Consider the following 57,124-nt stretch of genomic DNA (forward strand, 5'->3'; position numbering starts at 1 on the left):
TGACAAGGGGAGCGCGGCCGCTTCCCTTGTCCCGTTCACCGCATAAGAGATTAATGAAACTCCCCAGCGCCTGGTGAACGGAATCCTTCCACCAATCCAACATGCCAGGCCCATTGCCGGATGGCGGCTGCGCCTTATCCGGCCTACAAACCACCGGTATTTATTCCGTCGGCCACAGCCCCATCGCCATGCGGGCGATGCCGAGCAGCGTTTCGCGGCTGGCGCCGTCGCGGGCCTGGATCGACATCCCCTGCTGGATGCTGGTGTAAAGCCGGGTTAGCGCATCAATATCGGTATCGACGGGCAGTTCGCCCTGCGCTTGCGCCTGCGCCAGACGCGCTTTCAGTAACGCCATCCCGCCGTTGCGCATAGCCTGTACGCGCTGACCAAGGCGATCGTTGCCTTCGCTGGCGACCGCCGAGAGCGTCACCATACAGCCGTGCGGCAGATCGCAGCGCGTCAGCATTTCGGCTGAGCGCTCAAGCCAGCTTGCGACAGCGCGTTTTGGCGAGGGCTCCTGCTCCATATCGCCCCAAATCAGCGGCGCAACGCACTGCTCGTAGTGCTGCAACACCTCATCGTAGAGGTTCTCTTTACTGCCGAACGCCGCATAAAGGCTCGGCGACTTGATACCCATCGCCTCATAGAGATCGCTCATCGAGGTGGCGGTATACCCCTTGCGCCAGAAGAGCAACATCGCCTTGTTCAGCGCTTCTGTTCGATCAAACTCGCGCGGTCTTCCCCGGCTCATCATCAGCTCCTCACATTTTGTGCTGATCGGTATATTAATAATATTGACGAATAGATGGAAGCCTGATTATTTTAATTATGTATCAATCGACACATAATCCAGGAGTCATCATGTCATATTCACTGTCAGGTAAACGCGCGCTGGTCACCGGCGCAAGCCGGGGTATCGGTAAAGCCATCGCTTTAACGCTGGCGCGCGCCGGGGCGGATGTCGCCATCACTTATGAAAAATCGGCAGAGAAAGCCGAAGCGGTTGCTGAAGAGATCCGCGCGCTTGGGCGCAACGGCGTTGCTATTCAGGCGGACAGCGCCAATCCGCAGGCGGCGCAGGACTCCGTTGCACAAGCGGTGTCACAACTGGGCGGGCTGGATATCCTGGTCAATAACGCCGGGATTGCGCGCGGCGGTTCGCTGGAGTCGATGTCGCAGGCGGATATCGACGCGCTGATCAACGTCAATATTCGCGGCGTGATCTATACCACCCAGGCGGCGCTGGCACACCTGCCGGATGGCGCGCGCATCATTAACATCGGCAGTAACCTCTCCGACCAGGTGCCGTTTAAAGGCGTCACGATTTATTCCATGACCAAATCGGCGCTTAACTCCCTGACGCGCGGGCTGGCGCGGGATCTGGGCGCGCGCGGCATCACGGTCAATATGGTGAAACCCGGCTCGACGGACAGCGATATGAACCCGGCGGATGGCGCGCAGTCAGACGAGCAGCGCAGTTTCACCGCGTTAGGCCACTACGGCGAGCCGCAGGATATTGCCGAAGCGGTGGCATTTCTTGCCAGCCCGGCGGCGAAGCATATTACCGGCGCGGATATTGTGGTGGATGGCGGAACCAACGCCTGACGGCAGGCAAAAAAAGCGGCACAGTGTGCCGCCTTTTGTCGTTAACAGCAGCGTGCGCCGCCTTTGCCGCCGTAGCGCGCATCCTGGCGCTCGCGGAAGAACTCCTCGTAGGTCATCGGCGTCTGGTCAGGATGAGTGACGCGCATATGCTCAACGTAGTTGTCATAATCCGGCACGCCAATCATCATTTTTGCCGCCTGGCCTAAGTATTTGCCCGCTTTTGAGAGCGTATCGAACATATCTGCTCCTTCGCTTAGTGCGCGTTTTTGGCACGCGCCACAACCTGATCAACGTTGTCCGGCATCGCTTCATACGGCGTCTCTTGCGCCGTCGGGTGATCCGCTTTCAGCGCCGCCAGCGCGGTCTTCAGCGAGTAGAAGGCGAGTACCACCACCACAACCATAAAGAAAAGGGTTAACCCGGCATCGAGGCGGTTGTTAAACACCAGCTGCGCCAGCTGAGACTGGGTATACTGCGCCGGAATATTGCCGCTGTCGATCATCGCCTGGAACTTATTGGCAATCGCCAGGAAGCCCACTTTGTTGTCCGGGCTGAAGGTTTTCTGCCAGCCAGCGGTAAGCGTACAGACCAGCAGCCAGGCCGTTGGTACTAATGCCACCCATGCGTAGCGCTGGCGCTTCATCTTAAACAGCACCACCGCGCAGAGCATCAGCGCCATACCGGCCAGCATCTGGTTAGCGATACCAAACAGCGGCCACAGCGTATTGATACCGCCCAGCGGATCGACCACCCCCTGATGCAGGAAGTAGCCCCACGCCAGCACGCAGAGCGCGGTGGCAAGCAGGTTAGCGGGCAGCGACTCGGTGCGTTTCAGCGTCGGAGAGATGGCCCCCAACAGATCCTGCAACATAAAGCGCGCCGCGCGGGTTCCGGCATCCACCGCCGTCAGAATAAACAGCGCCTCAAACAGAATCGCAAAGTGATACCAGAAAGAAACATCCATCAGGCCGCCGAGCGCGCCGTGCAGAATATAGGCCATGCCGACCGCCAGCGTCGGCGCCCCGCCCGCCCGCGAGATGATCGACTGCTCGCCCACTTCATCGGCAATCTGCCGCAGCGCATCCGGCGTAATGGTAAAGCCCCAGTTGCTCACCACCTGCGCCGCAGACGCCACCACATCGGTGGTGCCCGCCGGGGCCAGCACCGCCATCGGGCTGTTCATCGCAAAGTAGACGCCCGGATCGATAATGCACGCCGAGACCAGCGCCATGATCGCCACAAACGACTCCATCAACATGCCGCCGTAGCCGATAAAGCAGGCCTGCCCTTCGCTGGCGAGCATCTTCGGTGTAGTACCGGAGGAAATCAGCGCGTGGAAGCCGGAGACCGCGCCGCAGGCGATGGTGATAAAGAGGAACGGGAAGAGATTACCGGTCCACACCGGGCCGGTGCCATCGACAAACTTGGTCAGCGCGGGCATCGTCAGCGTCGGGCGCATAATCAGGATGCCAATCGCCAGCCCAATAATGGTGCCGATTTTCAGGAAGGTGGAGAGGTAGTCGCGCGGGGCCAGCAGCAGCCACACCGGCAGCACCGAGGCGACAAAACCGTAGCCGACCAGCATCCAGGTGAGCTGCACGCCGGTGTAATCAAACCACGGCGCCCAGGTCGGGCTTTCGGCGACCCAGCCGCCGGAGATAATGGCAAACACCAACAGCACCAGACCAATCACCGACACTTCGCCAATGCGCCCCGGGCGCAGGTAGCGAATATAGATGCCCATAAATACCGCCAGCGGAATGGTGAAGGCCACGGTATAGGTGCCCCACGGGCTGTGGGTCAGCGCTTTGACGACAATCATCGCCAGCACCGCGAGGATAATCACCATGATCATAAAGGTCGCCACCAGCGCGATCACGCCGACGGTTGGCCCCATCTCTGCCTTCACCATCTCGCCAAGGGAGCGCCCATCGCGGCGGGTGGAGATAAACAGCACCATAAAATCCTGCACCGCACCGGCTAACACTACGCCTGCGAGGATCCAGATCATGCCGGGCAGATAACCCATCTGCGCCGCCAGCACCGGGCCTACCAGCGGGCCTGCGCCAGCAATCGCTGCAAAATGGTGACCGAACAGCACTTTTTTATCTGTCGGCACATAGTCGAGGCCGTCGTTGTAGCGCACCGCCGGGGTCATGCGCGTCGGGTCAACCTGCAGCACATTTTTGGCGATATAGAGACCATAAAAACGGTAAGCAATGAGGTAAATACAGACGGCTGCGACCACGATCCAGAGTGCGTTGATCGGTTCGCCGCGATTCAGAGCGATATAGCCGAGGGCAAACGCGCCAACAAGCGAGAGCGCGCCCCAAACAAGGTATTTCCCTGGGTTGTTCATAGCGGTTATCCGTTTGAGAGACAGAGAGATGTTACATTTTGTTTCTATATCAACTCAAAGAACTTAACAACTTTGAAACACAGGAAAGGCGGCCTGCCGCACGGCATTTGGTTGATTGTGTTAACGGGATCGCAAGAATGCCCTCCTGAGCCGGAGGGCGAAGGGTTAGCCAAGCACTGCGGTGCTGAGGCGACAGGTTGCGCAGCGCCGCCCCTGCTCATCAAACACCACGATCTCCCAGCTCTGATTCTGGCGGCCAAGATGCAGCGGCTGGCAAACGCCGCGCACTTTGCCGTGCGCCACCGCGCGGTGATGGGTGGCGTTCAGCTCGGTGCCGACCACGCACTGACCGTCGCTGGTCATCATAAAACCGGCCATCGACCCCAAAGTTTCCGCCAGCGCCGCCGATGCGCCGCCGTGCAGCAGGCCAAACGGCTGGTGCGTGCGGCTATCGACTGGCATCTCCGCTTCGAGAAAATCATCCCCGATGCGGGTATAGGTAATCGCCAGATGTTCAATCAGGGTGTTATCGCTGGTGGCATTCAGCGCCTCCAGCGTTAAGTGACGTTTCCAGATCATCAGGCCCCCAGCGTCGAGCCGCCATCCACCACAATATCCTGCAATGTGATGTGGCTGGCGAGATCGGAGGCGAGGAACAAAATGGTGTTCGCCACCTCCTGCGGACGGGCGATTTTCCCCAGCGGAATGCCGAGCTTAAACTGCTCGCCGAAGCCGCGAATGCGCTGCTGCTCCGCATCGTCGCTCACCCACAGCGTGCGCTGCATATCGGTATCCGTCGAACCCGGCGAAACGATATTACAGCGTACATGGCTGGCGGCCAGTTCAAGACCGACGGTCAGGGCCAGGCTTTTCAGCGCCGCTTTCGACGCACCGTAAGCACTCATGCCGATACGCGGCGTGTGCGCGGCGTCAGAGCAGACGGTAACAATCGCCCCGCGCTGCTGGCGGCGAAAGTGCGCCATCGTCTGGCGAAAGAGGTTAAAGGCACCGCCGACGTTAACAGTGAACGTCTGCTGCCACGCTTTGTCAGAGAGCGCATCCGTTGCGCCCATATGCAAAATGCCCGCGGCATTGACCAGCACATCCAGCGGCGCGTTGTTTGCCAGCAGGCGCTCGCAGACGGCGGCGACCTGCGCGGCGTCGGCGATATCCAGCGTTTCGCAGGCAAACGGATAGTGCTCGCCGTTAAAGGCGAGATCGAAGCCGGTCACCTGTGCGCCCGCCTCAACGAAGGCGAGCGCAGTGGCATAGCCGATCCCCTTCCCTGCCCCGCTCACCCAGACACTGCGTCCGCTGAAATCGAGGCTCGCCATCACTGCACCCCGCGCGCGAGCAGCGCCCACCAGGCATCAATGGTTGGTTTTTTCGCCAGCATCACAAAGTCGATATCGCCATGCACTTTGCGCCAGCGGGCGGCGAGCGCCATCATGCGCACCGAATCGAGGCCGTAATCAATCAGGTTTTCGTCATCCAGCGGCTCGTCAGACTCATCCAGCAGCGGCAGGATGATTTCGCGCAGCGCCGCTTTGCTTGCCGGTAGCGGCAGCAGCTCTTGCGTCAGCACCACGCGGCCAGAACGCCCGGCGACATAGTTGAGCGACATTAAGTGCTCTTCGCGGCTGAAATCTGCCAGCGCGTCGGCCACCATAAACGGCTTGATATCGCGCATAAAGGCGTCGGTGGCGGTGGTCATACAGCCGATATGCGAGTAGACGCCGGTGATCAGCAGCTGGTTGCGGCCGGTCTCTTTCAGCATCTGCTCAAGCGGCGAGCGGTGAAAGGCGCTGTAACGCCACTTCACCAGCACGGTGTCGGCCTCGTCCGGTGCCAGTTCGCTGACGATCTGCTGCTGCTCCGGCGAGCGGGTCAGGCCTGGCCCCCACATATCGTTCAGCAACGCGCGATCTTCATCACTCTGCTCTTTCGGCTGCGCGGTGTAGTAGACCGGAATATTGTGCTGTTTGCAGAAGTGACGCAGTGCGGCGATGTTCGCCACCACTTGCTGCATCATCGGACAGTTATCGCCCCAGAAATTAACAAAATAGTCCTGCATATCATGGATCAACAGCGCCGCACGGGCGGGCTCAAACGACCAGTTCACTTTGTTGTCCGGGATATCAGCCGCTGCGGGCAGCGCGTAGCCCTGTAGTTTTGGGATTGCCATCTTCTCTCCTTTACGCCGGGGTGCGTTGTGCTAACCACTGGCGTAACTGTTTCTTGTCAACTTTTCCTACCGGCGTTAGCGGCAGCGCTTCAAGGCACTCGACGCGATCCGGCAGCTTAAATTCCGCCACGCCCTGCTCGCGCAAGAAGCGGCGGATCGCCACCGCGCGCAGCGGGGTTTTCACCACCAGGTACGCGCAGCTCTTCTCGCCGAGCAGGCTGTCCTCCATGCTCACAAGCGCGGCGTGGATCACCGCGTCATGGCGCAGCAGCAGGTTTTCGATCTCCTCGGCGGCAATCTTCTCGCCGCCGCGGTTGATCTGATCTTTTTCCCGCCCCTGCACGGTGATGTAGCCCTGCTCATCAATGGCGATGAGATCGCCCGAGCAGTAGAAGCCCTCAGCATCAAAAGCGCTGGCGTTGTGTTGCGGGCTATTGAAGTAGCCGCGGAAGGTGTAGGGACCGCGCGTCATCAGGCGTCCGGTCTGGCCTGCGGGCAGCGGGTTGCCGTTTTCATTGGCGACCCACACTTCATCATCCGGCGACATCGGGCGGCCCTGGGTGTTGATGATGCGCTCCAGCGGATCGTCGAGGCGGGTGTAGTTCACCAGCCCTTCGGCCATGCCAAACACCTGCTGGAGCTGACAGCCGATCTCCGCCGGAATACGCGCCGCCAGCGTCGCTGAGAGCCGCGCGCCGCCCACCTGAAGCAATTTCAACGACGCCAGCTGGGCATTGCTGCCCCACTCGGCAATCGCCTGCAACCAGAGGCTGACCGCCGGGGGCACCAGCGCGGTGACGTTAATCTGATGTTTTTCAATCAGCGGGAAACAGAGCGTGGCGCTCGGGTCGCTCGCCAGCACCACACAGCCACCGGCAAGGAAGACGCCGAGCGCGCCGGGCGAACTTAACGGGTAGTTGTGCGCCGCCGGTAAGGCGCAAAGGTAGCGGGTCTGCGCCGTGAAATGGCAAATCTCATTACTGCGCACAATGCTGTAGAGATAGTCATTGTGCGTGCGCGGGATCAGCTTCGGCGTACCGGTGCTACCACCGGAGAGCTGGAAGAAGGCCACCTCATCTGCCGGGGTTGGCGTAGCGGAAAAGTTATCTGCCGGGCGGGCAATCGCCTGCTCCAGCGACTCGCCGCGCAGCAAAATAGCGCGCAGCGACGGGTGATCGTTTTTCAACGCGCTGAGGAAAGCGTCATCGGCAAACAGCCCGTGGGCGCGATCGGCAATCAGCAGCGCGGGTTTGATTTGCGCCGCGTAAGCGTTGAGCTCGCTGCGCTGATGGCTGAAGAGCGCGTTCACCGGCGCGACGCCAATTTTCAGCAGGGCGAAAAAGGTGATGTAAAACTCGGCGACATTGCCCAGTTGTACCAGCGCGGTATCGCCGCGCGTAATGCCCATCGACTGTAATGCGCAGGCGAGGTTGTCCGACGCAGCATGCAGCTGGCGGTAGCTCAGCTCGCGATCGCCGTCGATTACCGCAACGGCTTCGCTGGCGGCGTGGCGGGTCAAAATGTCGCTCAACGGTAGATCCTGCCAGTAGCCCTTTTCACGGTAACGACGGGCAAACTCTTGCGGCCAGCGGCTAAAAGGAATGGTCACTGTGGCTCCTTAATGCAAACCGAAGGCGTTCAGCATGGTGGTCAGTTTGACGCCGGTTTCGCGCCATTCAGCGAGCGGCGACGAGGCGGGGACAATCCCGGCTCCGGCAAACAGGCGGACGTTGTTGTCGCGGATGCGCGCGCAGCGAATGGTAACTACCCACTCGCCGTTTCCTTCCGCATCGCACCAGCCGACAATGCCGCCGAAGAGTTCGCGGTTAAATGGCTCAAGCTCGGCGATAATTTTCTTTGCAATCTGGTGCGGGAAGCCGCTCAGCGCCGGTGTTGGATGGAGCAGGCAGGCGAGCGTCAGGGCGTTTTCACCCTCTTTTGCCGTGCCCTCAATCGGCGTTGCCAGGTGCCACAGCGTCGGCGTGTTCACCAGCTGCGGCGATGACGGCAGGGTCAACATGCGGCTGCGCGGTTGCAGCACTTTTTTCATCGCCTGGGTCACCAGTTCGTGTTCATGGCGATCTTTTTCTGAGGCCAGCAGTTTGTTGCCCGCTTCGCGATCGAGCATGTCATCGGGCTGACGGCGCGCCGAACCGGCCAGCGGCAGAGAGCTGAAGTGATCGCCCTCTTTACGCAGCAGCAGCTCGGGGCTTGCGCCCAGTAGTGCACCGCCATCGGGCAACGGAACGTGGAAGTTGAAGCTGGCGGGGTTCTGCGCAATTAAGCGCTCAAGCAGCACACCGCTGTCGACCGGGCGGTCAGTTGCGATCTCAATCAGGCGCGAGAGCACCACTTTGTCCACTTCCGGCGTTGCGGTGCGCGCGGAGGCATTCGCCACCATCTCCATAAACAGATCCTGCTCCGGCACCGCTGTCTGCGCCTTCACATTCGGCATCGCGCCGCTGTTGAAGTAGCGCGCAGCGCGCTGTTTTTCCGGGCGGGAGAAGCTCTGCCAGCGTTGAGGGATAAAGAGCGCCGAAGGCTGCGTGGTATCAAACGGGATAGCGCCGACCATAATCGGCCGGGCGATGCCCTGCGCTCTGGCGTCGGCAAAGGCCTGCGCCAGTTTTTGCTGGAAGGCGCTGTCTGGCGCATCGCCCCCCGCTGCCGGCTCTGAGAAACGCGCAACACACCCCGACGTGGTGAAACTGCGGTACGGCGACATAAAGAAAAATTGATCGGCGGCCAGTGTCGTTGCAGACAGCTGGATCTCTTCAGCCAATGACGTATCCATATCATCCTCCGGCAATGATAAATGTATTAAGAATGATTATCATTTTTGTTTGGTGCAGTAAGATAAAAAGTTATTGCCGGTGATGTCAACAGCAGAATCTCCTCTCGCACTGCCACAACTTGCATCCATGACGCTCAACGATGAAAATGAGAAGCATTAACTTCAACAGAAACAGGACTCACGTTGTGAATTTTCTTAGCTGGTGTCGTAAACACGCTCTGTTAGTGGGCGTTTTCGTTTTAGGACTTAACTCAGCCTGCGCCGCCGACTGGCCGCGCCAGGTGACCGACAGCCGCGGCGTGCATCAGCTTGCCAGCGCGCCGCAGCGCATTGTTTCCACGAGCGTTACCCTCACCGGCTCGCTGCTGGCGATTGATGCGCCAGTGGTCGCCAGCGGCGCAACGACGCCAAATAACCGTTTTGCCGACGATCAGGGCTTTTTGCGCCAGTGGGGCGACATTGCCAAACAGCGCAACGTCGCGCGTCTCTACATCGGCGAAGCGAATGCCGAAGCGGTAGCCGCGCAGATGCCGGATCTAATTTTGATCAGCGCTACCGGCGGCGACTCGGCGCTGGCGCTCTACGATCAGCTCTCGACCATCGCGCCGACGCTAATCATCAATTACGACGATAAGAGTTGGCAGGCGCTGCTTACCCAGCTTGGCGAGATCACCGGCCACGAGCAGCAGGCCGCCGCGCGCATCACTGAGTTCAACCAGCAACTGGCGGCGGCAAAAACGCGCATGAAACTGCCGCCGCAGCCGGTAAGCGCGCTGGTTTATACGCCCGCCGCGCACAGCGCGAATCTCTGGACCCGCGACTCCGCGCAGGGCCAGCTAATGCAGCAGCTCGGTTTTACCCTCGCGCCGCTGCCAGCGGGCATTCAGGCAAGCCAGAGCCAGGGTAAGCGCCATGACATCGTGCAGCTCGGCGGTGAAAACCTCGCCGCCGGGCTGAATGGCGAAGCGCTGTTCCTGTTCGCCGGCGACCAAAAAGAGGCCGATGCCCTGAGCGCTAACCCGCTGCTGGCGCACCTTCCCGCGGTAAGTAATAAGCGGGTTTATGCGCTCGGTGCCGAGACTTTCCGGCTTGATTACTACAGCGCAACCCGCGTGTTGCAGCGCTTGTCTGCGCTGTTTGGCTGAGGGTTTGGCGCAAGCCTGATTGCCGGATGGCGCTAACGCTTATCCGGCCTACAAAATCCTCACCCCTGCCGGATGGCGCTGGCGCTTATCCGGCCTACGAAAATCCTCCCCCTGCCGGATGGCGCTGGCGCTTATCCGGCCTACAAAAACCCCGGCATTGCCGGATAAGGGTCGTGACTTATCCGGCCTGTGAAGGCATCCCGTTTGCAGTCAAGGGGTGATCAGATCGCCGTAACGCTGAATCACCGGTGACGTTAACGCCACCGGTGCGTTTTATGCGCCGGACTGAACCTGTCGGAAACGGCGTAATTCGCCGAGTATGAGAACCAGCACTAATCCCACTATCGCTAACGCCAGCCCGCTGAAGCTCGCCGAGGCGGCGGGGGTCAGCATCGATCCCATTGCGCCCAGCAGCGCCGCGCCGATGGCGTCGCCGGTGACGTTTTGCGCCGTCCATAAGCCGTTAATGCGCCCGAGCATCGCTTCCGGGGTCTGGGTTTGCAACAGGGTGTATTGCAGCAGTGAACTCACCGCCGTCAGCCAGCCACAGAGCGCCAGAAAGAGCACACCGAGCGGCCAGACGGGCATCAGGCTAAAGAGCGCAATGGCGATAAACGCGCCGACACTGGTCAGCAGCATGATGATGCCGGGCCGCTCGCTATGTGCCAGCCGACCGCTGGTCAACGCGCCGATGGCTGCGCCGAGCGGCAGTGCGGCGTAGAGCACGCCAATCTCCGCCGCCGACATCTGCCAGCTCATCGCCAGTGCCGGGTAGAGCACGCGCACGGCGCTGGCCATCGTCAGCAGGCCGCCGAGCAGCGCAATGCCGCCAACTAACGGGTTACGCAGCAGAAAGTGCAGCGCAGCGGCAAGAGATTTAAGCGGGTGTTCGCGCGGTTGCGGCGGCGGTGGGAGCGCAGGCAGCGTCAGCAGTGGCAGCAGGGTGATAAAGGTGCCTGCCGCCGCCAGACCGTAGTTCCACGCCACGCCGCCGGAGGCCAGCAGCAGGCCGCCAACCATCGGCGAAATCACCGAACCGATGCGCACGGTGAGCATGGTGATCGCCCCCGCCTGCATCAGGTTTTCCCGCCCGACCAGCGCAGGCGTTGCCGCCAGCAGCGCCGTCACGCCGAGCGCGCCGAAAAAGCCATCCCACACGCCAAGCAGATAGATCGCCGACAGCAACGGCGCGGGTAACAGTGCATTGAGAAAGAGGCCGATAAAGCCGATACCGCAGGTGGATCGCGCCAGCAGAATCAGCTTTTTACGTTCAAAGCGATCCGCCAGCACGCCGCCGAGCATCAGGCCGACAAACATTGCGCCGCCGGTCAGCGTCACGGCAAGCCCGACCTGCCAGCTGGAGTGGGTCATCGCCTGGATCTGCACTGGCACAGCCACGCCCAGTAAGCCCAGCGATAAGATTGAGATAAAACGCGCGAGGAAAACGGCGCGATAAGCCGGATGTGTCCGCAGCAGGCTGAGATTCAGCAGCCAGGAGTGTTGCTTCATTACAAGACCTTGTATTCCATACTTTCTGTGTCCAATCTCAGGCTGCGCATGGTAACATAACAAAACAGGATCGATAACGATAATTACTATCATTATCAAAATTGGGATTTTTATGTCGTTTTCTGCTTCCCCGGCGCGTTTATTGGTTCTCGTCGGGCTATTTATACTGCTTATATTTGCTGCGGCACTGAGCCTGTTTATTGGCGCAAAACCGATGCCTGCCGCAGTTATCACCGACGCCCTTTTTGGCGCTTGCCACAGCGCAGATTGCACCATCATTCGCGATGCGCGCTTACCCCGCACGCTGGCAGGCTTACTCGCCGGCGGCGCGCTCGGCCTTGCCGGTGCGCTGATGCAAACCCTGACGCGCAACCCGCTGGCCGACCCGGGTCTTTTAGGCGTCAATGCGGGCGCCAGTTTCGCCATTGTGCTCGGCGCCGCGCTGCTCGGCGCGACCACGCCAACGGAGCAACTGCTGTTCGCTTTTTGCGGCGCATTCGCCGCCTCGCTGCTGGTGGCGTTTACCGGCAGCCAGGGCGGCGGCCAGCTTAGCCCGGTGCGCTTAACACTGGCTGGCGTGGCGCTCACCGCCGTGCTCGACGGTCTCTCCAGCGGCATTTCCCTGCTCAATGCTGATGTCTACGATCAGCTGCGTTTCTGGCAGGCCGGTTCCCTTGATATCCGCACGCTGGCAACCCTGCGCGTGGTGCTGATCCCGGTGCTGCTGGCGGCGGGCGTGGCATTACTGCTGAGCCGGGCACTTAACAGCCTGAGCCTCGGCAGTGACACGGCGACGGCGCTTGGCAGCAAAGTGGCGCGCACCCAGTTGCTGGGCCTGCTGGCGATAACCGTGCTCTGCGGCAGCGCCACGGCGGTCGTCGGGCCCATCGCCTTTATCGGTCTGATGATGCCCCACCTCGCGCGCGGGCTGGTTGGAGCCGATCACCGCTGGTCACTTCCCGTCACGCTGATTGCCACCCCTGCTCTGCTGCTGTTTGCCGATATCATTGGTCGTGTGATCGTACCGGGCGAACTGCGCGTTTCGGTAGTGAGCGCCTTTATCGGCGCGCCGATGCTGATCCTGCTGGTGCGCCGCGCGCGCGGAGGCGGCTTATGATCGCCCCCTCCCGCCGTTTAGTGGCCAGCTGCCTGCTGATGGTTATCGCCGCCCTGCTGCTCGCAGCCTGGGGGTTGCGCAGCGGTACGGTGATGCTCACCTTTACGCAGGTTTTCGACGCCCTAAGCGGTGCTGCGCCGCGCGCAATGCAGCTGGTGGTGATGGAGTGGCGCTTGCCGCGAGTGTTAATGGCGCTGGTGGTTGGCGCGGCGCTTGGGATCAGCGGTGCGATTTTCCAGTCGCTGATGCGTAACCCGCTCGGCAGCCCGGATGTCATGGGCTTTAATACCGGTGCCTGGAGCGGCGTGCTGGTGGCGATGGTGCTGTTTGGTCAGCATATGACGGCAATTGCGCTGGCAGCGATGGCGGGCGGCATTCTTACCTCGCTGGTGGTGTGGCTGCTGGCCTGGCGCAACGGTATTGAAACCTTCCGCCTGATTATTGTCGGCATTGGCGTACGCGCGATGCTGGTAGCCTTTAACACCTGGCTGCTGCTGAAAGCGTCGCTTGAAACGGCGCTCTCCGCCGGGCTGTGGAACGCCGGTTCGCTCAATGGCCTGACGTGGGCAAAAACGCTGCCGTCGGTGCCGATTATGCTGGCGATGTTTTTTTTCGCTGCCCTGCTGGCACGGCGCATGCGGCTGCTGGAGATGGGCGACGACAGTGCCTGCGCGTTGGGCGTCAACGTTGAGCGCTCGCGTTTGCTGCTGATGCTGGTAGCGGTGGCGCTGACCGCAGCCGCCACGGCGCTTGCCGGGCCGATCTCCTTTATCGCGCTGGTGGCACCGCATATTGCCCGCCGCCTGAGCGGTACGGCGCGCTGGGGGTTAACCCAGTCCGCGCTCTGCGGCGCGCTGCTGCTGCTGCTGGCGGATATGATCGCCCAGCGCGGCTTTACGCCTTACCAGCTACCGGTTGGCGTGGTCACCGTCAGCCTCGGCGGTATTTACCTTATCGCCTTGTTAATTCAGGAGTCCCGCAAGAAATGAGCGCCTTATCCCCCCGTCTGCGCGGCGAAGCGTTAACCCTGGGCTACGGCAAAAAAGTGATTGCCGAGCAGCTGAGCGTCGCCATTCCCGATGGCCATTTCACCGCCATCATCGGCCCGAATGGTTGCGGGAAATCGACTCTTTTACGCACCCTCAGCCGCCTGATGACGCCGCGCGAAGGGCATGTCTACCTGGACGGCGAGCAGATCCAGCGTTTTGCCAGCAAAGAGGTGGCGCGACGTATTGGTCTGCTGGCGCAAAACGCCACCACGCCTGGCGATATTACGGTGCAGGAGCTGGTAGCGCGCGGGCGTTACCCCCATCAGCCGCTCTTTACCCGCTGGCGCAAAGAGGATGACGAGGCGGTTAAGCGGGCGATGAAAGCCACGGGCGTGGAGAGCCTGGCGCAGCAGAGTGTCGATACGCTTTCCGGCGGCCAGCGCCAGCGGGCGTGGATCGCCATGGTGCTGGCGCAGGAGACGGCGATTATGCTGCTTGATGAGCCAACCACCTGGCTTGATATCAGCTATCAAATCGATCTGCTGGAGCTGCTCAGCCAGCTGAACCGCGAGCAGGGGTATACGCTGGCGGCGGTGTTGCATGATTTGAATCAGGCATGCCGTTACGCCACCCATTTGATTGCGCTGCGCGACGGGAAGATTGTGGCGCAGGGCGCGCCGAAAGAGATTGTCACCGCCGGGTTGATCGAGGAGGTGTACGGGCTGCGCTGCATGATCATTGACGATCCGGTGGCGCATACACCATTGGTGGTGCCGCTGGGGCGCAGCGGTTGAACGTTGTTGGCAAATCCCATTGCCGGATAAGCGTCAGCGCCATCCGGCATGATCCCCCCAGAAAACAGAGCCACTGAAACCGCGTAGGCCGGATAAGGCAAAGCCGCCATCCGGCATGATCTCCGCATCCATTGCCGGATGGCGCGTTACACGCTTATCCGGCCTACGCGGTTCCAGCAACAGCTATTTTTCATTCAGCCCCCATCTTGCAGCGACGCTGTTTACCCCCGCTGAAATCGGCGAACCGAAGCGGGAATGACAAGGTCTGGACGCCATGGATGGCGGACAGAGGCGAACCGAGACAGGATGTCGAGTCGAGCCGGCCGCCGTCAGGCACGCGGGAGGTGAGCGCAGTGCGCAGCACCGATTTCCTCGCGGGGCCGCGGGGATTGACAAGGGGAGCGCGGCCGCTTCCCTTGTCCCGTTCACCGCATAAGGGGTTAATGAAACTCCCCAGCGCCTGGTGAACGGAACCATTCCACCAAAGTAACCCCATCGCCGGATGGCGCCTAAACGCTTATCCGGCCTACAACATTTTTTACCTCTCCAATAACTCCCTCAACACTGGCCCGATCTGCCCGAACGCCTGCGGGGAGATGATATCGACATGGGCACAATCCTGACGGTACACCGCCAGCTCGCGCACCCAGGGTGCCCAGGCGCGTTGCGGGTCGGTGCCGGGCGGCAGGGTGCGCTCGGCGACAAACAGCGTGGCTTTACCATCAAATGGCACGCTGTGCGCAGTGGTCAACAAGCGCACCGCATCGGCGTAGTTCCCCTCAATCTGCGAGAAAAGCTCCGTGGAGGCCTGCCCCTGCTGCGCGGCGAGAAACGCCTGGCGCTCGCGCTCAATCTCCGCCAGCACGGCGGGATCAAGGCCGTTCGCCTCTTTCTCTGCCCAGTTTTGCGTCTCCGGCGGCCAGGTATCGAGCAGCCCGAGGAACGCCACCTCTTCACCGCGCTGTCGCAGCCGCGCTGCGATGCCATGCGCCAGTGTCCCGCCAAGGGAGTAACCGAACAGGTAGTAAGGCCCGTGCGGCTGCTGCGCCAGTAGCGTCGCTAACTGTTGATCGCAGGCCTCATCCAGCGTTGCTGCCTGCTGTAGCGGCCCATCCGGGCGCGGAGACTGAATGCCGGTAATCGACCAGCGCGGCGCAAGATAGCGGGCCAGTACGCTGAACTGCCACGCAAAACCGGAGGCCGGATGGAAGCAGAAGAGCGTCGGCCCAGCGCTTTCGCGCAGCGGCAGCACCGCTTCCAGCCCGAGCCGCCCGGCCTGCTCGTTTGAGAGCGGCTGTTCCAGCAACGCCGCAAGTTTCTCCACCGTCGGTGCCACCATAATCTGCCCCGGTGTCACCTGGCGGTCAAACTCGCGGCTAAGCTGCGCGGCAAGCCGCATCGCCAGCAGCGAGTGGCCGCCAAGGGCGAAGAAATCCGCCTGCGCATCATTCACTTCGCAGCCCAGCAGCGCGGCAAAGGCCTGCGCCACCTGCGTCTCCATCCCGGCATTGAGCGGGCGACCGCCCTGCTCTGCCTGTAACACGGGCAGCGGCAGCGCCTTGCGATCGAGCTTACCGTTGGCGCTGAGCGGCAGCGCGCTCACCTGCATTAACAGCACCGGCACCATATGCGCCGGTAACTGCGCGCGCAGCTGCTCCAGCAGTGCAGCCGTATCCAGTTGCTGACCAGATGAAGAGACCAGGTAGCCAACCAGTTGGCGGGCATCGCCGCCGCTCGCCGCCGCCTGGTTAAAGACGCAGGCATGGGCCACCGCCTGAGCGATATCCGGCAGTGCCAGCATTGCCCGGTCAATCTCGCCCAGTTCAATGCGCTGACCGCGAATTTTTAACTGATCGTCGCTGCGCCCCAGGTACTCCACCGCGCCACTCTCCAGCCAGCGGGCGACATCGCCGGTGCGGTACATGCGCTCGCCCGGCGCAAAGGGATCGGCAATAAAGCGGCTGGCAGTCAGATCCGGGCGACCAAGATAGCCCTGCGCCAGCTGAATGCCGGTGAGATAGAGATCGCCCGCCACGCCGAACGGCACCGGACGCATCATCGCATCCAGAATGCGCAGCCCCGTGTTCCACACCGGGTAACCAATCGGCACACTGTTGCCGCGCACCTGCGCCAGCGTCTCGCCATACGCCGGATAGAAGCTGACATCCACCGCCGCTTCCGTCGGGCCATAGAGGTTATGCAACGTCACGCCGGTTAAGGCTTCCCACTCGCGGCAGAGATCGGCGGGCAGCGCTTCGCCGCTACAGAAAACCTGCTTCAGCGTGCGGCAGCTCTGCTGCGCGCTTTCCGGCGTCAGCGAGGCGACAAAGGCCGCCAGCATCGAGGGTACAAAGTGGGTGGTCGTCACACCCGCTTCAGCAAAGAAGGCTTGTAACGCCTGCGGATCGCGGTGCGCCTCCGGCTCGGCCATCACCAGGCTGGCGCCAGCGATAAACGGCCACCAGAACTCCCACACCGACACATCAAAACTGCACGGCGTTTTTTGCGCCACCACATCGTTAGCGCTAAGCGGATAGGCTGCCTGCATCCACAGCAGGCGGTTGACGATGGCGGTATGCCCAACCATCACCCCTTTTGGTCGCCCGGTAGAGCCGGAGGTGAAGATGATATAAGCCGTCTGCTCCGGGCGGGCCAGATTGAGCGGCTCAGCGCCATTGCTCTCCAGCGGCGCGTCGTAGCAGAAGTGCGCCAGCCCAGGAATATCGGCGAAGCGCGCATGCTGATCGTCGGTGGTGATTAACAGGCGCGGGCGGGCATCCTCCAGCATCATGCGCAGACGATCGTCGGGGTAGCCGGTATCGAGCGGCAGCCAGGCGGCGCCCGCTTCAACAATGCCATGCAGCGCGAGCGTCAGGAAAACCGAGCGCGGCAGCGCAACCGCCACGCTGTCGCCAGGCTGCACGCCCAGCGCGCGTAGCTGGTTCGCCAGCGCCACCACTTGCTCGCGCATCTCCCGATAGCTGAAGCGCCAGCGGGCATCGGATAACGCCGGGGCATCGGGGGTTTTCGCCGCCTGCTGTGCCACCAGCTCGCTCAGGGTAGCCCGCGGCAGCGACACGGCGGTGGCGTTGATCTGCGAAAGTTGTTCCGCCTCTTTCGCGGTTAAGAGTTCCGCATCGCCACAGCGCAGCGCCGGATTGTCGGCAAACTGCTGCAACAGCTGGGCAAGGCGCGCAACGTGGGTGTTGAGCGTCGCCTCGTCGTAGCGGCTGCGATTCGCCAGCACCTCCAGCGACAGCCCGCCCGCTTCATCCGGGAAGATCGCGATCTCCAGATCGTTGACCGGCCCGGTGGCTAAGGTGTGGGTAATGCCCTGGATGCCGTCAAGATCGAGCTGGTAATCAAACAGTTTGACGTTCAGTACCGGGCCGAACAGCGGCTCACTCCCCGCCGCGCGCCCGGCGTCGCGCACGATCTGCTCCGCATCGTAACGCTGGTGGCGGCGCATCGCTTTTAACGTTCGGGCAAGGTCGCTTGCCAGCTCCGGCAGCGTTTGCGTGCCATCAAGATGGATGCCCATCGGCAGGACATTAAGCACCGGGCCGGTGGCGGTGAGCGCGGCCGATCCCATACGGCGCATAAAGATAAACCCGGCGGCATAATCGGTGCGTCCGCACAGCCGGCCCAGCCAGAGCGCCACTAAGGCCAGCGCCAGATCGGCGGGCGTCGTGCTTGCCATCGCCTGGCTCAGGCGGCGAAAGGCTGCGCGCTCCAGGGCGACATTGAGGCGCAGAATATCGGTAGTTGCCGCGCGCCCTGGCAGCGGTTCGCTGGAGAGCGACACCGGCGGCGGAAGCGCGCGCCGCTGCTCTGCCCAGAAAGCGGCATCGCGCGTAAAGGCATCGCTGCCCTGATAGCGTTGATACTCCTCCACAACCTCAGCAAAGGGGGTAAATGGTGAGGCGGGCGTTGGCTCGCCACGTCGCCATGCGCTATAAATAGCGGCAATCTGGCGGGTTATGGCGGGGAAACTGAAGCCATCGACCAGCAAATGGTGATAACGCTGATACCAGTACCAGCGCCGCTCGCCGACGCGCATCAACTGGTGGTGCACCAGCGGTTTGCCGCTCTCCACGCGCAGGTTTTGCGCCAGATCTGCCTGCATTAGCGCCAGCGCGGCGCTGTGTGCATCGCCCTGCTGGTGCAGGTCGGCAATGGCGGGCGCGGCAAAGGTCAACGTCTCATCGACAGACTGCCACACTTCGCCGTTATCTTCGGTGAAACGCATGCGCAGCGTGTCAGCCTGCATCAGGCCGGTGACAATCGCCTCGCTGAGCTGCACGGCATCGATATCGCCCTCAAGCTCAACATAGTGCGCCACGCTCCAGGCATTCGGCAGCGAGGTGAGTTTTTCTGCCATCCAGATCCCCGGCTGGGCGGCGACCAGCGGTAAACGTTCGCTCATCTTCCGCTCCTTATTGCGCGTGGGGGTGCGCATAGTGCGCCGGGGTTAAGCTCTGCCAGTGTGCTGCCAGCCAGTTGTTACAGTCCGCCTGCGATTGCGGCTCACAGATGATGTGCCAGCCTGCGGGCAGCGCGCACTGCGCGGGCCACAAACTGCACTGCTGCGCGCTGTTTTGCAGAATATAAAACCGCCCTTGCGGATGATCGAAGGGGTTGGTGAACTCCATAGCAAACTCCTGTCGTGGAAAAGCGCCCCGGCGTTAGAGCGGCTGCCAGAGGGTGATTAACCCCGCCGTCAGCCCGCCGCGCCAGCAAAGCGCATCATGTCCGCCGTCAACCTGACGCCAGAAAACCCGCTGCTGTGTTTGTTGTAAAAGGGATAAAAGGGTCTGGTTGGTACGAAAAATCAGCGGCTCGCGCACCCCGGCTTCAAGCACAATGCGCAGCCCCTGCGGGCCTATTTCACCCTGTTTGAGTTGTTGGATAAGCAGCCCTTCACCCTCGCCGCCGCGATGTGGCCACCAGTAAGAGCCGGACTGGCTCAGCACGCAGCCAAAGCGCGTCGGCCAGTGTAGAGCGGCATAGAGCGCTGAAAGCCCGCCGAAACTCTGCCCCGCCACCACCGTGCGATCGGCGCGATCGCTGAAGGAGGCAATTTCGCGTACCTGCGGCAAGAGTTCCTCCTGCACCGCCAGCCAGAAATCGGCATTACAGGGCAGCTCCTGGCTGCGCTGAGCATTATCGATGGCGTCAATCAGCACATAGACCGCGGGCGGCAACTGGCGGGCGCTAGTCAGCGCTGCCAGCGCAGGCCACACCGGCATGCTCTCGGCCCAGAACTGGCCGTCGAGCAGGATCGCCAGCGGGCGTTCAGCACCCTGCGCCTCGCCGGTGGTGTAAACCCAGACGCGGCGGCGGTTGTGCAGCCGCGGGCTCTGCCAGTGCAGCAGATGAGGAGGGGTAAAAGCGGTATCGGTTGCCTGCCAGCCGGGCTGAGGCGGTGCGCCGGGCATCTCCAGCGCCGAGACCGGATGACCGCGTCCGCCGCGCCAGCTTTGCGCATTCAGCGGGTCGGCAACCGCGCGCGGCAGCAGTTTGCGCCACCCTTCACGCAGCGCCGCGCGATCCGGCGGCACGCTGGCGAATACGGTGTCGGCAAAGTCGTTATCCTGCTCAGAGGGGATCAGGCAGTAGCTGCCGCGCCAGCCCGCTTCGAGGGTGGTTTTCCAGCACCAGACATCGCTTCCGGCGATGCGTGCCAGTGATTGCGGCTGCGCTTGTTGATGGTGATCGGTAACACCAGTGATGTAGATCCAGACCCGGCGCAGGCGCGAAGTCTGCTCTGACCCCGCCGGATCGCGCCACCAGAAGGTGACTTCATAGCGCCCGTCGGCGGTTTTAACCCACTCCGGCCCCTGTTTTGACGCCCACCAGGCATCGCTTCCCGTCGTTGACGTCACGGTTTAACCCCAAATCGCTGCGGAATTATTTTTATCGATCAAAATTTATAGATAATATTATTGATAACTATTCTTATTTGCAATAGCGTATTGGCGCGCTGTGGGAAGCGCGTCTTTCACCTAACTCTGCCTGTCGCAGGCCTTTTTTCTCAGGTCTGAGAGAATTGCCGCGCGCGGGCTTCATCACTGCCGTCTCCTCTCCCCTGGGAATGGAGAGTTACGGGGATACGGCAAAGGAACGCAGGTAACATAATGAATAAGAAGATGAAATCCCTGACCTTGCTGGTCAACCTCGGGATCTACGGCGCGGCAATACCCGTGATGGCGGCGGAAGAGAAAAGCAGCGACGCCAGCAGCGCGGACACTATCGTCGTCACGGCGGCACAGCAAAACCTCCAGGCACCCGGCGTGTCGACCATCACCGCCGATCAAATTCGTAAGAACCCGCCAGCCCGTGATGTGTCGGAAATTATCCGCAAGATGCCGGGCGTTAACTTAACCGGCAACGCCACCAGCGGCCAGCGCGGCAACAACCGCCAGATCGACATTCGCGGTATGGGCCCGGAAAACACCTTAATCCTGGTGGATGGCAAACCGGTCACCAGCCGTAACTCAGTACGCTTAGGCTGGCGCGGCGAGCGTGACAGCCGCGGCGACACCAGTTGGGTGCCGGCAGAGATGATTGAGCGCATCGAAGTGATCCGCGGCCCGGCGGCCGTGCGCTACGGTAACGGCGCGGCGGGCGGTGTGGTGAATATCATCACCAAAAAAGATAGCGCCCAGGAGTGGCATGGATCATGGAACGCCTACGTCAACGCGCCGGAGCATAAAGCGGAAGGCGCCACCAAACGCACCGACTTTAGCCTCAGCGGCCCGCTGGGCGATGATGTCAGCTTCCGCCTCTATGGCAACCTGGCGAAAACCCAGGCCGATGCGTGGGATATCAACCGCGATCACCAGTCTGAACGCACCGGAATTTACGCTAATACCCTTGCCGCCGGGCGCGAAGGCTCGATCAATAAAGATATTAATGGCGTGGTGCGCTGGGATTTCGCGCCGATGCAGTCGCTGGAGTTCCAGGCGGGCTACAGCCGCCAGGGCAACCTCTACGCGGGCGATACGCAAAACACCAATAACGACAGCAGCAGCAATAACTACGTGCGCAAGAACTACGGCAAAGAGACCAACCGTCTCTATCGCCAGAACTACTCCGTCACCTGGAATGGTGGCTGGGATAACGGCATTACCACCAGCAACTGGATCCAGTATGAGCACACGCGTAACTCGCGTCTGGGCGAAGGTCTGGCGGGCGGGCTGGAAGGGCTGTTCAACAGTAATAAATTCACCGATATCGACCTCTCCGATGTGATGCTGCACAACGAGGTGAACCTGCCGCTGGATCTGCTGGTTAACCAGACCCTGACGCTGGGCACCGAGTGGAACCAGCAGCGGATGAAAGATCTCGCCTCTAATACCCAGGCCTTCCAGGGCGGGGCGATTAGCGGGCTGAGCAGCACCAACCGCAGCCCCTACTCCAGTGCCGATATCTACTCCATTTTTGCCGAAGACAATATGGAGCTGACCGACAGCACCATGCTGACCCCGGCGCTGCGCTTCGATCATCACACCATCGTTGGCGATAACTGGAGCCCGTCGCTGAACCTCTCGCAGGGATTAGGCGACGATTTCACCCTGAAAATGGGCATTGGCCGCGCGTATAAAGCACCGAGCCTCTACCAGACCAACCCGAACTACATTCTCTACAGCAAGGGCCAGGGGTGCTACGCCAGCGGCAACGGCGTCGGTTGTTACATGATGGGTAACGACGACCTGAAAGCGGAGACCAGTATCAATAAAGAGATTGGCCTTGAGTTCAAACATGATGACTGGCTGGCCGGTGTGACCTGGTTCCGTAACGACTACCGCAATAAGATTGAGGCGGGTTATTCGCCGATGGCGCAAACGGCGGCGGGCGCGACTAAAACCGATATCTACCAGTGGGAAAATGTGCCGAAAGCGGTGGTTGAAGGGCTGGAGGGTACGCTGAACGTGCCGGTTTCTGAAACGGTGGCCTGGAGCAACAACTTCACCTATATGCTGCAAAGCAAGAACAAAACCACTGGCGAGCGGCTCTCCATCATTCCGGAATATACGCTGAACTCAACACTGAGCTGGCAGGTGACGCAGGATGTTTCTCTGCAATCGACCTTTACCTGGTACGGCAAACAGCAGCCGAAGAAGTATGACTACAAAGGCCAGCGCGTGACCGGCTCTGCGACCAACGAAGTGAGCCCCTACAGCATTGTGGGACTTAGCGGCACCTGGGACGTGAACAAAAACGTCAGCCTGACCGCCGGCGTCGATAACCTGTTTGATAAGCGCCACTGGCGCGCGGGCAATGCCCAGAGCACCGGCGGCACTACCGGCTATATGTATGGCGCAGGCGCCGAGACCTATAACGAATCGGGCCGTACCTGGTTTATGGGCATCAACACCCACTTCTGATAAGAGCCTGAACTGCTACAAAGAGAAGGCCCCGTCATTGCTGGCGGGGCCTTTTATTACTGATTACCTGGGTGTTGAATATCTGACACTGTTATACCCCGCCCGGCGCTTATCTCCGGCACTCACTCTAAGGTGGCGTTAGCTCTTTGCTGGGGTGAAATAACAATAAGCCATCGGAAAATTCCTAACAAGAGGAAAATAATACCTGTACGTGAATATATGATATCGATCATACTTTCTTGCTGCTGTTCATCTGCTGGTGTGATGAACGTCACGACGCTTTTTCACGCAGTCGTCAACCTGTTTACCGGCGTAAAAATGATGACCCGGCTAAAGCCTCTCTCTCAGCACGATCGCCGCAAGTGTGCTGATTTTTTGCTTTAGTTGCCTGAAAATGCAGCAGCAGATATTATTTTGCACTGCGGAATTTGACTTAAATTCTGCAGAAGTTTACAAAAGATACCGCCTTTCCCCTATCCGACTTGCGTCTTTGCGGTTTTCGTCCAGGCTTGCCTTTCAGGCGCTGGAAAAATAGCAAAAGTTCGCCCGGTTCAGGTTTGCGCGCCACCGACGTTTCTATAATTTGCAGGCATCTGTGAGTGGAGTATCGAATGTTCTCTTTTGTCGCCCGCCAGGCGATTTTTGATGCAAATATGAACACAGTCGGCTACGAGTTGCTGTTCAGGGACAGTATGACCAACCGGTTTCCTGACGTCACACCGGAGTACGCCACTGCGCAAATTATTGTTGAACAGTTTCTTGGCGCACCGCTGGGGCGGTTAAAAGAGTACAGTGCGATTTTCGTCAACTTCCCCTATGAACTGCTGGTACAGGGAATGGCGGAAACGCTGCCGAAAGATCGGGTGATTGTTGAGATCCTCGAAACCGCCGAGCCCACGCCGCTGCTGCTGGAAAGCATCAAAAAACTCTCCGCGCAGGGTTTTCGCATTGCGCTGGATGATTTTGCGCTCGGTGATACGTGGAACGACTTCCTGCCCTTTATTCACATTATCAAATTCGACGTGCGCAATAATACGCCGGAGGAGATTGGCGGTTATATCAAGGGCAAAGCTCATCTACTGCGCAACACGCTGTTTCTCGCCGAAAAGGTGGAGACCCAGCAGGAGTATGAGTGCTACAAAAACCTCGGCTGCACCCTTTTTCAGGGCCACTTCTTCAGCCGCCCGGTGATCCATGCGGCGAACAAACTGATTCAGAACCAGGCAATCACCCTCCGGCTAATGAAAGAGGTGAATGCCGATAAGCCCGATTTCACCCGCATCGAGGCGCTGTTAAAACAGGATCTCGCCCTCTCCTTCAAGCTGATGCGCTATGCGCAAAATATTGTCTTTAACGCGCGCGGAATTAAAAACGTCCGCAGCCAGTCGTTAAAAGACATTATTTTTTATCTCGGTGCCAATGAGCTGCGCCGCTTCGTGCTGGTCTCCTGCCTGACCTCGGTAAATAAAGAGGAGATTGGCGAGATCTATCAGCAGAGCCTGATACGCGCCAGGTTCTGCGAGCTTGCCTCGTCACACTCTATTACGCGCCACTCGGCGGATGATGCCTTTATCGTCGGTCTTTTTTCGCAACTCGACAGCATTTTTGAAATGCCGATGGCCGATCTGATTGGCCAGATTGATATTTCCAACAATGTGATGATGGCGCTGAAAGCGCAAAAAGGGCCGCTCTATCCCTATTTGCGCCTGATTGAGCTGTATGAAAACCATCAGTGGGAAGAGGTGAGCGAGCTCGGCCATCGCCTCGGTTTTCATCGCGGCACGGTGGCGGAGCTGGTCAAAACCGCGACCGAATGGACGCAGGCGATCCCCTCAACCCGCCGCTAATTTTAGTTTCTGCGTCAAAAGGCCGATGTAATTAGCAGAACGCATCCCTTTGGACGAACACGATGGAATCACTCTCGGTATATGGCTACCGCCTCGGCAAGGATCATGAGGTGGAATATCTGCCGTTTAAAAAACGCCTGATTAACTACGCTTCGCCGGGTAAGGCTGACTATTTACGCGCGACCATGGCCAACCTGCTTCACTTTCTGCTGACGCACGCCGTCGGTCGCGTGGTGGCAGACAGAACGCTGCAAACCCAGGTGTGGGAAAACAATGGCCTGAGCTGCTCCAGCCAGCGGTTGTGGCAGGTGATGAATAACCTGAAGCGTAAGCTGGCAGCGTTTGATCTGCCTGAGGATTTTATTCTGCGCGTCGAAGGTAAAGGCTACCTGATCCCCGAAGAGAAAGTGCTGCAACTCTACTGCCGCCAGACCTTTTTTGCCGCCGGTGAACACGCCTCACGTACGGGCGTGACGCGTTAATGGCTGACGAAGCCCCCTATTTTTATCCGCCTTATCCGGCCATTTATGCTAACGTTGTGCCGCCGCAGGCGATGCGGCACCCTCCACTCCCCCTGCTGGCAAAATTGAATGAGGCTTTATGAGAATTGGTATCGCGTTTCCCGTGCTGGTATTTATTGTCGCCGTGGCATTTCTGACCTGGTTTATTGTCGGCGGCTACGCCACACCGGGCGTTTAATATTAAGAGGCCTCCCGGCTGCGTTATTCAATACAGCGCATCACTTGCCGTTCAACCACTTTAATTTGTGATCCTGCTCGCCTTTTGGCGGGTGTAGAATGCCGGGCACGCAAGTTCACCGGAGCAGTTAATGAATATCATCGAAATCATCATGTCGGCGGGTCGGGTATCCGTAGATGTTGCCCTTTATACCCTGCTGCCGATCATGGTGGTGATGCTCATCATTATGAAGTACCTCGAGGAGAAGGGCGTACTGGACGCGATTGTCCGCCTCACCTCCCCGGCTCTCAAACCTTTTGGTATTAGCGGGATGGGCATTTTTGCCCTTATTCAGCTTAACTTTGTCAGCTTTGCTGCTCCGCTCGCCGCGCTGGCGATTATGGAGCGGCGCGGAACCTCCGATCGTCATCTCGCCGCCACGCTGGCCATGGTTTTTGCCATGGGCCAGGCCAATGTCTTCTACCCTCTCACCCCCTTTGGTCTGCACTGGGGCGCGGCGATTGGCATTTCGCTGATTGGCGGGCTGGCGGCTTCGTCGTTTACCTACTACCTTGCCGGACGCAGGCTCTCCAGCGCCACGCTGCGTGACGAAGAGGGCGAGCTTTCGCAGGAGAAGCCGCGCGCCGGGCTGATTGCGGTGATTAACGGCGCAGGGGCGGATGCGATTCGCTTATCGCTGGGCTCACTGCCGATGCTGCTGCTGTCGCTGACGGTGGTCGGCATATTAAAAGCGGCGGGCGTGGTGGAAGCGCTGACGTCGCTACTGACGCCGTTGATGTCTTTCTTTCACATCTCAACGGTCTACGTGTTGCTGACGCTGACCAAATGTCTGGCCGGCGGTACTGCTTACTTTGGCGTTGCATCCGAAATGGCGCAGCACGGGCAGCTGACAGCGGCGCAGATTAACGCCTCGGCAGGCTTTCTGGTACAAACCCTCGATCTGCCGGGGATCGGGATTTTTCTCGGTATCGCCAGCCGCTTTGTACGCCTCTTCCGCTTCGCGCTTGCGGGCGCGATTGTGGGCATTCTGCTGCGCACGCTGCTGCACGCGTTACTGTTTTAGGAGGCCAGCGCCCTGTCACTGCGCATCGCACTGTAGAGGGAGCAGAGCGCCTGCAGGCTTTTAGTGCCGGTGCGTTTCATCAGGCTGTTACGCTGCACGCTGATGGTCGTGGGGCTGACGCCACGGATACGGGCAATGTCGTCAAGGGAGTGACCGCCGAGGATCAGCCGCATGATTTGCTGCTCGGCGCGGGTAAACTTGAGGCTGTCGTGGCGATAGCCGGGCGGACTATTCTGCCTGGAGAGCATGTTCATGACGGCCAACGCCTGACGCAGCTCGTCAACCCGCAGATTCTCTGCAAGGCAGAGTTTCACCATCCCCGGGAAGAGCAAGCTCAGGGAGTCAAAATGGCGCTCGGCGGAGATAAAAATCGCATAGTGCGTCGGCGGGCGGGAGAAAAAGAGCCCGTACATCTCCACAATATCCATCCCGGCGGTGACATAAATCGCCAGTTCGCTGCTCTGATATGGCTCGCCCCTCTCCTTACGCAATTGCCGGATGATTTGCTCAATACCAAAGATGAAAAGGCGATCCTTTCCGTAGAGTGTCATGATAGCTCCAGAGGTTATTATCTTATTTATCCTGCGAGGCGCGCAGGCTATTTTTTTCCTGAGTGTTAGGGATGTCCTGAATCAACGCAATATAGCTTCTTCACTTCGTTTAGGCTTCGTTTAACTTTCCGGAGTGTGAATTCCAACGCTACTTTTTTCCTGCGGCAGAGAATTTACGCCAGGAATAAATTTATTCTGCTTGCGGCCATCCATAAAAAAACCTGAAATCACAAAAGCCAGTAAAAATAGATAACCTATTGTTATTTATAAACTTTAAAAGACCAGGATTATCTTTAAAAAAACTCAAAAATTAAAATAATCATGCATATCAAATGTTCGATCGCAGTCTCAAAACACTATTTCAAATTGTGTAAAAGTGTGTTCCACGAACCACTTTTTAGAGAACATGTTTTACAGAATTTATCTCTGAAGAGCGCTAACGCTTTTTAACACCGTATTTTGTGTGGTGAATCCCCCTCAGCGGCGGGGTCATGCTGATATACGTTCACGCTCAGTAACGTTTCATTTTTATGGACGGATTGGGGTTATCGGCCCCCAATTCACCGGGAGGCACCCGGCACCACACACCCATTTATGGTGAACAGGCTGGCATTTTTTATGCGGTAATTATCAATGCCTTATTATATTAAAAATCATTATTAAGCTTGCTAATAATTCCGGCTTAGATCCGGCTTTTTCATGCGAACCATGTTTATAACAACCGTCTGCGTTAATGCAGAGAACATCTTGTACCTTTGAGAAAAATAATAGGGGATTTTATGTTGCGCACATTATTAATAGCCACATTACCTTTTATCACTCTTGCTACCCACGCCGTCACCTTTGATTATCGCCACGAAATGAATGACAGCGGAGGAAATAATCACAAAGACCGCTTATTAATGTCTCACCGTTTCGCTAACGGCTTTGGTCTGTCGCTGGAGGGGAAATGGAAAGGCTCGCAGGATAAAGATAAAGCCTACCATGAGACCCTGAGTAACGGCACCGAAGTGGTGGCCAGCTATGTCTACAAGATCAACCCCACTTTCCAGCTGGAGCCGGGTTTCTCACTGGACAGCAGCTCGTCTGCTAACAACTACCGCCCTTACCTGCGCGGCAAAGTGAACTTTGACAGCGATGTTAGCGCGACCCTGCGTTATCGCCCCTATTTTAAGCGTAACTCCAATAATATCGGCACTAATAAACAGACCAGCGAGAACGGCTACAACCTGACGGCAGTGATCTCCTGGAAGCTATTTAAAGATTATCAACTCGATTATGAACTCGACTATAAACATGCCACCTCTGCGGGCGTGTTGATTGCGGATAACGAGAATTATGACTGGACCCACGATGTCAAACTGACCTATAAGCTGAATAAAAACTGGTCGCCTTACGCCGCAATTGGTAATGTCTCCGGCAGTAAATATACCGATGAACGCCAGACGCGTTATCGCGTTGGGGTGAAATATAATTTCTGATAACCGCATCGCTAAATAGGGGTTTCTTCTGAAGCCCCTATTTTTATAAGGAACAGCCTAATGATGAAAAAGAGCAGTGTTGCGCTTGCGGTAAGCATCGCGGCAATATTTTCAACTCACGCGCTGGCGCAAGAAAATGCGCGGCTGGAGAGTGTAAAAGCTTTCGCCGATGCGGTTATTGCTAAAGCCAGCGATAAACAGCATCCGGATGTTCCTCTGCTGGCCGATGGCGTCGATCCGCGAACCGGCAAGCAGCTGGAGTGGGTCTTCCCGGATGGCAGAAAGGCGGTGTTGTCAAACTTCTCTGCGCAGCAAAATTTTATGCGCGTGCTGGTTGGGTTGAGTGAGTTAACCGGCGATGCAAAGTATAAGAAGCGTGCGCAGGATAATGTCCGTTACTACTTCCAGCATTATCAGGATGAGAGCGGGTTACTGCTGTGGGGCGGGCATCGCTTTATCGATCTCAATACGCTACAGCCCGAAGGGCCGAGCGAAAAAGAGCAGGTGCATGAGCTGAAAAATGCCTATCCCTGGTATGCGCTAATGTTCTCTGTCGACAAAGCGGCGACGGCGCGTTTTATTCGCGCCTTCTGGAATGCGCATGTTTATGACTGGAAGATACTCGAAACCAGTCGCCACGGTGAATATGGCAAACCGATGGGCAAATTATGGACCAGCGAATTTGAACAGCAGCCACCGTTTTTCGCCACCAAAGGGCTCAGTTTCCTCAATGCCGGTAATGACCTGATCTACTCCGCCGCCATGCTTTATCAATATGAGGGCGAACAAGGCGCGCTGACCTGGGCAACAAGGCTGGCAGAGCAGTATGTGCTGCCGCGCGATAAAAAGACCGGGCTTGGCGTTTATCAATTCACCCAGGCGCTGAAACGCGCTGAAACCACCGACGACAGCGATACCAATTCGAAGTATGGCGACCGCGCGCAGCGTCAGTTTGGCCCGGAGTTTGGCGCTGCGGCGCTGGAAGGCAACATGATGCTGAAAGGCAGAACCAGTACTCTCTACTCTGAGAATGCGTTAATGCAGCTGGCGCTGGCAAAATCGCTGGGCAATAAAGGGGATGACCTCAAAAAATGGACGCTGGATGGCCTGAAAGCGTTTGCCCACTACGCCTACGATGAGAAAACCAACACTTTCCGGCCAATGCTGGCCAACGGCACCGATCTCTCGGGTTACCACCTGAAGCGTGACGGTTATTACGGTAAAAAGGGCACCGAGCTGAAGCCCTACCCGGCGGGCAACGAATTTCTGCTCTCTTATGCCCGCGCCTGGACGCTGGCGCAGGATGATGAGATATGGAAAGTGGCACGCGGCATTGCGCGCGGCCAGGGGCTTGGCGATATTGGTAAACCGGGCGGGAAAAACAGCCAGCTCAATCTGCAGACGCAAAACAGCGAGCCGTACACTATTTTTGCGCTGATTGATTTGTCGCAGGCAACCGGTGATAAACGCTATCTCACGCTGGCGGATAGGGTCGCCGACAATATTTTAGCCAGCAAACGGCTGAATAACTTTTTCATCGACGATCGCCGCTATGTTTACGCCAATATCGACAACATCGCCCCCTATGCCCTGCTGGCACTGGAGGCCGCGCATCGCGGTAAGCCAGATGCCGTTGCCCCCTTCCTGAATGGGGCAGGTTTCACCGAAGGTGCCTATCTGATGGCGGATGGCAGCGTACGTTATTCCACGCGTGATGATGAGCTGTTCAAGTTGCAGGAAGGCGAGCAACTGAAGCCGAACGGCAAAAAGTAGAGAACGTTACTCCCTTTCCCCTTCACCAGCAGGCTGGCTACAAATGAAGCAGGTTGTGCTATTTTTGGGAGGGGCAAGAAGGGAGGACAGGGTATGAAGTTCAATGATGAGCTCACGGGACTCATTGGATTAGCCATTGGTGCAGCGGTGATTGGCCTGGTTGCGGCGCGCGAGCCTCTCAGTCGGGACAATATTGTGCGTGAAATTGAGCGGCAAGGACGGGACCGGGGAGATGGCGTTGAGGAGGAGGTGTTTCTCAAAGCCGCGGAGCTGGTCAGTAAAGGCGTGTAGCCACGCCCATTAATCACAACAGGCGAGTTTGCCACAGCGGCAAACTCGCCTGTTTGTTTCTATTTCACCGTACCTTTAATACCGTGCGGCTCCGCGCGCTGATACTGCGGCGCAATATTGACGGCACCGCCCAGTTTTGCGGCAGCGTGCCACGGCCAGCGCGGGTCATAAAGCATGCCGCGTGCCAGCGCCACCAGATCCGCCTCGCCTTGTTGCAGAACCGCTTCCGCCTGCTCTGCTTCGGTGATCAGCCCTACGGCAATAACCGGCATTTTTGTCCTTTCGCGCAACGCTTTAGCAAACGGCACCTGATAACCCGCCTTTACGCTGATCTGCTGTAGCGGAGAGAGCCCGCCGCTGGAGACGTGCACATAGTCGCCACCGGCCGCTTCAATCTGTTCGGTGAGCGCTGCGGATTGTTCGATATCCCAGCCCCCCTCCACCCAGTCGGTAGCCGACAGGCGGAGTCCGACCACGACGGAAGCCGGAACCGCTTCACGCACTGCGCGGAACACCTCCACGGTGTAACGCAGGCGGTTTTCAAGGCTGCCGCCATATTCATCGTCGCGTTCATTAGAGAGCGGAGAGAGGAATTGATGCAGCAAGTAGCCATGCGCCGCATGGATCTCGATCACCTCAATGCCAAGCTTCACCGCGCGCAGCGCGCTGTCGACGAAACGCTGCTTAACGCGCGCCAGATCCGCTTTGCTCATCGCGTGCGGTGGGCGTTCTGTTTCGTCATATGCCTGCGCAGACGCGGAGAGTGTCTCCCACCCGCCCTCGTCCAGCGAGAGTTGCTTACCGCCCAGCCACGGCGCGCTGGTAGAGGCTTTACGCCCGGCGTGACCGAGCTGAATACCGATTTTGATCGGCGAATAGCGGCGGATATCGTCCAGCACCACGCGCAGCGCCTCTTCGGTGGCATCGTCCCACAACCCGAGATCCTCAGGCGAAATGCGCCCTTCCGGCTCAACGGCGGTCGCTTCAATAATCAGCAGACCGGCTCCCGAGAGCGCCAGGTTGCCGAGATGAATGCGATGCCAGGCGGTCGCTTTACCTTCGTCAGCCGAATACTGACACATCGGTGCGATCACAATACGGTTATCGAGCGTCACACGCCCGAGCGTCACTTCTGAAAATAATTTGCTCATATCTCATCCTTTTCCGGCTTCGTTCACTGCGCAATTGCAGGCATCCGCGCGCAGTAAAGAGAAGAAACTGTCAGCCAATTACCATAGCTTGTCTTTGGCGGGATGTGCCGTTAGCGGCAGGCTGAACGATATTCAGGCAATCAATGGTCTGGTTAACGTTATGAAAGCTAAGTTGAAAATAATTTTCCGATTTTGCGATAAAAGCACATATATCGCGATGCGCAGGAGGAGGATATCCTGCCGCAGAGGGGGTTATTATTGCCGTGAGTCATTTTTTAACCGCCTGCGCAAGGCAGAAGATCACCTGAATTTTTTTCAGCATCAGCGCAACCCTATAGCGATCTTTATTGCAATGGTGATTAAACGGCGGCGAGCAAATAACACAACTCTGGCAGCGTGAAGTATTAGTGCTGTCTATTGCGCATTAACCTGAGCCGTTTCGAAGCGGAGAAAGATCTGAAAGTAAGATTTTGCCGCTAAGTGAGAATATTCTCAGTTATGACGGATATAAGTGAAACTTTCTGTCGCTTATTACGACGTCGTTGAACAAAGCGCATGCACAATGTTTAAGTAATCCTACAGTGTCGCTGAAATCGCTGCCCTTCTAACCTATAAGCTATTTTCTTAATACTGCTTAAGCTTCAACCAGGGCTTAAGTTAAAAATAACCCTTAAATGACCCTGCCTTTATCAGGCCGCAATCTTACTAAATTTCTTAGTACAACAGAGCTACCCAACATCAAGGGTTGCAATTTCCTCACGCTATTTGATAAAACACATAATCCTAAGTTGATTTTTATCTCTTTATCACTAAAAATTAATTCCGATCGATTTTCATTTACCCGCACACGGAGTGACATCATGTCAGAAGCACTTAAATCGTTAAATAACATTCGCACCCTGCGAGTACAGGCGCGTGAAGTTACGCTCGAAACGCTGGAAGAAATGCTTGAAAAATTGTCCGTGGTTGTAGAAGAACGCCGCGAAGAAGAATCTTCTTTACGTAAAGAGCAGGAAGAGAAAGAAGCTAAACTGGCGGCATTCCGTCAGAAGTTGCTGGATGAAGGTATCGACCCAACCGAACTTTTATCCTCTTTGAAAGGTCAGGCGACTAAAACCAAATCTGTTCGCGCACCGCGTCCTGCTAAATATAAGTATATTGACGAAGACGGTACTGAAAAAAGCTGGACCGGCCAGGGCCGTACGCCGAAAGTCATCGCTAAGGCGCTGGAAGAAGGCAAAAAGCTGGAAGACTTCTCCATCTAAAAGGCAGGGCGATAATAATATCGCCCTCTTTTTTATCTGCTCTGCAACGTCCTCATCTCCTTTGCAAATACGGCATCACGCCAGTTTTTATCAGCATTGTGACAAATACCGCCTGTGCAGTTTTCCCGCTATCCCTGCCGTCAAAACGTTATATCGATAATGCAGAGCTCCGCTCACCGCTACGCGAGCGTGGTTTTTCGCTGGCACCTAATGAGCGCCAGGCTTCGCTATTGGTGATGATGATGGGCGTTACCGTGTCATAACCCTCAGCGGCAATAGCCAGCAGGTCGAATGTCATTAATAGTTGTCCCTGTTTTACCACCTCTCCCGTTTGTACCTCGACGCAAAAATATTTTCCCGCCAGCTGTACGGTATTAATCCCGACGTGAATCAGGATCTCTGCCCCGGCGTCCGAGCAGATGCGTATTGCATGCCTGCTGGCATATGTGCTGGCGATATAACCATCCACCGGTGAATAAACGCGTCCTTCATCAGGAATAATTGCGAAACCCGGCCCAACGCTGCCAGTAGAAAAGACCCCATCATTGACCTGGGCAAGTGAGATCACTTCACCTGAAACCGGGGCGATAATTTGCTCCGTAATATCAGAAACCGGTTTCGCAGCAGGTGGAGGACGCTTTACTGCTATATTTTCCCGGTCCGGGGATTCACCCCAGTTCACCGGTAGCGAACTCTCCTCAATCCCTGTCAGCAGGATTAATCCCAGGCTGCCTACAAATGCGAGACTGCACGCAACAATATAGGTGATAAAGCCTTCGCCATAAAAAACCGGGATTGTCAGCAGCCCTGGCATTGCCATGGCGATAGCGGAATTTTTACCGTAGCCAACCATTGCGCCGCCAAAAGCCGCGACCACCAGCACGCATAAAAACATTTTCTTACGTTTTAACGTTACGCCATAAATAGCCGGTTCGCTGAGACCGAAAAGCGAAGGAATAATTGCGCTGCGGGTCAACGCTTTCAATTTACTGTTACGCGTACGCAGATTGACCGCCAGCAACATAGCGGAGCAGGCAAATATTGCCGGGCCGCACGCCGCCAGCAAAAAACTCTGCTCCATCACCGAAATATCATTAATAAAAAGCACAATACATGCCTGGTGAAGACCGAACATCAGCAGCAGCGGCCAGGCGGCCGCCATTAGCGCGCAGGTAAAAATGGGGCTGAAGTTATAAAGCGCGCTAAATAGCGCGCTAATGGCCTGGCTTATGCTTACTCCCACCGGAAAGAGGAGCAGTACGATTAAGGGCACGATAATAAGCAGCAGGAAACAGGGCGTCACTATCGCGCGTTTTGCCGCGGCAACATAGCGATCGATGACCTGCTCAATGCGCGATATTAACCAGACGCCGACAATGACCGGGATCACCGTCCCGCTACTGTTCATCACCCTGAACGGTAGCCCTGGAAAAGCCTCTTGTTGCCCGCCTGCCGAAATCCCCATGCCCAGCGGCGAAAGAGAAGCGCCCGCCATCGCGACGGCAATAAAGAGATTGGCTTTAAATTTACGCGCACAGAGGATAGCGAGAAATAGCGGCAGAAAGTTAAAAGGGCTTTCGGCAATGGCAAACAGGGTCGCGGCGCGTTGTCTGCCGGGGTTTAACCAGCCGGCATCGACACACATAATGAGAATGCCTTTCAGGATCCCTGCGGCCATCATGATCCCCAACAGCGGCATCGTTATATCGGCCAGACCATCGATCCATTTCATCAGTTGCGCGCAGCCCGCCCTTTCATGCTGCTCGACCTTTTTTTCATCACTTCTTAAACCGCAACGCACGCTCAGGGCGTGGAACACTTTCGCCACGCGATTGCCAATCACGACCTGTAACCGATCGCCTTCACTCACGACGGTGAGCACGCCATCCAGCGCCCTGAGCTCCGCCAGTTTGACTTTGCGATTATCGATAACCGTGAATCGTAAGCGCGTCGCGCAGTGGATTACCGTTACGACGTTACTTTCGCCCCCCACCATCCGCAGAATATTGTCTGCCAGAACCGTGCTATTCATTCTTCCTCTTCCGTTTTATCAAACAACCTGAAACGTCGTTTGTCGCCGCTGTCCGTTGACGAGTGAGCAAAAGGGCCATCGCATGCAGCGACGACCGTTTATAGCGTAATAAGGGTTATGGCTTAAATCGGCTCGCTCAGCGTGGCGCCATTGCTGTGGATCACATCGCGATACCAGTAAAAGCTCTTCTTGCGCTGACGCCTCAGGCTGCCGTTACCGCCATCGTCGCGATCAACGTAGATAAAGCCGTAGCGTTTTGACATCTGCCCCGTTCCGGCGCTGACCAGATCTATCGGCCCCCAGCAGGTGTAACCAAGCAGTTCAACGCCATCTTCAATCGCCTCGCGAACCTCTACCAGGTGGGCGTGAAGATAGTGAATGCGATAGTCATCCTCAATCGAGCCATTCAGCTCCGGCACATCTTTCGCACCAAGGCCGTTCTCCGCGATAAAGAGCGGCTTGCGGTAGCGATCGTAGAGTTCGTTGAGCAGAAAACGCAGACCCTTCGGGTCGATCTGCCACCCCCACTCCGACGCAGAGAGAAAGGGGTTAGGGATCATATTGAGGAGCGTGCCATGACCGCGTTGATAGAGGTCGGGCCTGGCGGCGGCGCAACCGCTCATGTAATAGCTGAAGGAGATAAAATCGACGGTCTCTTTAAGATCTTCCCTGTCCTGCGGTGTCACATGCAGCGTGATGCCATTTTCACGAAAATAGCGCGCAATCCACGCCGGGTACTCCCCCCGCGCCTGAACATCGCCGAAGAAAAGCCACTCGCGGTTCTCCTGCTGCGCTTGCAACAGATCCTCCGGTTTACAGCTGATGGGGTAGCGCACCGCCCCCAACAGCATGCAGCCGATCTTCGCCTCCTCGATAATTTCATGACAGGCTTTCACGGCCCGCGCACTGGCGACCAATTGATGATGAAGCGCCTGATAAATCTCCTGCTTGCTGCGCTCTCCCATCAGGCCGGCGCCGGTAAAAGGGGCGTGTAGCGCCATATTGATCTCGTTAAAGGTGAGCCAATATTTCACTTTATGGCGATAACGGGTAAATACCGTGCGGGCGTAACGTTCAAAAAGATCGATAACCTGCCGGCTGCTCCAGCCGTCATATTTTTTCACCAGACCAAAGGGCATTTCATAATGTGAAAGGGTGATCAGCGGCTGAATACCATACTGTGCCATCTCATCGAAAAGCCGATCGTAGAATGCCAGCCCCTCTTCGTTCGGCTCCGTTTCTTCACCATTCGGATATATTCGTGCCCAGGCAATCGAGGTGCGCAGGATGGTAAATCCCATTTCAGCGAAGAGTTTTATGTCCTGCGGGTAACGGTGGTAAAAATCGATGGCGATATCTTTGAGGTTGCCGTTTGTGCCCGGGCGCACTGCAATTTCGCCATCGATTCCCTGAGGTTGCAGATCGGCGGTTGAGACGCCTTTCCCCCCCTTATTCCATGCCCCCTCGATCTGGTTGGCGGCGACCGCTCCCCCCCATAAAAACCCGTCGGGAAATACCATTTTCATCGCTCTCTCTCCTTGTTGTCATAGCGCCTCGACGCGGAACGTCGAACGACAGGCGAAAAAAAACCTGATTCCCTTAACGCCAGGCAGGCATTAAGGGGATCAGGTTTCGCTCGGTTTATTGATGACGATCCGGGTGGACTTTTATAACGAATCCCATTATCTGGCTCAAGCGCTCAAAACGGGAAATGTGATGATAATCAAGGATGACGGGGAGAGGAAAATGACGATAAATTGATGAAGACGCCCATTCGGGCTGCTTCATCAATGCGGGGCTAAAGCGTTAATCTGCTTCTAACGCATCCTGAATCGCATCGGCAAGCGTAGCGACTTCCTGCGAGACATTACGTAAATCCATCTGGCTGCGAATACCGGAATTTGCCGTTGTTGCAGAGACAGCCGCCTTCGAAATTTCCAGTGCTGCCTGTACGGCCAGTAACCGTTTTCTGTTTTCCAGCTCGTCATTACCGGTCGCGCCATCAAGATCAAAATATCCTTCTAACACTGTTTGCTCCTCAGATTTCATTTCCAGTGGTCGGATATAACACCATCAGGTGCAGCAGGATGCAATCACATCCCTTTAAGATGTGAATAAAAGTGCCGCCTGGCGATTAAAGAGGTAAAAAAAAGCCGCTCGGGAAGAGCGGCGCAGAAACAGTATCAGGGTTAATAGGGGTTAATAGGGGTTAATGATGATAGCTATTCAAATCATAGCGTTATATTAAAAACCTTGCTTAATATTGGGATTTATCCTGGAGGCACCTGAGCGGCTAAGTTATTAGTTAAGATAATGATATCGAGCTATGTGCAGCAGAATCGTGTATGGTTGCCGGCCATTCATCAGGAAAAAATCTATGTCACAACGCAAAGATGCCAAAAGCCGCCGTAACTACCTCGTAAAATGTTCCTGCCCTCACTGCTCACAACATTCCGAACACAGTTTCTCCCGCGTCCAGAAAGGGGCAATGTTAATGTGCCCGCACTGCAGCAAAATTTTCCATCAAGATAAGAACGCTCTCGCTCAGGCAACAAGCTGAGTGCGCTATCACCTTCGGTGATAGAAATAAGGCCCGCATGGGCGGGCCTTAGCATCTGATTAAAAAAACGTCACGATTATGCCTGGTGCTCAATCACCTTCTGACTATTCTCAATAGCGATTTTGCGTGGTTTTTCACTCTCCGGGATCTCCTGATAAATGGAGACCTCCAGAATGCCGCTCTCTAATTTCGCGTTGCTCACTTTGGCATGATCGGGCAGCGAGAAGCTCAGGCGGAAATCCGCGCGGCGTATGCCTTTATAGATCCACCCCTGCTCTTCCTCGGAAGCCTCTTCACTGCGCTTACCGGAAATATGCAGGTTGCCCCCTACCGTCTCGATTTCCAGCTCCTCCTCCTTCCAGCCAGGCACGCTGACATGCAACAGGTAGTTGTTGGCATCGACTTTTTTCAGATCGTAAGCAGGTGTCGCCGCCACAGGCGTGTTGCCGGTGAGCTGGCTAAAAAGCGAATCAATACGGTTAAAGCGATCGGCAAAAAGCGAATCTGAAAAGCCAGGGAGTGCTGACAAGGTTCTGAGTGCCATAAGTTAACCTCCTGAATAATCAATTCAAAAGCTCAAGTTAAAGGCAAGCCTTGCTTGTCCGCTAATAAAAATAATGCCATCGGCACGTTTTTCAAGAGTGAGTAAAAAAATTTTTTTTGCGGCTGTGCAGTGTGCAGAAGAAGCGGTGGGGAGAAGAGTACGCGATGCCGGCATCGGCGGGAAGATGGTACGCCCTACAGGGTTCGAACCTGTGACCTACGGCTTAGAAGGCCGTTGCTCTATCCAGCTGAGCTAAGGGCGCATTGCGCGAATGTCACCACCTTTACGGTGGAAACGCCTGGAATTATACGGTGAGCACCAGGTGAGTCAATGTATTTTAGGCTGGTTGCCTGCGAAGTGAACGCGCCTGCGCGTTTTCCCGGCAATCCGCCAGTTTATGCGCCGTTACGCCTACGTCCACGCCTTAACCCTGCCCCACTTCTTGGGAAATGTCGCAGATGGCTTTAAGTATCTGTACCTGTTTCTGCATGAATCAGATTGTAAAAATGTTGCTCTTAACAGGGCATAAAACAGGACATGCAGCGTGGGTTTGCTGCTGACAAAGCCTCAATGGACAGGGCGTTTTAGCCGAAAAATAAAATACGTTGGCGAGGGAAAAATGCGAAAACGTATCCGTAGAGAAAAACATCGCAGCGATAAACCGACACATCGGGTTCTACCTTACCGGGGCGCAACGCCTCCCCTTTTCGATACGCTGGAACAACTCGTTCAGCAGCTCAATTTCGCACTACCGGAATATATGATTAGCCAGACGCTAATCTCCACCGATCACTACTTGAGTTATGCCTGGCGCAGTTGCCTCTTCTCCGGTAAACGCAATGCGGTCTTTCCATCGCTTGAGATGGCAAATCATCAGCTTTGCGAACCCTATCTGTCGCACTTAATTGTCGATATGGAGACCCTGACTACCTCCCGGCTGGAGGCGCTGGAAACCCTGCGGCAGCCCAACTTATGTAATCGCGGCCTGCATATCTATCTCTTAACGTCAAAAGACGATCCGGCGCAAATGAGCTTTCTGCGCGCAGCGGGCCCGTTTCATGTTATTGCCCGCGATCTCTCCGTTGTTCCGTTCCGCCAGGCGCTGTTGGTGCCTCCTGAAAGAAGTATTCACGCTCCGCTCTTTCCGGCCACAGAGTGGAAAATTCTCTCTTCTCTGGCGCGAGGATTAACCATGAAACGCATCGCACGACAACTCAACCTTCCCTATCACCGCGTTGTTTACCGACTCAATACCCAACTTAAGCTGCTTGGCCTTCCCGATCGACAGAGTCTTATTCATCTCCTGCATCGTCTGACCCTTAACAGGCATCACCAGACGCTATGAATAAAACCACACCTCATCTTGCCTTCAGGGTAAAAAGAGAGAAGAACGCGCAGTTCGGCAGTGATTTTTTCACAAGACAATAACAATTCAAACTAATCCTGGAACCAGAGAGAGCGCCTGGCTTTCTCTGGTATCCGCTCTCCACAATGCTTTACCCACTCAGGCCACGAATAATGTGCCACTCATCTTCTTAACACGCTGAAAACAATCAGTTTGTTATTTTGTTTTGCTCGCCGTAAAAATGATAATTCACTAAAACAATAAAAATTGATAACAGATAGATTCAAATATCTTTTATGCTCTTTTACTCTTCAGGATTTCCTGTCGGCAAATAACTCACGCTAACTCATAAGACCTCTCCATACATATTTACCAGGTATAATTGATCTAGCGCATTAACTCGCACGCCATTTCTCTTGCGTTAATACGGAATAGATTATTTCTCCCCTTCGCAGTCTGCGAGGGGAAATAGTCTGGCAGACACCAGGATGCTACCGGTTTTCCCATGAAAATTATCTTCGTCACAGAAAACGTCAACGGCAATTACTCTTCTTAACGTCTGTGGCACACCTGCGTAGACGAGGCATAAAAAACAATCAGAGGCTAAAAAAGATGAAACCGGCTTCCGTCATTATTATGGATGAACATCCTATCGTCAGGATGTCGATAGAAGTTCTGTTACAGAAAAGCCAGAATGTAAAAGTCGTTCTGAAAACAGATGACAGCCGCAGCGCGCTTGATTTTATTCGCGCTAATAAAGTTGATCTGGTTATTCTGGATATTGAATTACCGAAGACTGATGGCTTTACTTTATTGAGAAAAATCAAAGCAGTACGCGAAGACGTCAACGTGCTTTTTCTCTCTTCAAAATCAGAGTCGTTTTATGCCGCACGTGCAATCCGCGCAGGCGCGAATGGTTTCGTCAGTAAAAGAAAAGATCTCAACGATATTTATAATGCGGTAAAGATGATTCTTGCCGGATACTCTTTCTTTCCTTCCGAAACGCTCAATTACATTAATCACCCCGGCAAACGTAAAGGGGAAACGCGGGATATGCCGCTCTCTAATCGCGAAGTCACGGTATTACGCTACCTGGCTAACGGTTTTTCGAACAAAGAGATTGCGGAACAATTGATTCTCAGCAACAAAACCATCAGCGCCCATAAATCAAATATCTTCTCTAAACTGGGCGTTCATACCATCGTTGAGCTGATTGATTATGCCAAGGCGCATGAACTCTTATAAAAAAGGCCGCAACAGCTGCGGCCTTTTATAAACACTCGCGTAAAAAGAAAGCTTAATAATAATTAATGGTAAACGTGGCATCTGATTTAGCAATGCCAGGCGTAGGGTTATTCACCAGCGCAATGTAATTGGCAAAGAACTGCAAAAGCGAATTGCCATTACCATCCACGCTAATAGCCTGGCTGGGTGCCTCAAGATCTAAAGGCGACAGATCGTGGTCGCGCAGTTGGATCGCCACCTGATGTGCCATCTTATCGTCGCTGAGCGCTAACCATGCAGGGTTGCTGGCGGCTTTTCCCGAAAAGGTTATCGAAACACTTCCCGGCGGGCACCCCTTCAGTTTCAACGAAAAGGCGACCGGGGTGGTGATACTCCCTGCCATTTGCAACTTCCTGACCGGCCAGCGTCCTAACGAAACGGTTTTGTGGTTATCGCTGCTTTCCACCGCACATCCGGCGTGAATAACCCTCGCGCGCAGTTCAATGTTGCTTTGCGCAGCGGCAACATTGATCCCGCAGCCGAGCAGCAAGAAAAAGTGTAAAAACCGGGGCATTACGGCTCCTTAATTATATTCCACGCGTAAAAATCCGCGGGCGCTGAAGGGCCCCTCTGCCGGTTTCTTGCCGGTAACGCTAACAGGCCAGGCACGAATACCGACCTGTGCCGCAGCATTCTTATCGAGCTGAAGCGGGATAACACTGAAAATATTATTGGGCATAAAAGGCTGGCCCGATTCATTGGCGACCACAAAGCCCAGATCCGGATTATCTGAGAGCAGAATGTGGTTGTCCGACTTCTCCGCTTCGAGCCGCACCGAGATGTGCGCCCGGGCGTGAACATTGGTACAGCTGATTGAAACCGTCTGGCTTTGCGGCGTCACACCACGCGGACGATTCCCCGCGCCGGCCTCGCTAAACAGTGCGGCGCGAATATCACCAAAATCAAACTCGACCACCTGCCCGGCATTCACCTCGCAGCGCTGCGGCACTTCCACCACGCCGCCAAGGCTAATGGTATAGACCGGCGTGATCAGCGGATCGTTTACCCCGGTGGTGACATAAACGGTAAAAAGAGTCTGCTGCGGGATAGTCACCCGGTTCATAAAACGCTCGGTCACCCGCAGCTTGAGCAGCAGCTGCGAGTCCATCACGCCAAAGGGGCGATGCTTCGCCACATTCGGCTCCTGCCCCATGCGGATATAGTTACCCGGTGGATAAAACTCACCGGCGTAGCTATCGCTGATGCGCATTGCCGCCTGTAAATGCGGGGAGATTTGCAGATAACGGTACCCGTGCGCAGTAAATTCCACCGGGAAACGGGTCACGTAACTGCGGTAGGTATGGGTTTGTCGGGTTCCTGCCGGGCAGATTGCCCGTACGCCGATCCACGCTGATTTCTCCGATCGCATAACCACTTTATTAAGCTGGTTACTGTTGCTATCGAAGCTGTCCGACAAATCGTAACTAATATCTGTAGGGGTGCCTTTGGCGTTGTAACAACTGGCGGCGAAGGCCTGCGTTGCCGCAAGCCATAACACGCCGGCAAAAATCGGTCGCATCGCGTTATCCTTTACTGACACAGTGTGCACTGGCGAGGGTGATGGGCTGCTGCAGGCTGGCTTCCGGCAAGGTATACGGGGCTAAACAGCGTTCGTGATCGCGCTCCCCCCACTGCACCAGTAACTCTCCACGCAGCGGTAATCCGCTTAAAAAGATCTGTCCCTCCTCGCCCACCATGCTGCTGACGCCGCTGCCGCGTTCAGTGACCAGCGAGCCAAAGGGAACCGCGCGGTCGCCGCGCATGACGGTAAGCAGCGCTCGCACACCAATGCGGGTGGTGAAGCTTGCGCGCACTAATGCCCCTTGGGTAGGAACGACGCTGCCGACATTACTCTCAATATCGGTGTGATCGCTGAGGGTAGCCGTATCGAGCGCAACGCGGTTATGGCGATAAACGGTGGCATAAGGTACGACGGCATAACCGCGCCAGTCAGTCGTAATTGTGGGCTGATTCTCAATGCGTACCCCCTGCGCGCCCGGCGCTTTTATCAGCACATTGGTATCGCCAAGCGGCTGGGCGAACGTGAGGCCATCGGCATGGGCTACCGCGCCGCCACCGAACTGCCAGTTATAGTCGCGCTGCTGTTTATCGTAGTTGTAGCCGAGGTTAAGCCTGCCCCATGCTGCCTGCCAGTGAGCATTGGCACTGCCGTTATACCCGCGGGAATTACTGCTCCCCTGATTGAGGTTGTAGCTGAGGTTGCCCTCCTCCAGTAGTGTCCCGCCAATGCCGGTCTGCCAGCTGGACTGCCCGCTGCTGCTGCGGTTGAAGTTGGCGCTGGCATAGACGTTTTGCGCCGCACTGCCACCTGCCCCAAATCCGAGGGCGCTAAAGGGAACCGAGATATTGAGCGCTGCGATACGTTCCGCCCGCCTGTCGCCGGAAGCGTAGCTCCACGACCATGACAGGGCGTAGCTCATCCCTCGCCAGCCATCGGCATAGCCAAGCTGCAACCAGCGCCGGCTACGCGATTTATCCCAATAGGTCTGCTGCATGCCGGAGAGATAGAGCGATCCATAATCGGTGAAGCTATGCGTGACATTGGCCTGCAAGCGCCGCTTTTTGTTCGCGCTCTCTTCGCCTGATGGTTTTACTTCGCCGACGGCGTTTTCGCGGGCCGGATACGCCACCTCGTCCAGCGTATGAAAACCGCGCGTCGAGTAGCGCCATGCCAGAAACTGAAAGTGTGTGCCGAGTTGATTGAGGGATTTGGCGTACATAAAGCGCAGCGACTCACCCTGCTCTTTGTAGTCGCGGGCAAGGCGGCTGCGCGCATGGGTAAGATCGAGAGAGAGCGCCCCCATATCGCCCAGATTCACGCCTGCACCGCTGGCAAACGCCGTGTAATCGCTGGCAAGCTGGGTACCCGCGTAAAGGGTATAACCATGAGCCAGACCGGCCACGATCGTCCCCTGCGTAAAAAAGGGTGAAGCGTACTGACGGTTGCCGCTGCGATAGCGCCCGGCTACCACATCATATTTGATACGTCCTTCACGCTGCAGCAGCGGTAACGTCGAATAGGGCACGCTATAACGCTGTTCGCTGCCATCTTTCTCCTCCAGCACAACGTCAAGATCGCCGCTGGAGGAGGTCGGATTGAGATCGGTGATGGTAAAAGGCCCGGCGGCAACCGTGCTTTGATAGATAACATAGCCATTCTGGCGAATGGTGAGTCTCGCCGGCGTTCGTGCAATGCCGCGTACGGTGGGCGCATAGCCCTGCTGGCTATCGGGGTACATGGCGTCCGCTGAAAAGAGGCGCAGGCCGCGAAAACCAATGCTATCAAACAGTGCATTCTGCGTATTGCTGTCCCCCATCACCAGCTCGCTTTTCAGCGGTACAACCGTCCGCTGCAGCCAGCTGGCAATGTTTTCCCAGCGTAGGTTGCCGGTGCCTGCGTTGCGCAAGGCCCCACTGTTACGTAGCCGCCAGGGGCCATAATTCAGCCCGCTCTGCAGAGTCACAAAATAGCTGTCGCGCTGCGTGCCATGGTTACCGCTAAAGCTGTAATTAAACAACGCGGCGGGAATGCCTTCATCCCATGATTCCGGCGGGATGTAGTCGCGGGCGTGAAGATGCATTGAGGCCTGCGGCAGGCCGATATCGAGCCGCATCGTTGAAAAGGTAAAGGCAGTTTGTGCCCCGGGGATAGCCTGGCTTATGTCAATACAGTCGCGATCTCGCTGAAGCTTCATTGCAGGAAATGCAGCCATATTGACCCCAAGGCGCGCTAATAGCGCTTCTGAGAAACAGGGCGTTAACCCGCCCGATGCTTCACCAGCAGCGCTGTTGGCCTCACGCTCAAAGCGGATATCCTGTGTGGTAATAAATTCATCGTTGCGCCAGATATCGACGCGGTAACTACCCGGGCGCTGAAACCCTTTTTCCAGCAGCGACAAATCAGCGACCGAGCCGGGATCGTCAGATAAGAAAGCCGGATTGAAGTAGCGTTCAGCATAGAGATCCAGCGGGCATAGCGCGGCCAGCATGGGGAGCGCAAACCGGCGCGGAGGATATTTTATGGTCATAAATGTTTACCACTCGCCCGTCTAACGCAGGCTAACCGTTCTTACTGCTGTAACGGCACCGTAGTCATTGACTGTCTGAAAAGTGAGATCGCCCCGGGCATCGGGCGGCAACGCCACCTGCGTACTCTTTTTTGGCGCAACCATGACGTTGTTTAACTTCCGCTGGTTGATATGCACATTCACCAGCGAAATATAGTAAGGCGACTTATTGGTGATCTTCAGCATGTCCCCTTCGTGGGCAAAGCTCAGCGCCGCCGGGGCATCTCTTGCCGGATCGACGAGGGTTGAGGGGCGCACAAAGAGCTTGATGCGGGACAAAATCGCCAGATGCAGCACGTTTTTGCCCGCCATGCTCTCCTTATCCACCGAGGGGATCGCTTTGACATTGAGCCAGAACAGCGATTCCCGATCGCCGGGCAGCGGTGGGCCGACATAAATAATTCGTAACGTATTTTCACTGTTCGGTTCACTAACGAATAATGGCGGGGTGACAGCAAATGTTTTTACTCTCTGCCCCTGCTCATTTTCAACCCATGAATTAATTAAAAAACGGGATTTCTTGTCACTATTATTAACCGCGAGAGAAGTCTGTTTCGCCTCGGCCGGATATATAACACGCGTGGCACCTAAAGAAATCCCACCTTCCGCATTTACGGCACTGGAAATAATAAATACAGCCGCAATACCCATTCGTAATAAATTCTGCATGGTCAACTTTCTTGTAATAAGAATATTCAAGACAAAATAAACAGATGTCCACAAGAACTCATCCCTGAGAGTGTAGCCTCCTGTCCCCCATTCCTTATTCGTACTTCATAATAAACATCGTGTCAGCATTGGCCGAACCCGGCGTCACTTCTGCCGAGGTTGCTTTATAGCGGGCGGCGAACTGCAACGTATTGCTTCCGGTCGCCAGGTTTTGCGCAACAGAGTAAGTTGCACCGTCGGGTTTCAGCTTTTGGGAGTTACTGTCGAGGATCTCAATAGCCACCCCTTTCGCGCTGCCGCCGCTGTCGCCCGCAGTGAGCGCTAACAACGTCGGATCGACATCATCAGCCTTGCCTGCGAAAGCGACAGATGCCTGCGTGGCAACGCTGCGATCGCAGTCATTTACCGTGAGTGTAAACGGCACCAGAGGCGTCGTATCACCGACATTGCTAAACAAGGTCGTATGATATTGGCCCATGGCAACGGTCTGGGTGTTTGACTGCACGCTAATTGCGCAGGCAAGTTGTACCAGTTCACCTTCAAAATGAATATTACCACCCGGAATAACGACTGGCCCGCGGGCCTGCGCTACACCGGATAACAGCATCATGCTCGCTGCAAGCGAAATAACTATGGGTCTGGTGTTCATATCATATCCTTATAATTAGTCTGGCGATGTTCATCATCCTGTTGAATTTCGCCGATGACTGAAGGCATTAACTGCCCGAAAGATATTCTCGTCCATGAAAATATTACGAAGTACTCCTCATTCGTATGCCCCCCAGGTCAAGCAAAACGAATTAAAGTTATGTAATTATCATTATTTCTTGCTGCGCTATTAAATTATCCCTGTCGCAAATTTTTAAATAGACACAAATGCTGCATTTCCCCTAAGTGGTTTCTTAAGAAGAGCTAAGAAACAGCCCTGCCATATTTTATTGAGGGCTTATGAAATAGCGGCGAATACCGCATAGACGCAGGCTTAACCTTACGTTTCCTAGGGGTGATGAGTTGTTTCTTTTTTGTTAATTCATGAACGGAACCCTCTGCCTCCTCCAGGCTGGCCAGTGAAATCCGCAAACGGTAACTGACAGCGCGGCGTGCTTCTGACAGAATAGCGCGCATCCCCTTTAGGCAATTTAACAGATGGATCTTCTCTCTGATGGCAGCAAAAATTATTGATGGTAAAACGATTGCGCAGCAGGTGCGCTCTGAGGTTGCTGAAAAAGTTCGTGCCCGCGTTGCCGCCGGTTTTCGCGCGCCCGGTCTGGCCGTCGTTTTGGTTGGCAGCAACCCGGCCTCACAAATTTATGTCGGCAGTAAACGCAAAGCGTGCGAGGAGGTAGGTTTTATCTCCCGCTCTTACGATCTGCCGGAAACCACCAGCGAAGCCGAGCTGCTGGGGCTGATTGATAAGCTTAATGCCGACAGCGCAATCGATGGCATTCTGGTACAGCTGCCGCTGCCTGCGGGCATCGACAACGTTAAAGTGCTTGAGCGTATCGCGCCTGATAAAGACGTAGACGGCTTTCACCCTTACAATGTCGGACGTCTGTGTCAGCGTGCACCGCGTCTGCGTCCCTGCACGCCGCGTGGGATCGTCACCCTGCTTGAGCGTTACAACATCGACACTTTCGGTCTCAACGCTGTGGTGATTGGCGCGTCGAACATTGTTGGCCGCCCGATGAGTATGGAGCTGCTGCTGGCCGGCTGCACCACCACCGTAACGCACCGCTTTACTAAAAACCTGCGCCACCATGTGGAAAACGCCGATCTGCTGATCGTCGCGGTGGGCAAACCGGGCTTTATTCCCGGCGAGTGGATTAAAGAGGGCGCGATTGTTGTTGATGTCGGGATCAACCGGCTGGAAAACGGCAAAGTAGTGGGTGATGTGGTGTTTGAAGAGGCCGCTGCGCGTGCCGCTTACATCACGCCTGTTCCCGGCGGCGTCGGTCCAATGACCGTGGCAACCCTGATCCAGAACACGCTGCAGGCGTGTGAAGAATATCACGATGTAAAAGGCAATTAAGATGGCAACATTTTCCCTTGGTAAACACCCGCACGTTGAGCTGTGCGACCTGCTGAAACTGGAAGGCTGGAGCGAGAGCGGCGCGCAAGCGAAGATCGTTATCGCCGACGGTTATGTGAAGGTCGACGGCGTGGTTGAAACGCGTAAGCGTTGCAAAATTGTCGCCGGGCAAACCGTGACCTTCGACGGGCAGAGCGTCACCGTCACCGCGTAACCTCCTGTGCCCGATGGCGCTGCGCTTATCGGGCCTACGATCTCCCATGATGATCCCATCCGCGTAGGCCGGATAAGGCGCAGCCGTCATCCGGCAATGCCCACTCAATGCCCCTTCACCGATAACGGTCAATTACCGATCAACCTCAAAGAATCACCAATTCCTCTGGCTGAACACCAAATTTCTGTTGCGGCGTTTTAAGAGTTATCTCACGATAAGTAGAACGTTCTACTAAAACGTTCTACTAACAAAAATAACGCGCAAAACGCGCAACTTCGGGGGAAGTCAGCATGAATCTGATATCTGGATTTGTTAAATCGCTCTCTAAATTGTCGATGATTGGTCGCGCGTTAATGCTGCCTATCTCGCTGCTACCCGCTGCGGGCCTGTTACTGGCCTTCGGCGATAAATTCCACCTGCCGTTAATGATGAATGCCGGTGGCGTCATCTTTGACAACCTGCCTATGCTCTTCGCCATCGGCTCTGCGGTTGGTCTGGCCTCGGAATCGGGCATCGCTGCCCTCTCGGCGGCGGTCTCGGTCTTCATCACCAACATTACTATCGGCACCATGCTCGGCATTACGCCGGAGATGGCCTCCCAGGGCGGCAAATACGCGATGGTGGTCGGCATCCCGACCTTACAGATGGGCGTCTTCGGCGGCCTTATCTGCGGTATTCTCGCTGCCTGGTGCTACAACCGCTTCCATACCCTGCAATTGCCGGAGTTTCTCGGCTTCTTCTCCGGTAAGCGTTTTGTCGCCATCGCCACCGCGTTTCTTTCGTTCTTACTCGGTCTGCTGCTGCCCTATGTCTGGCAACATATTCAGGCCGGTATTGATGCGCTGTCAGTGGTGGTCAACGGTGATAACCAGGCGGCATCGACCTTTATCTTCGGTCTGGTCGAACGCGCGCTGATCCCGCTGGGCCTGCACCATATCTGGTACCCTTCGTTCTGGTACTCATTTGGCGATTACACCACTCAGGCAGGCCAGGTGATCCACGGCGATCAGACAATCTGGTTCAAAATGCTGGAAGAGGGAGTGAAATCCTTCAGCAGCGACAGCTACCACGACGCCGGTAAGTTTATGCAGGGCGAGTTCCCGCTGATGCTGTTTGCGCTGCCAGCGGCCTGTCTGGCGATGTACCACGAAGCGCATACGCGTAACAAAAAGATCGCTTTCGGTATTCTCTTCTCCGCCGCGCTGACCTGCTTCCTGACGGGCATCACCGAGCCGGTTGAGTTCACCTTTATCTTTGTGGCCCCGATCCTCTATGTCTTTAACGCCATCATGGCGGGCCTGGCCTATATGTCGATGTATCTGCTGCATGCACACATCGCCAAATCCTTCTCCGCAGGCTTTATCGATTATCTGTCGTTTGGCATCCTGCCGTCGTTTAACGGCTATCAAACCAACTACCTTAACGCAGTGATTGTCGGTATCCCGATGGCGGTGATCTACTACTTCACCTTCCGCTTTGTGATCCGTCGTTTTGATGTCAAAACCCCGGGGCGCACGGACGTAACGGCGACGGCAGATGATAAAACCGACAGCGAGTTGGCCGGTGAAATCATTGGCCTGCTGGGCGGTGAGCAGAATATCGCCTCCGTCGGCTCCTGCATCACCCGTCTGCGTCTGGAAGTAGCCGATAGCAAGAGAGTGGATAAAGATGGGCTGAATAATCTTGGCGCGCGTGGCGTGGTGTTTGTCGGCGACAGCGGCATCCAGGTCATTTTTGGCGCAAGGGCACAATTTATTGCCCAGAGCATGTCCACACAGATCGGCAAAGCATAAGATAACGGCCTGGCACGCACCGGCGTGTCAGGCCCGGCTGAACAGCGTAAACGACAGGGAGCAGCGTTGAAGAAAGTCAGCATTATTGATGTGGCAAAGCACGCGGGCGTCTCCGTTTCCACGGTCTCGCTGGTGCTGCGCCAGAAAGGGAAAATCTCCGACGCGACCATCGAAAAAGTGCAGGTAGCGATTGCCGCACTCGGGTATGTGCATAACGTCGCGGCGGCGAATCTGCGCGCCAACACCTCCAATCTTATCGGTCTTATCCTGCGCGACTTCAGCGACAGCTTCTCAATCAAAGTAATGGCCAGCATCGTGCAGGAGCTGGAAAAGCACGGCTTTATGGTCTTTCTCGGCCAGCCGCTGAATGATGGCGAGCACCTCGAGCGCAGCCTGCTCTCTTTTAAACAGCAGGGCGTGGCTGGCGTCATTTACCTCTCTTGCGATACGCGATCGCTCACCCTGCCCGCGCAACTGCAACAGTGCGCGCTGCCGCTGGTGGTGGTCTCACAATCGCTGCTGGAGGAGCCCTGCGATCTGGTAATGCGTGATAACCGCCAGGCCGCCGCGCTGGCGACCCGCTACCTGATTGAACGCGGTCATCGCAATATTGCCTATATCGGCGGTATTGAGGGGGATGTAATCCGCCAGCAGCGGCTGCTCGGTTTTCGCCACGCCATGGCGCAGCACGGCCTGGTACTGCGCGACGGCGCGACGCCCGCCTGCCACGGCGACACGGAAGCCGCCAGCCGTGCGACTCGTCAGCTACTGGAACAGCACAACACCATCACCGCCCTGCTCTGCCATTCACCCGATGCGATGATTGGCTCGATAAGCGGCATTCATCACACCGGGCGTACCGTCGGGAAAGATCTCTTTTTAACCCAGCAGGTGGCGCTGGTCGGCTTCGAGGATATGCTGCACATCAATCTCACCTCGCCGGCGTTTACCTATGTCTCCTCCGCCAGTGAAGAGAGCGGACGCCAGGCCGCCGGGCTGATGATGCGCAAGCTCAAGGAGCCGCAGTTACAGACGCAGCGCATTACCCTCTCAGGGCAGCTTATCGTGCGTGAATCTGCCTGACGCGCAAATCAGGCGTGAAGAGGGCGCGTTTTGGCTATAATCCCTTTTTTCTCAGGGAGATGCTTTATGCCAACTATCGTCACTCACGCTGCTGTCCCGCTCTGTCTCGGGCTTGGGCTCGGCAGTAAAGTCATCCCTCGGGGTTTGCTGCTGGCGGGAATGGGACTTGCCATGCTGCCGGACGCCGATGTGCTGGCGTTTAAATTCGGCGTCGCTTACGGCGATGTTCTCGGCCACCGCGGTTTTACCCACTCCCTGCTCTTCGCCTTTGTCGTTCCGCTACTGGTCGCCTGGCTTGGGCATAAGCGCTTTAAGGCAAGCCTCGCGCGCTGTTGGGCATTTTTAACCCTCTCTCTGCTGTCGCACAGCCTGCTGGACTCCATCACTACCGGCGGGAAAGGGGTTGGCTGGCTCTGGCCGTGGTCTGATGAACGTTTTTTCGCGCCGTGGCAGGTGATCAAAGTCGCGCCGTTCGCCCTGTCACGCTATACCACGCCCTACGGGCATCAGGTGATCCTCTCTGAGCTGATGTGGGTATGGCTGCCGGGCGTGGTAGTGATGGGATTATTGTGGTGGCGCAGACGGTAAGGCCTGTAGAAAGAAAAAGCCGCCATCCGGCACAGTGCGGATGGCGGCTTCGATAAGCGGACAGCTCGAACGCCTGTCCGCTTTGCGGGATTACTTACGACGCCAGGTGGTGCCCTGCGGGCCATCTTCCAGCACGATGCCCATCTCGTTCAGGCGATCGCGTGCGGCATCAGCCGCCGCCCAGTCCTTCGCTTTACGCGCATCCAGACGCTGCTGAATAAGCTGCTCAATCTCTGCAACTTCGCCGTCATCTGACTGCGCGCCGCTCTGCAGGAAGAGATTCGGGTTCTGCTCCAGCAGACCCAGCACGCCCGCGAGTTTACGCATATGCGATGCCAGCGCGTTAGCTGAATGAGCATCTTCCGTTTTCAGGCGGTTCACTTCACGCGCCATATCAAACAGCACCGAGTAGGCTTCCGGCGTGTTGAAGTCATCATCCATCGCTTCAATAAAGCGCGCTTCAAAGGCTTCACCGCCCTCAGCCGCGACCGAAGCATCGGTTCCGCGCAGCGCGGTGTAGAGACGCTCCAGCGCCGAGCGGGCCTGCTTAAGGTTCTCTTCGCTGTAGTTGAGCTGGCTGCGGTAGTGGCCGGACATCAGGAAGTAGCGAATGGTTTCCGCATCGTAATACTTCAGCACGTCGCGCACGGTAAAGAAGTTACCCAGCGATTTTGACATCTTCTCGCGGTCAACCATCACCATACCGGAGTGCATCCAGTAGTTAACGTATTCGCCATCGTGCGCACAGGTCGACTGGGCGATTTCGTTTTCATGGTGCGGGAACATCAGATCCGATCCGCCGCCGTGAATATCAAAATGCGACCCCAGCTGTTTGCAGTTCATCGCTGAACACTCAATGTGCCAGCCCGGACGCCCTTCGCCCCACGGCGACGGCCAGCTCGGCTCGCCCGGCTTCGACATCTTCCACAGCACGAAATCCATCGGGTTGCGTTTGATATCTGCCACTTCAACGCGTGCGCCTGCCTGCAGCTGGTCGAGATCCTGGCGCGAAAGCTGGCCGTAGTTCGGATCGCTTGGCACGGAGAACATCACATCACCATTATCCGCCACGTAGGCGTGGCCGCGCGCCAGCAGGCTTTCGGTGATCTCAATGATTTCGTGAATATGGTGCGTCGCGCGCGGTTCGTTATCCGGGCGCAGAATATTGAGCGCGTCAAAATCGGTGTGCATTTCGGCGATCATGCGATCGACCAGCGCAACGAAATCTTCGCCATTCTCATTGGCACGTTTGATGATCTTATCGTCGATATCGGTGATATTGCGCACATACTTCAGCTTATAGCCGAGAAAGCGCAGGTAGCGCGCGACGACGTCAAAGGCCACGAAGGTACGGCCATGACCAATATGACAGAGATCGTAAACAGTGATACCACACACGTACATGCCGACTTCCCCGGCATGGATAGGTTTGAATTCCTCTTTTTGGCGCGTCAGTGTATTAAAAATTTTTAACATCGAAGATTCCATGTAGACGTGTGTGGGCGTGAAAACCGTATATATTACCTGTAATTCAAACCCGAAGCAGCTCACTTTGCAAGGTGATCCAGCCTCGCGGTTATGCTATAACAAGCCACTATCTCTGACCCAAACGCGGGTCTACGCACCACACTATCAGAACAGGATGCAATAATGGTTACTTTCCACACTAATCACGGCGATATCGTAATCAAAACCTTTGATGACAAAGCGCCTGAAACAGTTAAAAACTTCCTGGACTACTGCCGTGAAGGTTTCTACAACAACACGATTTTCCACCGTGTGATTAACGGCTTTATGATTCAGGGCGGCGGTTTCGAACCGGGCATGAATCAGAAAGTCACGAAAGACGCGATCAAAAACGAAGCCAACAACGGCCTGAAAAACACCCGTGGCACGCTGGCAATGGCGCGTACCCAGGCTCCGCACTCCGCAACCGCACAGTTCTTCATCAACGTTGCGGACAACGACTTCCTGAACTTCAGCGGTGAAAACCTGCAGGGTTGGGGCTACTGCGTCTTCGCAGAAGTGGTTGAAGGTATGGACGTGGTCGACAAAATCAAAGCGGTCTCTACCGGTCGCAGCGGCATGCACCAGGACGTTCCGAAAGAAGATGTGATCATCGAAAGCGTGGACGTCAGCGAGTAATTCGTGGCTACACTCTTTATCGCAGATCTGCATCTGCACACGGAAGAACCGGCGATCACCGCCGGTTTTCTCCATTTTTTAGACGGCGTTGCCCGTGAGGCCGACGCGCTCTACATTCTGGGCGATCTGTTCGAAGCCTGGATTGGTGATGACGATCCCAACCCGCTGCACCAGCGCGTCGCAGCCGCCATCCGCGCCCTTGTCGACAGCGGCGTCCCCTGCTATTTCATCCACGGCAACCGCGATTTTCTGCTCGGCAAACGCTTTGCTCGCGAAAGCGGCATGCAGCTTCTTCCGCAGGAAAAAGTACTCAACCTCTATGGTCGTAACGTGCTGATTATGCACGGCGACACGCTTTGCACCGACGATGCTGGCTACCAGGCCTTTCGCGCCAAAGTGCATCAGCCGTGGCTACAAACCCTGTTTCTCGCCCTGCCGCTGTTTATTCGCCACCGCGTGGCGGCAAAAATGCGCGCTGGCAGCCGTGCAGCCAACAGCAGCAAATCGCTGGCGATCATGGATGTCAACCAGCAGGCCGTAATTGAGGCGATGGAAAAGCATCGCGTCCAGTGGCTGATCCACGGTCACACCCACCGCCCGGCCGTTCATCAACTGACCGCAAATGATGCCCCCGCCTGGCGCGCCGTACTGGGTGCCTGGCACAGCGAAGGCTCAATGATTCGCGTCAGCGAAAGCGACGTAGAACTCGTGCAATTCCCCTTCTGACATACGAACTGGCTTACCGATAAATGAAGCAAACTTCATTGCGCAACCGTTTTCCTTGCCTTTTTTCCATGCTATTCTCTCTGCCCTCTGAAGTAGTCTGAAGCACACCCACAGGAGTTTTGAGACGCATGTCTTTAAGCAACCAACCGGCGCGCATCGCCATTGTTATGGGTTCTAAAAGCGATTGGGCCACCATGCAATTCGCTGCAGAAATCCTCGATACCCTGAATGTCCCGCACCACGTTGAAATCGTCTCTGCCCACCGTACGCCCGATAAACTGTTTAGCTTTGCTGAACAGGCGGAGCAAAACGGCTTTCAGGTGATTATCGCAGGCGCCGGCGGCGCGGCGCATCTGCCGGGCATGATTGCTGCCAAAACGCTGGTGCCGGTGCTGGGTGTGCCGGTACAAACCGCAGCCTTAAGCGGCGTCGACAGCCTCTACTCCATCGTGCAGATGCCGCGCGGTATTCCCGTCGGTACGCTGGCGATTGGTAAAGCGGGCGCGTCAAACGCGGCGCTGCTGGCCGCGCAGATCCTTGCCCAGCATGATGCAGAACTTCATCAGCGCCTGGCCGACTGGCGCCAGGGGCAGACGGACGAAGTGCTGGATAACCCGGATCCACGGGGTGCGGCATGAAACAGGTCTGTATATTGGGCAACGGCCAGCTTGGGCGCATGCTGCGCCAGGCGGGTGAGCCGTTAAGCATTGCCGTCTGGCCCGTCGGGCTGGACGACGCACCGGAAGCGGTGCCGTTTCAGCAGAGCGTGATTACCGCCGAGATTGAGCGCTGGCCAGAAACCGCGTTAACCCGCGAGCTGGCGCGCCATCCGGCGTTTGTAAACCGCGACGTCTTCCCGGTGATTGCCGATCGCTTCACGCAAAAACAGCTGTTCGACAAACTTAACCTCGCTACCGCGCCGTGGCAGCTGCTGGCCGATAAAAGCGAGTGGCCAGGCGTGTTCGAGCACCTGGGCGAACTGGCGATCGTGAAACGCCGCGTTGGCGGTTACGACGGTCGCGGCCAGTGGCGTTTACGCGCAGCCGATATCGATCAGCTGCCGGAGGAGTGCTACGGCGAGTGCATCGTTGAGCAGGGGATCAACTTCTCCGGCGAAGTGTCGCTGGTCGGTGCCCGCGCCCACGATGGCAGCACCGTTTTTTATCCGCTGACCCACAACCTGCATCAGGATGGCATTCTGCGCACCAGCGTGGTCTTCCCGCAGCCGAATGCTAAACAGCAGCAGCAGGCGGAAGCGATGCTGTCGGCGATTATGCATGAGCTGAACTATGTCGGCGTGATGGCAATGGAGTGTTTCGTGACTCCTGGTGGTCTGCTGATTAATGAACTGGCACCGCGCGTGCACAACAGCGGTCACTGGACGCAAAATGGTGCCTCGATCAGCCAGTTTGAGCTGCATCTGCGCGCGATAGTCGATTTACCCCTGCCGCCGCCGGTGGTCAACAGCCCGTCGGTGATGATCAACCTGATCGGCAGCGATCTTAACTACGACTGGCTGAAGCTGCCGCTGGTGCATCTGCACTGGTATGACAAAGAGGTGCGCGCCGGGCGCAAAGTGGGTCATCTCAACCTGAATGACAGCGATACAGGCCGCCTCAGCGCGACGCTGGAAGCGCTGGTGCCGTTACTGCCACCCGAGTATGCCAGCGGCATTGCCTGGGCGCAGTCGAAGCTGTAAGGGTCACAGCTGCCGGATGGCGGCTTGCGCCTTATCCGGCCTACATTGCATGACACCGACGGGTTTTGTAGGCCTGATAAGCGAAGCGCCATTAGGCAAAATCCCTCCGCTCCCACACCGTAGGCCGGATAAGCGAAGCGCCATCCGGCAAAATTCCCCCACACCCGACACATTCCGGCGTAAAATCGGCACCAGTTTTTGCAGAAGGACGCCCGATGAACGACGCCACCGATTATCTCGCCATCCTGCGGGATAACACGCCCCTTATTGATCTCCGCGCCCCGGTTGAATTTGCCAAAGGCGCGATGCCCGCCGCCATCAACCTGCCGCTGATGAACGACAGCGAACGCGCTGCCGTCGGCACCTGCTATAAACGCGACGGTGCAGAAGCCGCGTTGCGGCTCGGCCACAAACTGGTTAATGGCGATACCCGCGAGCAGCGAATTGCGGCGTGGGTCGCAGCCTATAAAACCTCGCCACAAGCCCTGCTCTGCTGCGCGCGCGGCGGCCAGCGCTCGCATATTGTGCAGCAGTGGCTGCGCGAGCGGAAGATTGATCTACCGCTGGTCGCAGGCGGCTATAAAGCACTGCGCCAGGCGGCAATTGAGGCGACGCAGGTGCGCATTCAGCGCCCGCTACTGCTGGTGGGCGGCTGTACCGGCAGCGGCAAAACCCTGCTGGTGCGCGAGCACCCTAACGGAATCGATCTGGAGGGGCTTGCCCACCATCGCGGTTCATCGTTTGGCCGCACGGCTAAGGCGCAGCACGCGCAGGCGACGTTTGAAAACCACCTGGCGACCGCGCTGCTAAAAGTGTCGCCGCCGTTCTGGCTGCTGGAAGATGAAGGCCGGGCGATTGGCGCAAACCATCTGCCCGAAGCTCTGCGCGAGCGTATGGCGCAATCGCCGCTGGTGATTGTCGACGATCCGTTTGAGTTGCGCCTTGAGCGGCTGCGCGAGGAGTATTTTGTGCAGACCCTGCAGGCTTTTATTGACCGTGACGGTGAAGAGGCAGGATGGGAGACTTACGCGGAGTATCTGCGCCACGGGCTGTTTGCCATTCGCCGCCGGCTCGGTTTACAGCGCTATGACCAACTGACTCTCCATCTGGAGGCGGCGCTGGCTGAGCAGCGAAGCCGCGGCACCACAGAGGCGCATTTCGCCTGGCTCGCCCCGTTGCTGGAGGTCTATTACGATCCGATGTATCGCTACCAGCTGGAGAAACGCGCGCCGATCGTCCATTTTCGCGGCACATTCAAAGAGGTTTCTGCCTGGCTGGCAGCACAGTAAAGCGTGCCGGATGGCGCTAACGCTTATC

At 56.6% G+C, this 57,124-nt stretch carries 51 protein-coding genes and 1 tRNA gene; 27 read left to right on the forward strand and 25 right to left on the reverse strand.

Features of this window, described 5'->3' with window-relative positions; translation table 11 throughout:
• Positions 1-160: 160 nt before the first annotated feature.
• Positions 161-754, reverse strand: a complete 594-nt coding sequence (locus IAE50_RS17290) for a TetR/AcrR family transcriptional regulator (RefSeq protein ID WP_225975628.1) — start codon at positions 752-754, stop codon at positions 161-163.
• Between the two features lie 107 nt (positions 755-861).
• Here IAE50_RS17290 and IAE50_RS17295 point away from each other — a divergent pair, with 107 nt between their 5' ends.
• Positions 862-1,605: a 3-oxoacyl-ACP reductase family protein gene (locus IAE50_RS17295; RefSeq protein WP_200580796.1), complete on the forward strand. Its 744-nt coding sequence runs from the start codon at positions 862-864 to the stop codon at positions 1,603-1,605.
• 41 nt (positions 1,606-1,646) lie between these two features.
• Here IAE50_RS17295 and IAE50_RS17300 read toward each other — a convergent pair whose 3' ends face one another.
• The 7 genes from IAE50_RS17300 to entC form a co-directional block, all read right to left on the reverse strand.
• Positions 1,647-1,844, reverse strand: a complete 198-nt coding sequence (locus tag IAE50_RS17300) for a YbdD/YjiX family protein (protein WP_000460621.1) — start codon at positions 1,842-1,844, stop codon at positions 1,647-1,649.
• A 14-nt stretch (positions 1,845-1,858) separates the two neighbouring features.
• Positions 1,859-3,964 (reverse strand): pyruvate/proton symporter CstA, encoded by a 2,106-nt coding sequence (cstA, locus tag IAE50_RS17305; protein WP_200580797.1) that lies wholly within the window; start codon positions 3,962-3,964, stop codon positions 1,859-1,861.
• A 165-nt stretch (positions 3,965-4,129) separates the two neighbouring features.
• Entirely contained in the window at positions 4,130-4,543 is a 414-nt protein-coding gene (entH, locus tag IAE50_RS17310; protein WP_124969240.1) for a proofreading thioesterase EntH, read from the reverse strand.
• Positions 4,543-5,298 (reverse strand): 2,3-dihydro-2,3-dihydroxybenzoate dehydrogenase EntA, encoded by a 756-nt coding sequence (entA, locus tag IAE50_RS17315; protein ID WP_200135594.1) that lies wholly within the window; start codon positions 5,296-5,298, stop codon positions 4,543-4,545. The genes entH and entA overlap by 1 nt, the downstream gene beginning before the upstream one ends.
• On the reverse strand, positions 5,298-6,149 hold the full coding sequence (locus tag IAE50_RS17320; RefSeq protein WP_023479247.1) for an isochorismatase: 852 nt from the start codon (positions 6,147-6,149) through the stop codon (positions 5,298-5,300). Before IAE50_RS17320 ends, entA begins: the two co-directional genes overlap by 1 nt.
• A 10-nt stretch (positions 6,150-6,159) precedes the next feature.
• Positions 6,160-7,758 carry a (2,3-dihydroxybenzoyl)adenylate synthase EntE gene (gene entE, locus IAE50_RS17325; RefSeq protein WP_200580798.1) on the reverse strand — a complete coding sequence of 533 codons (1,599 nt, stop codon included), beginning with the start codon at positions 7,756-7,758 and terminating at the stop codon, positions 6,160-6,162.
• A 9-nt stretch (positions 7,759-7,767) separates the two neighbouring features.
• Positions 7,768-8,943 (reverse strand): isochorismate synthase EntC, encoded by a 1,176-nt coding sequence (gene entC / locus IAE50_RS17330; RefSeq protein WP_200580799.1) that lies wholly within the window; start codon positions 8,941-8,943, stop codon positions 7,768-7,770.
• A gap of 218 nt (positions 8,944-9,161) precedes the next feature.
• On the opposite strand from entC, the gene fepB reads away from it, so the two are divergent.
• The gene (gene fepB, locus IAE50_RS17335; protein WP_234467219.1) at positions 9,162-10,088 is read left to right on the forward strand and encodes a Fe2+-enterobactin ABC transporter substrate-binding protein; all 927 of its coding nucleotides are present in this window, start codon (positions 9,162-9,164) and stop codon (positions 10,086-10,088) included.
• Positions 10,089-10,361: 273 nt separating this feature from the next.
• Here the strand turns inward: fepB and entS are convergent, their stop codons facing one another.
• Entirely contained in the window at positions 10,362-11,597 is a 1,236-nt protein-coding gene (entS, locus tag IAE50_RS17340) for an enterobactin transporter EntS (RefSeq protein WP_128483442.1), read from the reverse strand.
• A 112-nt stretch (positions 11,598-11,709) separates the two neighbouring features.
• Here entS and fepD point away from each other — a divergent pair, with 112 nt between their 5' ends.
• Genes fepD through fepC form a run of 3 tightly spaced genes read left to right on the forward strand, consistent with a single transcriptional unit; the run spans position 11,710 to position 14,497 of the window.
• Positions 11,710-12,714, forward strand: a complete 1,005-nt coding sequence (fepD, locus tag IAE50_RS17345) for a Fe(3+)-siderophore ABC transporter permease (RefSeq protein ID WP_200580800.1) — start codon at positions 11,710-11,712, stop codon at positions 12,712-12,714.
• Positions 12,711-13,703 carry an iron-enterobactin ABC transporter permease gene (gene fepG / locus IAE50_RS17350; protein WP_200580801.1) on the forward strand — a complete coding sequence of 331 codons (993 nt, stop codon included), beginning with the start codon at positions 12,711-12,713 and terminating at the stop codon, positions 13,701-13,703. Before fepD ends, fepG begins: the two co-directional genes overlap by 4 nt.
• A complete protein-coding gene (gene fepC / locus IAE50_RS17355; protein WP_200580802.1) occupies positions 13,700-14,497 on the forward strand; it encodes an iron-enterobactin ABC transporter ATP-binding protein in 798 nt (265 codons plus the stop codon). The genes fepG and fepC overlap by 4 nt, the downstream gene beginning before the upstream one ends.
• 538 nt (positions 14,498-15,035) lie before the next feature.
• On the opposite strand, the gene entF is transcribed toward fepC, so the two are convergent.
• The 3 genes from entF to fes are packed head-to-tail and all read right to left on the reverse strand — an operon-like array spanning position 15,036 to position 20,382.
• A complete protein-coding gene (entF, locus tag IAE50_RS17360) occupies positions 15,036-18,923 on the reverse strand; it encodes an enterobactin non-ribosomal peptide synthetase EntF (RefSeq protein WP_200580803.1) in 3,888 nt (1,295 codons plus the stop codon).
• A 10-nt stretch (positions 18,924-18,933) separates the two neighbouring features.
• Complete coding sequence (locus IAE50_RS17365) at positions 18,934-19,149, reverse strand: MbtH family NRPS accessory protein (protein WP_200580804.1); 216 nt, start codon at positions 19,147-19,149, stop codon at positions 18,934-18,936.
• Positions 19,150-19,182: 33 nt separating this feature from the next.
• The gene (fes, locus tag IAE50_RS17370; RefSeq protein WP_200580805.1) at positions 19,183-20,382 is read right to left on the reverse strand and encodes an enterochelin esterase; all 1,200 of its coding nucleotides are present in this window, start codon (positions 20,380-20,382) and stop codon (positions 19,183-19,185) included.
• 252 nt (positions 20,383-20,634) lie between these two features.
• Between fes and IAE50_RS17375 the strand changes: the two genes are divergently transcribed.
• The 5 genes from IAE50_RS17375 to IAE50_RS17395 all read left to right on the forward strand — a co-directional run bounded on the left by IAE50_RS17375 (position 20,635) and on the right by IAE50_RS17395 (position 26,496).
• A complete protein-coding gene (locus IAE50_RS17375) occupies positions 20,635-22,887 on the forward strand; it encodes a TonB-dependent siderophore receptor (RefSeq protein WP_200580806.1) in 2,253 nt (750 codons plus the stop codon).
• Positions 22,888-23,498: 611 nt separating this feature from the next.
• A complete protein-coding gene (locus tag IAE50_RS17380) occupies positions 23,499-24,734 on the forward strand; it encodes an EAL and HDOD domain-containing protein (RefSeq protein ID WP_094419585.1) in 1,236 nt (411 codons plus the stop codon).
• A 62-nt stretch (positions 24,735-24,796) separates the two neighbouring features.
• Positions 24,797-25,216 carry a helix-turn-helix domain-containing protein gene (locus tag IAE50_RS17385; protein ID WP_200580807.1) on the forward strand — a complete coding sequence of 140 codons (420 nt, stop codon included), beginning with the start codon at positions 24,797-24,799 and terminating at the stop codon, positions 25,214-25,216.
• Positions 25,217-25,334: 118 nt separating this feature from the next.
• Complete coding sequence (locus IAE50_RS17390) at positions 25,335-25,433, forward strand: YoaK family small membrane protein (protein WP_042717833.1); 99 nt, start codon at positions 25,335-25,337, stop codon at positions 25,431-25,433.
• A gap of 130 nt (positions 25,434-25,563) precedes the next feature.
• Complete coding sequence (locus IAE50_RS17395) at positions 25,564-26,496, forward strand: nucleoside recognition domain-containing protein (protein ID WP_042717832.1); 933 nt, start codon at positions 25,564-25,566, stop codon at positions 26,494-26,496.
• Here IAE50_RS17395 and IAE50_RS17400 read toward each other — a convergent pair.
• The gene (locus IAE50_RS17400) at positions 26,493-27,047 is read right to left on the reverse strand and encodes a helix-turn-helix transcriptional regulator (protein ID WP_200580808.1); all 555 of its coding nucleotides are present in this window, start codon (positions 27,045-27,047) and stop codon (positions 26,493-26,495) included. The two genes, IAE50_RS17395 and IAE50_RS17400, sit on opposite strands and share 4 nt — an antisense overlap.
• Positions 27,048-27,826: 779 nt before the next feature.
• On the opposite strand from IAE50_RS17400, the gene IAE50_RS17405 reads away from it, so the two are divergent.
• From IAE50_RS17405 to IAE50_RS17415, 3 genes are all read left to right on the forward strand, one after another.
• Entirely contained in the window at positions 27,827-28,528 is a 702-nt protein-coding gene (locus IAE50_RS17405; RefSeq protein ID WP_200580809.1) for an oligogalacturonate-specific porin KdgM family protein, read from the forward strand.
• A 63-nt stretch (positions 28,529-28,591) separates the two neighbouring features.
• Positions 28,592-30,301 (forward strand): AGE family epimerase/isomerase, encoded by a 1,710-nt coding sequence (locus IAE50_RS17410; RefSeq protein ID WP_200580833.1) that lies wholly within the window; start codon positions 28,592-28,594, stop codon positions 30,299-30,301.
• Between the two features lie 93 nt (positions 30,302-30,394).
• A complete protein-coding gene (locus IAE50_RS17415; protein ID WP_042717826.1) occupies positions 30,395-30,592 on the forward strand; it encodes a hypothetical protein in 198 nt (65 codons plus the stop codon).
• A 59-nt stretch (positions 30,593-30,651) separates the two neighbouring features.
• Here the strand turns inward: IAE50_RS17415 and IAE50_RS17420 are convergent, their stop codons facing one another.
• Entirely contained in the window at positions 30,652-31,743 is a 1,092-nt protein-coding gene (locus tag IAE50_RS17420; RefSeq protein ID WP_200580810.1) for an NADH:flavin oxidoreductase/NADH oxidase, read from the reverse strand.
• An 860-nt stretch (positions 31,744-32,603) separates the two neighbouring features.
• On the opposite strand from IAE50_RS17420, the gene IAE50_RS17425 reads away from it, so the two are divergent.
• Positions 32,604-33,008, forward strand: a complete 405-nt coding sequence (locus IAE50_RS17425) for an H-NS family nucleoid-associated regulatory protein (RefSeq protein ID WP_023479043.1) — start codon at positions 32,604-32,606, stop codon at positions 33,006-33,008.
• A 148-nt stretch (positions 33,009-33,156) separates the two neighbouring features.
• Here the strand turns inward: IAE50_RS17425 and IAE50_RS17430 are convergent, their stop codons facing one another.
• The 3 genes from IAE50_RS17430 to IAE50_RS17440 form a co-directional block, all read right to left on the reverse strand.
• Complete coding sequence (locus IAE50_RS17430; protein WP_200580811.1) at positions 33,157-35,040, reverse strand: glucose PTS transporter subunit IIA; 1,884 nt, start codon at positions 35,038-35,040, stop codon at positions 33,157-33,159.
• A 122-nt stretch (positions 35,041-35,162) separates the two neighbouring features.
• Entirely contained in the window at positions 35,163-36,566 is a 1,404-nt protein-coding gene (locus IAE50_RS17435) for a glycoside hydrolase family 1 protein (RefSeq protein WP_200580812.1), read from the reverse strand.
• Between the two features lie 280 nt (positions 36,567-36,846).
• Entirely contained in the window at positions 36,847-37,068 is a 222-nt protein-coding gene (locus IAE50_RS17440; protein ID WP_200580834.1) for a hypothetical protein, read from the reverse strand.
• Positions 37,069-37,417: 349 nt separating this feature from the next.
• Between IAE50_RS17440 and IAE50_RS26050 the strand changes: the two genes are divergently transcribed.
• Positions 37,418-37,600 (forward strand): YnfU family zinc-binding protein, encoded by a 183-nt coding sequence (locus IAE50_RS26050; RefSeq protein WP_023479047.1) that lies wholly within the window; start codon positions 37,418-37,420, stop codon positions 37,598-37,600.
• A 76-nt stretch (positions 37,601-37,676) separates the two neighbouring features.
• Here IAE50_RS26050 and IAE50_RS17445 read toward each other — a convergent pair whose 3' ends face one another.
• Both IAE50_RS17445 and IAE50_RS17450 read right to left on the reverse strand, forming a co-directional pair.
• On the reverse strand, positions 37,677-38,144 hold the full coding sequence (locus tag IAE50_RS17445) for an Hsp20 family protein (RefSeq protein WP_023479051.1): 468 nt from the start codon (positions 38,142-38,144) through the stop codon (positions 37,677-37,679).
• 185 nt (positions 38,145-38,329) lie between these two features.
• Positions 38,330-38,406, reverse strand: a tRNA-Arg gene (locus tag IAE50_RS17450).
• Positions 38,407-38,763: 357 nt separating this feature from the next.
• Here IAE50_RS17450 and IAE50_RS17455 point away from each other — a divergent pair.
• Together IAE50_RS17455 and fimZ are read left to right on the forward strand one after the other, a co-directional pair.
• Positions 38,764-39,489: a response regulator transcription factor gene (locus IAE50_RS17455; protein ID WP_042717839.1), complete on the forward strand. Its 726-nt coding sequence runs from the start codon at positions 38,764-38,766 to the stop codon at positions 39,487-39,489.
• A gap of 612 nt (positions 39,490-40,101) precedes the next feature.
• Complete coding sequence (fimZ, locus tag IAE50_RS17460; RefSeq protein ID WP_042717797.1) at positions 40,102-40,734, forward strand: fimbria biosynthesis transcriptional regulator FimZ; 633 nt, start codon at positions 40,102-40,104, stop codon at positions 40,732-40,734.
• A gap of 52 nt (positions 40,735-40,786) precedes the next feature.
• Here the strand turns inward: fimZ and sfmF are convergent, their stop codons facing one another.
• From sfmF to fimA, 5 genes are all read right to left on the reverse strand, one after another.
• Positions 40,787-41,287, reverse strand: a complete 501-nt coding sequence (gene sfmF, locus IAE50_RS17465; RefSeq protein ID WP_094419578.1) for a fimbria assembly protein — start codon at positions 41,285-41,287, stop codon at positions 40,787-40,789.
• Positions 41,288-41,296: 9 nt separating this feature from the next.
• Positions 41,297-42,292, reverse strand: a complete 996-nt coding sequence (gene fimH / locus IAE50_RS17470; RefSeq protein ID WP_200135611.1) for a type 1 fimbria D-mannose specific adhesin FimH — start codon at positions 42,290-42,292, stop codon at positions 41,297-41,299.
• Positions 42,293-42,296: 4 nt separating this feature from the next.
• Positions 42,297-44,822 (reverse strand): outer membrane usher protein FimD, encoded by a 2,526-nt coding sequence (gene fimD / locus IAE50_RS17475; protein ID WP_200580813.1) that lies wholly within the window; start codon positions 44,820-44,822, stop codon positions 42,297-42,299.
• A gap of 21 nt (positions 44,823-44,843) precedes the next feature.
• On the reverse strand, positions 44,844-45,530 hold the full coding sequence (gene fimC, locus IAE50_RS17480) for a type 1 fimbria chaperone FimC (protein WP_200580814.1): 687 nt from the start codon (positions 45,528-45,530) through the stop codon (positions 44,844-44,846).
• A gap of 94 nt (positions 45,531-45,624) precedes the next feature.
• Complete coding sequence (fimA, locus tag IAE50_RS17485; protein WP_200135614.1) at positions 45,625-46,179, reverse strand: type 1 fimbrial major subunit FimA; 555 nt, start codon at positions 46,177-46,179, stop codon at positions 45,625-45,627.
• A gap of 513 nt (positions 46,180-46,692) precedes the next feature.
• Between fimA and folD the strand changes: the two genes are divergently transcribed.
• The 5 genes from folD to IAE50_RS17510 all read left to right on the forward strand — a co-directional run bounded on the left by folD (position 46,693) and on the right by IAE50_RS17510 (position 51,237).
• Positions 46,693-47,559: a bifunctional methylenetetrahydrofolate dehydrogenase/methenyltetrahydrofolate cyclohydrolase FolD gene (folD, locus tag IAE50_RS17490; protein WP_042717786.1), complete on the forward strand. Its 867-nt coding sequence runs from the start codon at positions 46,693-46,695 to the stop codon at positions 47,557-47,559.
• A 1-nt stretch (position 47,560) separates the two neighbouring features.
• A complete protein-coding gene (ybcJ, locus tag IAE50_RS17495; protein ID WP_023479056.1) occupies positions 47,561-47,773 on the forward strand; it encodes a ribosome-associated protein YbcJ in 213 nt (70 codons plus the stop codon).
• 290 nt (positions 47,774-48,063) lie between these two features.
• Positions 48,064-49,566, forward strand: coding sequence for a PTS transporter subunit EIIC (locus IAE50_RS17500; RefSeq protein WP_200580815.1), 1,503 nt, complete (start codon positions 48,064-48,066; stop codon positions 49,564-49,566).
• Positions 49,567-49,632: 66 nt separating this feature from the next.
• The gene (locus IAE50_RS17505; RefSeq protein WP_023479039.1) at positions 49,633-50,649 is read left to right on the forward strand and encodes a substrate-binding domain-containing protein; all 1,017 of its coding nucleotides are present in this window, start codon (positions 49,633-49,635) and stop codon (positions 50,647-50,649) included.
• 66 nt (positions 50,650-50,715) lie between these two features.
• Entirely contained in the window at positions 50,716-51,237 is a 522-nt protein-coding gene (locus IAE50_RS17510) for a metal-dependent hydrolase (protein WP_124969296.1), read from the forward strand.
• A 90-nt stretch (positions 51,238-51,327) separates the two neighbouring features.
• Here IAE50_RS17510 and cysS read toward each other — a convergent pair whose 3' ends face one another.
• The gene (cysS, locus tag IAE50_RS17515; protein ID WP_200580816.1) at positions 51,328-52,713 is read right to left on the reverse strand and encodes a cysteine--tRNA ligase; all 1,386 of its coding nucleotides are present in this window, start codon (positions 52,711-52,713) and stop codon (positions 51,328-51,330) included.
• Between the two features lie 174 nt (positions 52,714-52,887).
• Between cysS and ppiB the strand changes: the two genes are divergently transcribed.
• From ppiB to mnmH, 5 genes are all read left to right on the forward strand, one after another.
• On the forward strand, positions 52,888-53,382 hold the full coding sequence (gene ppiB / locus IAE50_RS17520) for a peptidylprolyl isomerase B (protein ID WP_023479044.1): 495 nt from the start codon (positions 52,888-52,890) through the stop codon (positions 53,380-53,382).
• 3 nt (positions 53,383-53,385) lie between these two features.
• The gene (gene lpxH, locus IAE50_RS17525) at positions 53,386-54,108 is read left to right on the forward strand and encodes a UDP-2,3-diacylglucosamine diphosphatase (RefSeq protein WP_200580817.1); all 723 of its coding nucleotides are present in this window, start codon (positions 53,386-53,388) and stop codon (positions 54,106-54,108) included.
• A gap of 128 nt (positions 54,109-54,236) precedes the next feature.
• Positions 54,237-54,746: a 5-(carboxyamino)imidazole ribonucleotide mutase gene (gene purE, locus IAE50_RS17530; RefSeq protein ID WP_094419569.1), complete on the forward strand. Its 510-nt coding sequence runs from the start codon at positions 54,237-54,239 to the stop codon at positions 54,744-54,746.
• The gene (gene purK / locus IAE50_RS17535; RefSeq protein ID WP_200580818.1) at positions 54,743-55,807 is read left to right on the forward strand and encodes a 5-(carboxyamino)imidazole ribonucleotide synthase; all 1,065 of its coding nucleotides are present in this window, start codon (positions 54,743-54,745) and stop codon (positions 55,805-55,807) included. The genes purE and purK overlap by 4 nt, the downstream gene beginning before the upstream one ends.
• Before the next feature lie 215 nt (positions 55,808-56,022).
• Positions 56,023-57,096, forward strand: a complete 1,074-nt coding sequence (gene mnmH / locus IAE50_RS17540; RefSeq protein WP_200580819.1) for a tRNA 2-selenouridine(34) synthase MnmH — start codon at positions 56,023-56,025, stop codon at positions 57,094-57,096.
• The last annotated feature ends 28 nt before the right edge of the window (positions 57,097-57,124 follow it).

The sequence above is a fragment of the Kosakonia sp. S42 genome, from assembly GCF_016624785.1.
In the GTDB taxonomy this organism is placed as follows: domain Bacteria; phylum Pseudomonadota; class Gammaproteobacteria; order Enterobacterales; family Enterobacteriaceae; genus Kosakonia; species Kosakonia cowanii.

What these genes read in the sequence shown, in the direction of transcription:
- IAE50_RS17290 (WP_225975628.1), bottom strand. Translation starts at nt 754, where the DNA reads ATGATGAGCCGGGGAAGACCGCGCGAGTTTGATCGAACAGAAGCGCTG.
- IAE50_RS17295 (WP_200580796.1), top strand. Translation starts at nt 862, where the DNA reads ATGTCATATTCACTGTCAGGTAAACGCGCGCTGGTCACCGGCGCAAGC.
- IAE50_RS17300 (WP_000460621.1), bottom strand. Translation starts at nt 1,844, where the DNA reads ATGTTCGATACGCTCTCAAAAGCGGGCAAATACTTAGGCCAGGCGGCA.
- cstA (WP_200580797.1), bottom strand. Translation starts at nt 3,964, where the DNA reads ATGAACAACCCAGGGAAATACCTTGTTTGGGGCGCGCTCTCGCTTGTT.
- entH (WP_124969240.1), bottom strand. Translation starts at nt 4,543, where the DNA reads ATGATCTGGAAACGTCACTTAACGCTGGAGGCGCTGAATGCCACCAGC.
- entA (WP_200135594.1), bottom strand. Translation starts at nt 5,298, where the DNA reads ATGGCGAGCCTCGATTTCAGCGGACGCAGTGTCTGGGTGAGCGGGGCA.
- IAE50_RS17320 (WP_023479247.1), bottom strand. Translation starts at nt 6,149, where the DNA reads ATGGCAATCCCAAAACTACAGGGCTACGCGCTGCCCGCAGCGGCTGAT.
- entC (WP_200580799.1), bottom strand. Translation starts at nt 8,943, where the DNA reads ATGGATACGTCATTGGCTGAAGAGATCCAGCTGTCTGCAACGACACTG.
- entS (WP_128483442.1), bottom strand. Translation starts at nt 11,597, where the DNA reads ATGAAGCAACACTCCTGGCTGCTGAATCTCAGCCTGCTGCGGACACAT.
- fepD (WP_200580800.1), top strand. Translation starts at nt 11,710, where the DNA reads ATGTCGTTTTCTGCTTCCCCGGCGCGTTTATTGGTTCTCGTCGGGCTA.
- fepG (WP_200580801.1), top strand. Translation starts at nt 12,711, where the DNA reads ATGATCGCCCCCTCCCGCCGTTTAGTGGCCAGCTGCCTGCTGATGGTT.
- fepC (WP_200580802.1), top strand. Translation starts at nt 13,700, where the DNA reads ATGAGCGCCTTATCCCCCCGTCTGCGCGGCGAAGCGTTAACCCTGGGC.
- entF (WP_200580803.1), bottom strand. Translation starts at nt 18,923, where the DNA reads ATGAGCGAACGTTTACCGCTGGTCGCCGCCCAGCCGGGGATCTGGATG.
- IAE50_RS17365 (WP_200580804.1), bottom strand. Translation starts at nt 19,149, where the DNA reads ATGGAGTTCACCAACCCCTTCGATCATCCGCAAGGGCGGTTTTATATT.
- IAE50_RS17375 (WP_200580806.1), top strand. Translation starts at nt 20,635, where the DNA reads ATGAATAAGAAGATGAAATCCCTGACCTTGCTGGTCAACCTCGGGATC.
- IAE50_RS17380 (WP_094419585.1), top strand. Translation starts at nt 23,499, where the DNA reads ATGTTCTCTTTTGTCGCCCGCCAGGCGATTTTTGATGCAAATATGAAC.
- IAE50_RS17385 (WP_200580807.1), top strand. Translation starts at nt 24,797, where the DNA reads ATGGAATCACTCTCGGTATATGGCTACCGCCTCGGCAAGGATCATGAG.
- IAE50_RS17390 (WP_042717833.1), top strand. Translation starts at nt 25,335, where the DNA reads ATGAGAATTGGTATCGCGTTTCCCGTGCTGGTATTTATTGTCGCCGTG.
- IAE50_RS17395 (WP_042717832.1), top strand. Translation starts at nt 25,564, where the DNA reads ATGAATATCATCGAAATCATCATGTCGGCGGGTCGGGTATCCGTAGAT.
- IAE50_RS17400 (WP_200580808.1), bottom strand. Translation starts at nt 27,047, where the DNA reads ATGACACTCTACGGAAAGGATCGCCTTTTCATCTTTGGTATTGAGCAA.
- IAE50_RS17405 (WP_200580809.1), top strand. Translation starts at nt 27,827, where the DNA reads ATGTTGCGCACATTATTAATAGCCACATTACCTTTTATCACTCTTGCT.
- IAE50_RS17410 (WP_200580833.1), top strand. Translation starts at nt 28,592, where the DNA reads ATGAAAAAGAGCAGTGTTGCGCTTGCGGTAAGCATCGCGGCAATATTT.
- IAE50_RS17415 (WP_042717826.1), top strand. Translation starts at nt 30,395, where the DNA reads ATGAAGTTCAATGATGAGCTCACGGGACTCATTGGATTAGCCATTGGT.
- IAE50_RS17420 (WP_200580810.1), bottom strand. Translation starts at nt 31,743, where the DNA reads ATGAGCAAATTATTTTCAGAAGTGACGCTCGGGCGTGTGACGCTCGAT.
- IAE50_RS17425 (WP_023479043.1), top strand. Translation starts at nt 32,604, where the DNA reads ATGTCAGAAGCACTTAAATCGTTAAATAACATTCGCACCCTGCGAGTA.
- IAE50_RS17430 (WP_200580811.1), bottom strand. Translation starts at nt 35,040, where the DNA reads ATGAATAGCACGGTTCTGGCAGACAATATTCTGCGGATGGTGGGGGGC.
- IAE50_RS17435 (WP_200580812.1), bottom strand. Translation starts at nt 36,566, where the DNA reads ATGAAAATGGTATTTCCCGACGGGTTTTTATGGGGGGGAGCGGTCGCC.
- IAE50_RS26050 (WP_023479047.1), top strand. Translation starts at nt 37,418, where the DNA reads ATGTCACAACGCAAAGATGCCAAAAGCCGCCGTAACTACCTCGTAAAA.
- IAE50_RS17445 (WP_023479051.1), bottom strand. Translation starts at nt 38,144, where the DNA reads ATGGCACTCAGAACCTTGTCAGCACTCCCTGGCTTTTCAGATTCGCTT.
- IAE50_RS17455 (WP_042717839.1), top strand. Translation starts at nt 38,764, where the DNA reads ATGCGAAAACGTATCCGTAGAGAAAAACATCGCAGCGATAAACCGACA.
- fimZ (WP_042717797.1), top strand. Translation starts at nt 40,102, where the DNA reads ATGAAACCGGCTTCCGTCATTATTATGGATGAACATCCTATCGTCAGG.
- sfmF (WP_094419578.1), bottom strand. Translation starts at nt 41,287, where the DNA reads ATGCCCCGGTTTTTACACTTTTTCTTGCTGCTCGGCTGCGGGATCAAT.
- fimH (WP_200135611.1), bottom strand. Translation starts at nt 42,292, where the DNA reads ATGCGACCGATTTTTGCCGGCGTGTTATGGCTTGCGGCAACGCAGGCC.
- fimD (WP_200580813.1), bottom strand. Translation starts at nt 44,822, where the DNA reads ATGACCATAAAATATCCTCCGCGCCGGTTTGCGCTCCCCATGCTGGCC.
- fimC (WP_200580814.1), bottom strand. Translation starts at nt 45,530, where the DNA reads ATGCAGAATTTATTACGAATGGGTATTGCGGCTGTATTTATTATTTCC.
- fimA (WP_200135614.1), bottom strand. Translation starts at nt 46,179, where the DNA reads ATGAACACCAGACCCATAGTTATTTCGCTTGCAGCGAGCATGATGCTG.
- folD (WP_042717786.1), top strand. Translation starts at nt 46,693, where the DNA reads ATGGCAGCAAAAATTATTGATGGTAAAACGATTGCGCAGCAGGTGCGC.
- ybcJ (WP_023479056.1), top strand. Translation starts at nt 47,561, where the DNA reads ATGGCAACATTTTCCCTTGGTAAACACCCGCACGTTGAGCTGTGCGAC.
- IAE50_RS17500 (WP_200580815.1), top strand. Translation starts at nt 48,064, where the DNA reads ATGAATCTGATATCTGGATTTGTTAAATCGCTCTCTAAATTGTCGATG.
- IAE50_RS17510 (WP_124969296.1), top strand. Translation starts at nt 50,716, where the DNA reads ATGCCAACTATCGTCACTCACGCTGCTGTCCCGCTCTGTCTCGGGCTT.
- cysS (WP_200580816.1), bottom strand. Translation starts at nt 52,713, where the DNA reads ATGTTAAAAATTTTTAATACACTGACGCGCCAAAAAGAGGAATTCAAA.
- ppiB (WP_023479044.1), top strand. Translation starts at nt 52,888, where the DNA reads ATGGTTACTTTCCACACTAATCACGGCGATATCGTAATCAAAACCTTT.
- purE (WP_094419569.1), top strand. Translation starts at nt 54,237, where the DNA reads ATGTCTTTAAGCAACCAACCGGCGCGCATCGCCATTGTTATGGGTTCT.
- purK (WP_200580818.1), top strand. Translation starts at nt 54,743, where the DNA reads ATGAAACAGGTCTGTATATTGGGCAACGGCCAGCTTGGGCGCATGCTG.
- mnmH (WP_200580819.1), top strand. Translation starts at nt 56,023, where the DNA reads ATGAACGACGCCACCGATTATCTCGCCATCCTGCGGGATAACACGCCC.